The organism is Algibacter agarivorans (assembly GCF_039543245.1).
GTDB classification, from domain to species: Bacteria; Bacteroidota; Bacteroidia; order Flavobacteriales; family Flavobacteriaceae; genus Algibacter_G; species Algibacter_G agarivorans.
The window spans coordinates 57672-115342 of sequence record NZ_BAABJJ010000044.1 but is presented as its reverse complement, the minus strand read 5'-3'; the positions used below and the strand labels follow the sequence as shown (position 1 = coordinate 115342).

At 33.5% G+C, this 57671-nt stretch carries 34 protein-coding genes and 1 tRNA gene (2 of these 35 cut by a window edge); 33 read left to right on the top strand and 2 right to left on the bottom strand.

What is annotated here, in order from left to right:
- Both hsdR and ABD935_RS15435 read right to left on the bottom strand, forming a co-directional pair.
- Positions 1-1010, bottom strand: partial view of an EcoAI/FtnUII family type I restriction enzme subunit R gene (hsdR, locus tag ABD935_RS15440; RefSeq protein ID WP_345193577.1) — the start only. The gene continues 1375 nt to the left of window position 1, outside the view; only the first 1010 of its 2385 coding nucleotides appear in the window; it begins with the start codon at positions 1008-1010; the stop codon falls past the left edge of the window.
- Between the two features lie 489 nt (positions 1011-1499).
- Positions 1500-1585 (bottom strand) — tRNA-Leu (locus tag ABD935_RS15435).
- Positions 1586-1810: 225 nt separating this feature from the next.
- Here ABD935_RS15435 and ABD935_RS15430 point away from each other — a divergent pair.
- The 33 genes from ABD935_RS15430 to ABD935_RS15270 form a co-directional block, all read left to right on the top strand.
- Positions 1811-5848: an FG-GAP-like repeat-containing protein gene (locus ABD935_RS15430; RefSeq protein WP_345193575.1), complete on the top strand. Its 4038-nt coding sequence runs from the start codon at positions 1811-1813 to the stop codon at positions 5846-5848.
- Between the two features lie 516 nt (positions 5849-6364).
- Positions 6365-8161 (top strand): ParB/RepB/Spo0J family partition protein, encoded by a 1797-nt coding sequence (locus ABD935_RS15425; protein WP_345193573.1) that lies wholly within the window; start codon positions 6365-6367, stop codon positions 8159-8161.
- Positions 8162-8418: 257 nt separating this feature from the next.
- Positions 8419-8580, top strand: coding sequence for a hypothetical protein (locus ABD935_RS15420; RefSeq protein WP_345193571.1), 162 nt, complete (start codon positions 8419-8421; stop codon positions 8578-8580).
- Positions 8581-8596: 16 nt separating this feature from the next.
- Complete coding sequence (locus ABD935_RS15415) at positions 8597-9142, top strand: hypothetical protein (protein ID WP_345193569.1); 546 nt, start codon at positions 8597-8599, stop codon at positions 9140-9142.
- Between the two features lie 753 nt (positions 9143-9895).
- Complete coding sequence (locus ABD935_RS15410; RefSeq protein WP_345193566.1) at positions 9896-10234, top strand: single-stranded DNA-binding protein; 339 nt, start codon at positions 9896-9898, stop codon at positions 10232-10234.
- A 73-nt stretch (positions 10235-10307) separates the two neighbouring features.
- Positions 10308-10757: a JAB domain-containing protein gene (locus ABD935_RS15405; protein WP_345193564.1), complete on the top strand. Its 450-nt coding sequence runs from the start codon at positions 10308-10310 to the stop codon at positions 10755-10757.
- A 15-nt stretch (positions 10758-10772) separates the two neighbouring features.
- Positions 10773-10970 carry a hypothetical protein gene (locus ABD935_RS15400; RefSeq protein ID WP_345193562.1) on the top strand — a complete coding sequence of 66 codons (198 nt, stop codon included), beginning with the start codon at positions 10773-10775 and terminating at the stop codon, positions 10968-10970.
- 549 nt (positions 10971-11519) lie between these two features.
- Positions 11520-11891, top strand: a complete 372-nt coding sequence (locus ABD935_RS15395; protein WP_345193560.1) for a BfmA/BtgA family mobilization protein — start codon at positions 11520-11522, stop codon at positions 11889-11891.
- Positions 11892-11905: 14 nt separating this feature from the next.
- Complete coding sequence (gene mobB, locus ABD935_RS15390) at positions 11906-12934, top strand: MobB family relaxase (RefSeq protein WP_345193558.1); 1029 nt, start codon at positions 11906-11908, stop codon at positions 12932-12934.
- 25 nt (positions 12935-12959) lie between these two features.
- Positions 12960-14546 carry a type IV secretory system conjugative DNA transfer family protein gene (locus tag ABD935_RS15385; RefSeq protein ID WP_345193910.1) on the top strand — a complete coding sequence of 529 codons (1587 nt, stop codon included), beginning with the start codon at positions 12960-12962 and terminating at the stop codon, positions 14544-14546.
- 94 nt (positions 14547-14640) lie between these two features.
- Entirely contained in the window at positions 14641-17406 is a 2766-nt protein-coding gene (locus tag ABD935_RS15380) for a helix-turn-helix and ligand-binding sensor domain-containing protein (RefSeq protein WP_345193555.1), read from the top strand.
- Between the two features lie 245 nt (positions 17407-17651).
- Positions 17652-20645, top strand: coding sequence for a SusC/RagA family TonB-linked outer membrane protein (locus tag ABD935_RS15375; RefSeq protein ID WP_345193553.1), 2994 nt, complete (start codon positions 17652-17654; stop codon positions 20643-20645).
- A gap of 32 nt (positions 20646-20677) precedes the next feature.
- Positions 20678-22153 carry a RagB/SusD family nutrient uptake outer membrane protein gene (locus ABD935_RS15370; protein WP_345193551.1) on the top strand — a complete coding sequence of 492 codons (1476 nt, stop codon included), beginning with the start codon at positions 20678-20680 and terminating at the stop codon, positions 22151-22153.
- 12 nt (positions 22154-22165) lie between these two features.
- Entirely contained in the window at positions 22166-24604 is a 2439-nt protein-coding gene (locus tag ABD935_RS15365; protein ID WP_345193549.1) for a LamG-like jellyroll fold domain-containing protein, read from the top strand.
- 149 nt (positions 24605-24753) lie between these two features.
- Entirely contained in the window at positions 24754-26064 is a 1311-nt protein-coding gene (locus ABD935_RS15360) for a glucoamylase family protein (protein ID WP_345193547.1), read from the top strand.
- A gap of 6 nt (positions 26065-26070) precedes the next feature.
- Positions 26071-27450 carry a glucoamylase family protein gene (locus tag ABD935_RS15355; RefSeq protein ID WP_345193545.1) on the top strand — a complete coding sequence of 460 codons (1380 nt, stop codon included), beginning with the start codon at positions 26071-26073 and terminating at the stop codon, positions 27448-27450.
- A gap of 4 nt (positions 27451-27454) precedes the next feature.
- Complete coding sequence (locus ABD935_RS15350) at positions 27455-29692, top strand: glycoside hydrolase family 3 N-terminal domain-containing protein (RefSeq protein ID WP_345193544.1); 2238 nt, start codon at positions 27455-27457, stop codon at positions 29690-29692.
- A gap of 38 nt (positions 29693-29730) precedes the next feature.
- Positions 29731-30489, top strand: a complete 759-nt coding sequence (locus ABD935_RS15345) for a T9SS type A sorting domain-containing protein (protein WP_345193542.1) — start codon at positions 29731-29733, stop codon at positions 30487-30489.
- Positions 30490-30760: 271 nt separating this feature from the next.
- Positions 30761-32791, top strand: a complete 2031-nt coding sequence (locus ABD935_RS15340) for an MFS transporter (RefSeq protein ID WP_345193539.1) — start codon at positions 30761-30763, stop codon at positions 32789-32791.
- 69 nt (positions 32792-32860) lie between these two features.
- Positions 32861-34918, top strand: coding sequence for a glycoside hydrolase family 97 protein (locus ABD935_RS15335; protein ID WP_345193537.1), 2058 nt, complete (start codon positions 32861-32863; stop codon positions 34916-34918).
- Between the two features lie 4 nt (positions 34919-34922).
- Entirely contained in the window at positions 34923-35984 is a 1062-nt protein-coding gene (locus tag ABD935_RS15330) for an alpha-L-fucosidase (protein WP_345193535.1), read from the top strand.
- 79 nt (positions 35985-36063) lie between these two features.
- On the top strand, positions 36064-39357 hold the full coding sequence (locus tag ABD935_RS15325; protein ID WP_345193533.1) for a VCBS repeat-containing protein: 3294 nt from the start codon (positions 36064-36066) through the stop codon (positions 39355-39357).
- 9 nt (positions 39358-39366) lie between these two features.
- Positions 39367-42726, top strand: coding sequence for a GH36-type glycosyl hydrolase domain-containing protein (locus ABD935_RS15320; protein ID WP_345193531.1), 3360 nt, complete (start codon positions 39367-39369; stop codon positions 42724-42726).
- 17 nt (positions 42727-42743) lie between these two features.
- Positions 42744-43112, top strand: coding sequence for an alpha-amylase family glycosyl hydrolase (locus ABD935_RS16665; protein WP_425550227.1), 369 nt, complete (start codon positions 42744-42746; stop codon positions 43110-43112).
- Between the two features lie 395 nt (positions 43113-43507).
- Positions 43508-45445 (top strand): DUF4091 domain-containing protein, encoded by a 1938-nt coding sequence (locus tag ABD935_RS15310; RefSeq protein ID WP_345193529.1) that lies wholly within the window; start codon positions 43508-43510, stop codon positions 45443-45445.
- 134 nt (positions 45446-45579) lie between these two features.
- Positions 45580-46893, top strand: coding sequence for a T9SS type A sorting domain-containing protein (locus tag ABD935_RS15305; protein ID WP_345193527.1), 1314 nt, complete (start codon positions 45580-45582; stop codon positions 46891-46893).
- Positions 46894-47032: 139 nt separating this feature from the next.
- Positions 47033-48577 (top strand): arylsulfatase, encoded by a 1545-nt coding sequence (locus ABD935_RS15300; RefSeq protein ID WP_345193526.1) that lies wholly within the window; start codon positions 47033-47035, stop codon positions 48575-48577.
- A gap of 13 nt (positions 48578-48590) precedes the next feature.
- On the top strand, positions 48591-50066 hold the full coding sequence (locus ABD935_RS15295; RefSeq protein WP_345193523.1) for a sulfatase-like hydrolase/transferase: 1476 nt from the start codon (positions 48591-48593) through the stop codon (positions 50064-50066).
- A gap of 5 nt (positions 50067-50071) precedes the next feature.
- Complete coding sequence (locus ABD935_RS15290) at positions 50072-52054, top strand: DUF4091 domain-containing protein (RefSeq protein WP_345193521.1); 1983 nt, start codon at positions 50072-50074, stop codon at positions 52052-52054.
- A gap of 134 nt (positions 52055-52188) precedes the next feature.
- On the top strand, positions 52189-55092 hold the full coding sequence (locus tag ABD935_RS15285) for a DUF4091 domain-containing protein (protein ID WP_345193519.1): 2904 nt from the start codon (positions 52189-52191) through the stop codon (positions 55090-55092).
- Positions 55093-55125: 33 nt separating this feature from the next.
- Positions 55126-55776, top strand: coding sequence for a sugar-binding protein (locus ABD935_RS15280; RefSeq protein WP_345193517.1), 651 nt, complete (start codon positions 55126-55128; stop codon positions 55774-55776).
- 204 nt (positions 55777-55980) lie between these two features.
- Complete coding sequence (locus ABD935_RS15275) at positions 55981-56889, top strand: nucleotidyltransferase family protein (protein WP_345193515.1); 909 nt, start codon at positions 55981-55983, stop codon at positions 56887-56889.
- A 1-nt stretch (position 56890) separates the two neighbouring features.
- Positions 56891-57671: the 5' portion of a phosphotransferase enzyme family protein gene (locus ABD935_RS15270; RefSeq protein WP_345193513.1), read on the top strand. Its footprint extends 302 nt past the window's final position; the window shows 781 of its 1083 coding nt (coding positions 1-781); it begins with the start codon at positions 56891-56893; its stop codon lies off the right edge, out of view.

Sequence of the window (57671 nt, the reverse complement as noted above, 5' to 3'; positions counted from 1 at the left end):
TCTCCAAAATATTCCATATTTGAAACATCCTTAGTTTCTTTTGGAGTTGCGGTTAAACCAATTTGAGTTGCACTACTAAAATATTCAAGCACTTCTCTCCATGCAGATGCTTCCGATGCACTCCCCCTGTGACATTCATCTATGCATACCAAATCGAAAAAATCTCTGGAGAATTCTTTATATACATTCTTTACTTCTTCATTTCCAGTTAAACCTTGGTAAAGAGCAAAATATATCTGATACGATTTATCAATCTTACGATTTTTGATTATATGCATGATTTCGTTACCAAATGGTTTAAAATCTCCATTCTTGGTCTGGGTCAATAAAGCATTTCTATCAGCAAGAAATAAAATACGTTGAAATCGTTTTGATTTCCATAACCTCCAAATAATATTAAATGCGGTATATGTTTTTCCTGTTCCTGTAGCCATAACTAAAATAAGCCTAGTTTGACCTTTAGCAATAGCTTCAACAGTTCTATTAATAGCATTCTGCTGATAATATCTAGGAGACATGCCTCTTTCATCAATATGATAATCTTGTTCTACAAGTGTTCTGGGTTCTACGTCCTTTAGTCCTTTGTATTCTAAATACCGCTCCCATAATTCTTCTGGAGATGGAAAATTATCAAGTGATAGTTCAGTTTCTATCTTGCCTTCTTTAATTGTTTTATCATGAAAAACAAAACTGTCCCCATTAGAAGTAAAAACAAAAGGTATGTCAAGTATTTTAGCATATTCTAAAGCTTGTTGCATTCCATGCCCTACAGACTGATTATTGTCCTTAGCTTCAACAACAGCTATAGGTTGACTAGGTTTGTTATAAAGAATGTAATCGGCACGTTTTCGCTTCCCTCTTGTGTAAAGTTTCCCTTGAACAATAATACGCCCATCTGTAAATGAAACCTCCCTACGTAATTGGGTATTTTCATCCCATCCTGCTTTTTTAATTGCAGGAGTAATAAACTTGGCGCATATATCTGTTTCGGATAGTGTTTTTTTATTCAACTTCGATTATCGTTAGCATTCATAAGGGAGATTCAAATATAGGAAAAGTAAACTTATGGAATATTTAAATCTATTATAAAGGTGTCAAAAATTTGAAAATTTATTTTTTTTGATTGATGCTTCCAGAGGACACAACATACCCAGAATAGAATCGCACCCCCTGTTCCAATATTTTCGGATAACGCCCATGTTAAAAAATAGACTTTTTGATTCGCAGATTTTCTAAAAACCAATTCACAATGATTTGAAGTTTTTTTTGGAAACTTTCATTTAACTCGTTTCGTTTCAGATTATTTGATTCAAAAATTCTTATATTAGCAATGTTGTTAGATTTTAAGAATTATCAAGCGTTCTAGACATTTACTGGAAATCTGCAAATCTTCGTTTAAAAAGTGATTCAAATATAATACTAGGGGTGTTTTTGGGGGAATATGAAAATTTAAAAACCCTGAAATCCTTTATTGATAAGATATTCAAGGTTTTTGACTGTGCGCACGAGAAGATTCGAACTTCCACATCCTAAAACGGATACTGGCCCCTCAAGCCAGCGCGTCTACCAATTCCGCCACGTGCGCTTAAATAAGGGCGTAAAAATAGAAAAAGTTAAGTTATAAAGCTTAATTTTTTCTATTGAAAAGATTTAAATGATGTATTTATAAATGCAGGGATATAAATATTTTAGATATTATACCAATAAGAAATAGTAAAATCTATTAAATTGTAAATAAAGAATTAATATCAAAGAGCTTATATTTATAGGTTTCTAAACAATGTCACAGGAATATTGTAATTATTATAACATGAAAGCTAAAAAACACTTAATTTATACTTTTACCATTGCTAGTATATGTTATCACTCTCTTATATTTTCTCAAAGCTTTACTAGAATTGAAAATCAGGCAGGACTTAATAGGTTATATGAGAATATGGGGGTTTCAGTTGCCGATTATGATGGTGATAACGATTTGGATTTGCTCGTAGTCGCTAAGACCAAAGACGAACGTGGGGTCGGAACAAGTCATAGTAAACTATTTGAAAATAATAATGATGGCACTTATACAGATGTAACTGTAAGAGCAGGATTGTCTAATTTACATCCTTTTGATGATGGTCACTTATCAGATCCAGAGAATAGGGTTGATGATTCATATGTAGATTATAAATGGGGTGCTTCTTGGGGAGATTATGATAATGATGGAGACCCAGACTTGTTTTTTACAAATAGTTATAGAGTTCAACTTTTTAATAATTTGGGTAATGGTAGTTTTAATGAAGTCACCGTGAGTGCTGGGTTTAATGCTGTGAATAACTGTTTCAATACTTCAGCTCTATGGTTTGATTTTAATAAAGATGGTTACTTGGATATTTTTATAGGAGACTATCAATCTAGTTGCTCTGGAAATAGTTTATATAGAAATAATGGTAATGGTACTTTTACAGATGTTTCTAATTTAATTGGTAACGAAGCTGGCTCTCGGGAAAGTCTGTTTACTTTCATGGCTATTCCTATAGATGTAAATAATGATGGATGGTTGGATATATATGTGTCTAATGATTTTGGAGATAATAACCTTTATATTAATCAAAATGGTACAGGATTTTCTGAACAGTCTAAAGCGTATAATTTAGCTGAAAACTATTATGGAATGGGAGTATCTGTGGGCGACTATAATAATGATGGTCTTTTTGATATTTACTTATCCAATATAAAAACAAATTTACTCTACACAAAAGATATAGGTGATAACTATATTGATGTAGCAGCATCACAGAAAGTTACAAATGGAGGTTGGGCTTGGGATTCCCGTTTTGCTGATTTCGACTTAGATTATGATGAGGACTTATTACTTGTTAACGGTTATGTAGATCAGAAAAATTTTAATGTCTACTTTGAAAATTTATTAAATGAAGGAAAACAAGAGTTTTTAGATCAATCTGATGAAACTAATATTAAGAATCTAACATATAGTATAGCGACTGAAGTTTTTGATTATGATAATGATGGCGATTTAGATATTTTTATTACCAATAGAGATGACAAACCTTTCTTTTACAAAAATACAGTCATAGATGGCTCTCAGCCCGATGGTATACATTGGTTTAAAGTGAAATTAGAGGGAAAAACATCTAATAAAGATGGTATAGGAGCCTCAATATCTATAACCACAAATAGTGGTATTTATCACAGATACTATCATGGAGCTAGTCTTTATGGACAAAGTTTACAGCCAGTACATTTTGGAATTAGTACAGATACAGAAATTGAGGAAATAAAAATTACATGGCCATCTGGACAAATAGACACTTACATGAATTTAAGTGTAGATGAAACTATTTTAGCAGTAGAAGGACAAGGTTATCAAATGTTGGATATTGAGCCTGCTACTGTACTTTCAGGTTGTACAGACTCAACTTCTTGTTCCTATAATCCGTTAGCTATTTTAGATGATAATTCATGTACATATTTAGAGCCAAAAACCATAACTGGAAATGCAAACTCAAAGTTTTTAAAAACTGAAACGTACACATATCCTTTAGCTACCGAAGCAACAATTAATTGGCAAGTACAAGGGGGAGAAATAATTGATGGTCAAGGCACAAGTAGTGTTATTATAAAATGGGGAGTAGAGCAATTTGGAGAAGTTGTAGCAAAAGAAGCAGATAACGTATGTTCTAGCCTTCCAGTTTCTTTAATAGTTAATTTAGAGGAAGGATTGTCATTTTTTGATCAAGATTTTTCTGTTGCAAGACTTTGGAACGAGGCTCTGTTGAATGCTATTCGAGAGGATTACGCAAGACCAACCGTACATGCAAGAAACCTTTTTCATGCCAGTATTGCAATGTATGATGCTTGGGCAGTTTATGATGATAATGCTAAACCTTATTTAACAGGAAAAGAAGTAAATAGTTTTAAAACGGTATTAAAGAAATTTTCTCCCGCTGAGGAGTTGAATGCGTCAAGAAATAAAGCTATAAGCTTTGCAGCATACCGTTTACTATCCCATAGGTTTCAGGAATCTCCAAATGCTAAACAAACTAAAGACAGGCTAGATTTGTTAATGAATGTATTGGGTTATGATATAAATTATACATCAACAGATTACGCTACAGGAGATGCAGCAGCTATGGGGAATTATATAGCAGAAGTTATTATTAATTATGGGCTTATAGACGGTTCGAGAGAATCCAATGCATATGATAATGCTTTTTATCAACCGCTTAACCCACCCTTAGCACCAGAAATTGCTGGGAATGATACAGATATAGATCCTAATAGGTGGCAACCTTTGTCTTTAGATGTATTTATAGACCAAAGTGGCAATTTAATAGCTGGAGATACACCAGACTTTTTAAATCCAGAATGGGGTAATGTTTTTTCTTTTTCATTAACTGAAGATTCAAAATCTATCTATCAACGCAATGGAAATAATTATAGCGTGTACCATGATCCAGGAACCCCACCATATTTAGATTTAGCAATGAACACATCAGCTAGTGACGCTTATAAATGGGGAAATTCATTAGTTTCTATTTGGAGTTCTCATTTAGATCCAACAGATAATGTAATGTGGGATATCTCTCCAAATGCTATTGGGAATATAGAAAGCAGTTCATTACCTAGGAGTTTTGATGATTATTCCACTTTTTATAATTTATTGGAAGGTGGGGATATTAGTAAAGGATATTCAATTAACCCAGCTACTAATGCTCCTTACCAAGAACAATTAGTGCCACGAGGAGATTATACTAGAGTTTTGGCAGAATTTTGGGCAGATGGACCAGATTCAGAAACACCCCCTGGACATTGGTTCGCCTTGCTAAATTATGTAAACGATAATCCTCTTTTAGAAAAAAGACTGTCTGGTGGAGGAGACGTTTTAAATCCTTTAGAGTGGGATGTTAAATCGTATTTCATTATGGGAGGCGCTATGCATGATGCTGCTATTTCTGCTTGGAGTATTAAAGGATGGTATGATTATGTTAGACCAATTTCTGCTATACGGTATATGGCGGATAAAGGTCAAAGTACAGATGCTTCTATAGACAACTATGATCTTGCGGGAATACCATTAAGACCAGGCTTTATAGAAATTGTGGAAGAAGGAGATCCTTTAGAAGGCAGGGAAAATGAAAATAGAGGAAAGATAAAACTTTATACATGGAAAGGGCATAGCAGTATAGGAGATACTAATGTAGATCAGGCAGGAGTTGGTTGGATATTAGCCGAAAATTGGTGGCCATATCAACGCCCTTCTTTTGTAACACCTCCTTTTGCTGGTTTTGTATCTGGACATTCTACATACTCTAGAGCTGCAGCAGAAGTAATAACTTTGTTAACAGGTGATGCTTATTTTCCAGGGGGTTATGGCGAATTTATAGCTAAGAAAAATGAGTTTTTGGTATTTGAAGAAGGCCCTTCAATGGATATAAAATTACAATGGGCTACCTATCGTGATGCATCAGATCAATGTAGTTTATCTAGAATATGGGGAGGCATTCACCCACCAGCAGATGATATTCCTGGTAGATTAATAGGAGAAATAGTTGGAGTAGATGCATTTTATCTTGCTGTATCATATTTTCAAGGAAAAGAAAGAGAAGTTGACGATAATGAAATAACTATATTTCCTAATCCATCTTCAGGAAATATATTTGTGTCTAACACCAATGAGGCAGATACGTTTATTTTGTTTGATATAACTGGAGCAAAATTGGAAATAAGCACAGAATATAATACATTATCTAAGATTACTACTGTAAAACTACCTTCATCACTTTCGTCAGGAATGTATGTTATTAAAGTAAATAATTCCTCAAAATTTATAATTTTAAAATGATTTTGGTTTCAAAGAAATAAAAAGTAAAAACGAAATAGAGGCCTTAAAAATATAAAACCTCTTTAAATTTTATGATTTAAAGAGGTTTATTGTGACCGGGCTGGGGTCAGAACCTTTTGCTCTAACACCAGTATTTATAAGTCTTCTGCTAATTTTCACAGTCGTTGTTGACGAATTGTGAACCTTGCTGTAATTTTAAATATGTCAAATTAACTTTCGTTACTGCAAATATATATAATTTGAAGTTGTCATTTTATTTATTAGTTTTTTTTATTAAAGGAATCTTAATTCTTTGTGAAATTTAATTGATACAAGTTTTGTTAAAAAAACCATATAGGAAATAACATATTCATACAATATTCCCGAAATATAAACTCGCAAAATATTTCTCGGAAAAGGGACGGCATAAAGCCATTCCTTTATCCACTGCTTATTTATTCCGTTTCCTTTTGAGCAGAAATTTTGTCTTCCGTTTAGGTTCTGCAAAAATATTGTTTAATCTAAAATTTAAGTATTATGACAACAAAAGCAAGTACCACAAGTAAAAACGGAAAGGCATCAGCCACCATTAAAAATGAAGTCAAGAAGAAATTGACTCAAGGCGCCATTGGACTTCAAGTTCAAGAATTACCTATAGGAAGGATTATTCCTGACCCAATGCAACCAAGAAAAACTTTTAACAAGGAAGCTCTAAAGCAACTGTCTGAAAGCATCGAAGAACACGGTGTCCTACAACCTATTACCGTCCGAAAATCTGGAAAGGATTACATCGTAGTAATGGGTGAGCGTAGGTATCGCGCAAGCAAATTGGCGAAAAAGAAAACCATTCCGAGTATCGTTAGGGAGTATGATAATAATGATATTCTGGAAATTCAAATTATCGAAAATCTACAGAGACAAGATGTTGAACCTACCGAAGAAGCTGAAGCAGTTGCTTTCCTAAGTGAAAGATATTCGCCAACAGAAATTTCAAAACGGTTGGGAAGAACAGAAAACTTTGTAAGGCAACGTTTAAAATTAGCCGGTCTAATTGAAGGTTTTAAAGTGTTTGTTCGTAATGGCGAAATGACGATTTCGTTAGGAGTAGGTGTTGCACTTTTCGAGCCAGAGGAACAGCAGATGATGCTGAAAACGATGGGTGAAGATTTTAATGCCAATCAAATTAATCAGATGATTAAAAACCAGACCTACGATTTGGAAAATGCACCTTTTGATTTAGTCGATGAAAAATTGATTACTAAAGTTGGTGCTTGTATAACATGTCCGTTCAATGCAATAAATCAAGGTAATTTGTTTGGCAATGGTAAAATGATGTGTACAAAATCAGCCTGCTATGAAACCAAGAAAAGTAAGTCATTTTTGAACTTGATTGAAAAATCGAAGAAAGAGAATGTTCTGTTGATTCCTGAAATACGCAAATATTGGGCAGATGACGAAAACAACCAGCTCATTATATCACAATTGGAAAAAAATGGATTGAAAGTCTATCTTCTGGATGATGTTGAAATAATCGAAGAACCGATTAAGCCTACAATGGAAGCAATTCAGACTGAATACCAGCATTACGACTATTCTAAAGATGAGCTGAAAGCTGAACTTAAAGAAGCTATTCAGGATTACAAGGAAGAATTGAAAACATATAATTCCGCAAAAGAAAACGGATTTGTAAATGGCATTGTGTTTCATCCAAAAACCTATGTGCACAAAGTAATTTTTGTGAAAATTGTAGAAGATTCAAAAGCTGAAAATTCTACATATTCAGAACCGTTGGCCAATAGAAAAATGGCAGAGTGTTCGCCAGAGGAACAAATCGTTAAAATAAAAGAAAGAGAAATTCGTAAGAAGCACATTGAAAACAACAAGCAGTTTGAAGAAGTTGTTCAAATGATTCGTGAAACCGATTATATTGAAAAGAAGAAAGCACTTTCGGTAGATGAAATGGTGGCTTTCTCATTAACGGTATTTGAAAATAATGTAGACTATGTAGGTCGACAAAAACACTTTTCAAAATTATTGGGCAACACATCTAAAAAGACCGATGTGGAAACTGTCGAGAACTTCAAAAAGAATTTCAAAAAGGAAACCTTTTATAAGTTGATTCGGTACATCCTAACCAAACAAGTACATTTTGGCGAAAGCAATCACGTTAATAACTTGACAAACATTTCATTCTACAATGCAATGCAATGGTATTATAAAACCAAAATTGCAAATATTGAAAAGGAATATGCAGAAGAGAGAAACAAGCGTGAAGCACGTTTGAAAGAGCGAATAGGAAATCTTGAAAAGAAAATTCAGGAATTAAACGATTAGCTTTTGTTGTTGGAAGTAAGGGTCGGCATTCGTGCTGGCTCTTGTTTTTTTATATAGTGCTTCATAGAAAAGGGTAAGTAGAACCCTATTCAATCAATATCAGCGCAAAGGTAAACCCGTAAAATACACCCATCAAAAGACTACGGCATAAAGCCTTCACACCATCCACGCTTATTTATTCCGTTTCCTTTTGAGCTGTGATTTTAGCTTCCGTTTAGGTAGTGCTTAAATATTGTTTAATCAAAAACTTTAGAATTATGAAACAAGTATCTGAAAAACCCAACATGTCATTACAAGAAGCAGAAGAGCATTATCGAGTAAGTAGTGAAAATTACGATGTCGATAGTGGAGAAAACCATTTGGCTTATTACAGAGATAAGCATCCTAAGGTTTATCAAGTACTATTAAATAGCGTTTAATATATAATCTCACATCATGGAAAATTTAAAATTAGTTCAGCTCGATTTCGGTTTTGAATGTAAGCCGATATCAGTAAAAGAAAAAGTAGTGAAAACAACTAAAAAGGATAAGAACGATTTCGTTTTCGACTTTATGGATTGCCTTGCGAGTCCAATTATTGTTTTTAAATCCGCATGGCAAGATACCATACCAAAAGACATTCTCGGTAGAATAAAGTTATCACGAATAATTTGCTCAATGACAGGAGATAAAATGGCATCACTTACTGAGACTTTAGCTTATATGATGCCAAGAACCTATGAAGCACCCATGCAAACAGAATGGGTTAATATTTACACATGGCTAGGACTTCAATACGCCATGCAGACTAAAAGTAAAGACCAATTAGAAGCTATGATTGAAATAGCACCAAAAGAACTGTCTGATTATGAAAAAGGACTTTTAACCAACCTTAGAAAATGGATTTATAATAAGCGGAGAAAAGCTCTAAAAGGTATTTTGAAAAAGAATAAAGTTTCAAAAAACGATGGTATTTTGGATATTCAAGAAAAACTGTTTTAAAAATAAAAATTCAATTTAAAGAGGAAATTTATCTTATTATCCCATTCAGCACATTTCCTTCCATTCCGTAAAAACTACATCCCAGAAAAAGAGCTTCATTAAAATAAGTCTTGGACCTAATCCACACTTTTGACTTTTCATTCCGTTAACCCTTTCCACTTATCTGGAAAGGTAAACCTGTCCTGAGCGCAGTCGAAGGGCTTCATTCCCAAGTAAAAAGCGTGAATCAAGTCCGCTTGATTTGAACATGTATTAAAATAATAATCGGAAATCCAAACCCTGAATTTTCCAAACAGAATCACTGGCAAAGCCTTCTTCGGGCTTTGCTGGCTAATTCTTAAAAAATCCAGGATTTGTCTCAATCATTTTAAGGGGTTTATAATAGATGACGCCTTTAATTGTTTTTCGGGGCATCGAAAACAGGCAGGGCATAAGCACTTCTAATTTTAACCCACTTACTACACGCGCTTAACTCCTGTACACACGCTTCGCAAATGCGTTAAAAAGAATTGCTAATGCCCTTATGGAACTTGTAAAGACCAAGCAAGTTTTAGAAAAAAATAAGGGTTCTACGTCCTTGAAAATCCAAGGATTTTGCGACGTCGCAGACACTCCTGATTTGTGTTCTAAAAGTCTTGACAAAACCCACGTCATCTATGGTGCGTAGCACGAAAGAAATCGAACAAAACACCCCTTAAAATTTAATCTGTTTTAAATCCAATAGGGGAAATATTAATCTAAATTTTTTAAATCATGAGCACATTAAGAAACAAAGTACAGTTAATCGGAAACGTTGGTGGAGAGCCAACCATTGCAAACTTGGAAAGCGGTAAAAAAGTAGCCCGCATATCCATAGCAACCAATGAACATTACAAAGATGGTAAAGGCGAAAAGCAAACCGACACCAATTGGCACAGTTTAGTGGCATGGGGAAAGACCGCAGACATCATTGAGAAGTATGTAACCAAAGGCAAAGAAATTGCCATTGAAGGCAAATTGACTTCAAGAAGTTATGAAGACAAGGACGGTGTAAAACGCTATATAACTGAAGTAATAGTGAGTGAAATATTACTACTAGGAAGCGCAGAGTAAACAAAAAGAAAGAGGGTGTTACTTTCGACAGACACACCCTTTTTTTTATTATTAATCTCTAAAGAAAATAACAATGAAAAGCAAAGTTAGCGAAATAAAAATAAGTTACCGAGAAAAGTTAGGCACATCCAAAGCACTATCCATTAAAAGTTCAAAAGATGCCGCTAAGCTCATTTTTGAACAGTGGAATCAAGATACCATAGGATTTCAAGAAACCTTTAAGGTATTGCTATTGAACAATGCCAATAAGATTAAAGGAATCTATCAGCTATCAACGGGAAGTATTACAGGAACAGTCGTAGATATGCGTATTTTATTTGCCGTGATTATCAAAACTTTATCGGTAGGAATCATTTTATGCCATAACCACCCCAGTGGTAAAATGAAACCTAGTGAAGTGGATAAACAGCTTACTAATAAAATCCAGAAAGCAGCGAAATTGTTTGATGTGAATGTTTTAGACCATCTCATTATTATTCCAGATGGTAATTATTACAGTTTTGCCGATAACGGACTCTTATAATTTAAAATGATAATCATGGTCTATTTGAATTATAACAACCTCGATGCAGAAACCCAAAATCGTTTGCTTCAACATTCTAAGAATGACGTGGAGCAAAAATTTGGTAGCGACCTTAAATGCTATGCCAAGCAACAGCATTTGGATTATAATGCGCTATTGGAAGAAGAAGCTATAAAGAATTTATACAACTACCAATATGTGTTTAATATTTGATTGTTATAAATAACATGAAACCGTAATAAAAAGCCTTTGAGGTTTTCAAAGGCTTTTTTATGCCTAAAAATGTCAAAAGCTTTAAAAAAACAACTAGAGAATTTCAAAATCTGACGTCTTAAACTTCCATTTTTTAAAACACCATATGTATTGCTATCAATTGATACCATTTGAGTTCAATACTCATTTTCGATTTGCTTCTGAAACGCTTATATTTAAAAGGGGTTGTTACTTATTTTAAGTCGATGTAGGTTTCTTGATTTAACAAATAATAAAACAACATCAAAATAAAAAAATAGCTCATTGGTAGTCCCAAAAAAGCGTATCGTTGAAAACGATGGGTTTGGAAAATTATGGTCCCTACGGGACAAAATATGGATAAGCAAGAGGGTAACCCGCTCCGCGAGGTTATTTTTATTTAAAAACGCATAATATACTGAAAATCAATATGTTAAAATATAATATAAAAATAGAGAGAGCAGTTTTGGATTCATTTTTAAAGTAAAAATGCGTTCAGCCCAATAAAACCAACAAGTTTTTAGAGTAAAAATGGATAGAGGACATGAAAAAGAGGCATTTACTACCATAAGTTTTAAATGTGCAACAGCTAAAAAATTTAGGATTTTTAGTAAAAAAATGGGAGCGTCTAATTCGATGACTTTGTTGCTCATGATAGAGTTTTTTGAAAGTAATGGCATTTCTCCAAAGGAATCTATCGGTCCACAAATGCAAACTCTGGAGAGCCTGATTAAAAAAAGAATTAATGGGGTGATTGCCATCATGAAAGACATAGAGAAAAACCAAACCAAACCTACAGTCGCCATGATGCAATCCTTGTTTAAAGAAGCAGAACCTAAAAACAAACCCTTGCTTTTGGTAAAGGAGCCTAAAAAAAAGAAGCAATCAATACTTAAAAAATAGTAAAAACAAAATCTATGTATATCAGTATTTCAGCCCAAACAATGGGCAGCAATTTTTCGCAAAGTGTTTCAGATTTTGTGGAGTATTTGGAGAAGGAAAATCAAGGTCTCGTGCTTGAAGAACGTGAGCATTTTTTTAACCAATATAGTGAGGAGTTCTCAGCTAAGGAAGTCATCAAAGACATCGATGGTAATACTGCAAAACTCAAAAAGAAAGAGCCTAAATTTTATTCCATTACCGTAAGTCCAAGTCAACGCGAATTAAAACAATTACAGAATAGTAGTAAAGATTTAAAGCACTATACGCGTGAATTGATGAAAGACTATGTCACCGCTTTTAATCGAGAAATCAATGGCAAGCCTATTAATATCAACGACATTAAATATTATGCCAAAATTGAACACACTAGGCAGTATAAAGGTACAGATAAACAGGTTATGGAAAATCAACCTTTTGCATCTAAAATCCTAAAACTAAAACAGGATATTAGAAAAATTGAACTAGGTACTTTGGAAGGAAGCGTCAAAAAGAACGAGCAGGAAATAGCCAAACTGGAGCGGAGTGCACCATACCAACTAAATGGTAAACGTATCGTTCAGGGCATGAACAAGGGAGGTAACCAAAGTCATATCCACATTATTGTGAGTCGTAAGGATGCGTCTAACTCAGTAAGTCTATCCCCAGGAAGCAAATACAAGGCATCCGATGTCATGATTGATGGGAAATTAGTAAAACGAGGCTTTGACAGAGATACCTTTTTTTCAAAAGCAGAACAGACCTTTGACAAGACCTTTGCATACAAACGCAATTATGCAGAATCCTACAAAGCAAAAAAAGCATTTGTCAAAAATCCCAATGCGTATTTTTCAACCTTATTGGGATTGCCTACCCATGAAAAAGCCTTGGCTTTCAACATTCTTGGAAAGGCAGGCGTTCCAATAGTTGACATTCCAACCAATCAAGTACAGCTCGCCCTAAAAACTATTAGAACCTTAAAACGTGGTATTGATATCGCGATAAAATCAGGATCCATTGGGATTTAATCATTCAATTAATAATATAAACACCATGCAATCTTTTAATCTCCCAACCATCTTACTGATCCTATTCACAGCATCTGCTCTTTTTTATGCACTATACAAACTGTCCAGATATGCTTTTGCCCTAAATTTATTATTGCTTCTTGGTGGTTTTGGAATTCTTTTTTTTACTGCTTCGACATTTCTCAATAAGACAGCCTTAACTGTGGGATGCCCTTTATTGCTTATCAATCTACTTATGTATGTCTTTCTGCATGAAAGAGAGCGTACACAGCCATCCGAAAAAATGTATCAGGTACATTTCAAACTAGAGCGAGATAATCTGGTCATCCAAAATATCAAACGTGGCGCATCTATTATTGGGGCAGCGGGAAGTGGAAAAAGTGAAAGTGTGGTTTATAATTTTATGCAGCATTTTAGTGAACATGGATTTTCAGGAATCATCCACGATTATAAGGATTTTGAAATAACCGAAATGGCTTATCCGCTTTATAAAACGGAAGACATTCCTTTTTATATTATTTCTTTTGATACCATATACCATCAGGTCAATCCCATTGCAGCAAGGTATATGGAAAATGAAGAAAGTGTAAATGAAGTATCACGAGTTCTGATGGAAAATTTATTGGAACAAAAAGAATCGGGAACAAATACTTCAGGTAAGTTCTTTACGGATGCTGCTGAAGGGATTATAGGCGGGCTTATCTGGATTCTCAGAACCAACCACCCGGAGTATTGCACGCTTCCGCATTTAATTGCTATCTATCAATATTTGGATACGGACAGCCTCATTACGCTTTTGGAATCTGATCTGACCTCCAAAGGGATGGCGAATGCCTTTATTAGTGGAAAAGGTTCTGACCGCCAAACGGCAGGAGTTAAAAGCACGCTATCCAATGCTTTAAAAAAGATTAGTTCAAAACAGGCTTTTATGGTTCTATCTAAGGACGAAGTGCCTTTGGATATTAATGGACAGGAAAAACCAGGGGTAATCTCAGTGGTCAATAATCCTAAATTGGAAACTGCTTATGCGCCATTAATTGCAGCGGTGATGCATACGATTATCAAACAAATGAGCGTGCGACACCGAAAGCCTTCTTTTTTACTCATGGAAGAAGCGTCGACCATTCGTCTCTTGAATATGCAACGTATTCCTGCTACACTACGAAGCTACAACATAGCTACTATTTATGTAATGCAGGACAAGGTTCAAAATGATATCATGTATGGGGATAAGGTAAGTAAAGCGATATTAAGCAATCTATCATATCAATTTTTTGGAAAAGTGAACGACCCAGATACTGCGAAATACTATGAGCGCTTTTTTGAACTTATTAAAATGAAAACCACTAGTATCAATAAAGGACATAACCTAAACTTTGATACACGAGTGACGAAAGGCGAAAAGGAAGTCTCAAAAGTACGAGCAGATATTTTCTTTAAACTCAAACCAGGAGAGTTTATAAGTTTTGCTGATGGCAATGACCAAAGAGTGCAATTTAAGCTTCAGAATATTACAAAGAAATTACCAAAGGCAAAAAATTATTCAAAGAAAGACATTAAAAGGAATTATAAGCGTATTCATCGCGAGGCGCAGTCGTTATTTAATAATTAATCAGAAAAACTGATTGGTAGTAAAGTCATAGAATCATTATATTTGATTTAGTTTAAAGTCTTTCAAATACAACTGTAAATTAAATCCCTATTAAATGAAATTATATTTTTTAGATATAAAACTTTTATTGAATATTATTTTCATAGGAATATCTCTTGCTTCATATTCTCAAATTTTTAGCCCAGAAATAGAAAACTATTCTATAGAAGATTATCAAGCAGATAACCAGAATTGGGGGATAGATGTTGATAAAAATGGAGTGGTATTTATAGCTAACAATAAAGGGTTGTTGCGATTTAACGGGCATTTATGGCAATTATTAGAACTTCCAAGTAAGACTATAATTCGATCAGTTTTATGTGTGGAGAATAAGATATATATTGGGTCCTATGAAGAATTTGGGTTTTGGAAAGCAGACATTTATGGCAATTACCATTATACTTCGTTAACCTCTTTATACAATGGGAATAGTGAGTTTCAAAGTGAAGAATTTTGGCAAATAATAGAATTTAATGGCAAAGTTGTTTTTAGGTCTTTTGGAGGAATATATATATATGATGGTTCAACAATTTCTAAAGTGAATGATAGTGGTACAGTTTCTTATATTGGGGTTTATCAGAATAAATTAATAACAGCTAGTTTAGAAAACACATTTAGGGAAGTGAAAGGAAATAAGCATATTCCTTTTGATTTTAATAATAATGATAAGAACTTCAATACTGTAAGCACAATAGCAATAAGAGATAGTTTGTTATTTTTCTTCGATTTAAATAAAGGAGGGTATATATATGATTCAAAAAAGCTTAATCCATTACCTAAACGTATAAATATATTTTTGCATAATTACGTTGTAAACAAGGCTATAATTATTGATGATAGAACTATAGTTTTTGGAACTATAAAAAATGGCATATATATATATGACTTAAAGACTGAGGACATTCAATGCATTAATAAAGAACTTGGATTGAATAATAATACGATTTTGGGTTTAAAATATCATAATGGAACGATATGGGGAGGATTGGATAATGGAGTGAGTACCATAAACTTAAAAAGTCCATATCAGTTTTATCAAGATATCACAGGTGTTTTAGGAGCTGTTTATGATGTTGAATATTTTGAGAATAAACTTTACTTGGCTAGTAATACAGGTGTGTATTCTTTTACAGAAAACAACAAATTGCATTTAATAAAAAATTCTGAAGGTCATGTTTGGGATTTAAGCATTATCAATAATAAGCTTTATTGCGGACATAATAATGGAATGTATTCTATTGAAAACAATCAATTAATTCCCATAGATATAGCATCAGGGGGGGTTTACGGGTATTTTAAAACCCCTTCACATAAACCTATGTATTTACAAGGTAATTACACAGGAATTAATCTATTGAAATTTGAAAAAGAAAAATTAGAAATATTTAATATTGAAAATTTATCTTTTCCTATAAATAAGATAATTTTTGAGTCAGAACATGTAATATGGGCTACGCATCCATACAAAGGTGTTTATAGAATAAAATTGAATGAAGGTTATACAAAAGCACTTGAATTTTCCAATTATGGAAATACCCCAAATTTCAAGCAATTCAAATCTAATGTTTTTAAGGTAGGAAAAGAGATTGTATTCTATAATTCAAATAAGTGGTTTAAGTATTTTAAAGAAGAGGATAGTATAGGAGTTTATAAGAAATTTAAGGACTTAACAAGTAATAGTATTATAGGTATAGAAGATGGTGGGATGTGGTTTTTGAATAATGGATATAAGAAATCGTTACAATTTTTCAATGAAGGTTTAGTAGAAAAAAATAAAATTAGCGTATCAAATTTAAAGCAGTATTTAGTTCCTAATTATGAGAAAATTTATTTTAAAAATGATTCGATTAGGATTGTAACACTTAATGATGGATTTGCCACTTTTAACCTTAAAGAGCCTAAAGTTAAAAATAAAGAAACATTTCTAGCTCCTGTCATAGATAAGATATATTCGAGGGATAAATATTTTTTAAAAAATGACTCTATTTTTAAGATTCATTATTTAGATGCTAAATATCTTACTTTCGAGGTGTTTTCACCTAATCAAAGTGTTAAAGGTCAGTCATATATCTTGTCAGGAAGAGTGAATCAAAAAGAAGAAATAAAAAACGGAAAATTCACATTGCAAAACTTGCCTTATGGGGATTATTCTTTATCAATTCAAAATGAAGGCTTTTTATCAGCAAGAAAAATTTCACTTACGGTACTACCTCCATGGTATTTGTCAAATATTATGAAATTGTTATACTTAGTTTTGATGATTTCAGCTGTATATATATATCATAGGTTTAATGAAACAAAATCAAGAAAGCAGCAGTTAGAAGCAAAAAGAATTTTTATAAGAGAAAACCAGAAGAAAATTCAAGAGATAGAAAGGCAGAATTTAGAAAAAGACATTCTAAATAAAAAAAGAGAGCTTGCAAATTCTACTGAAACCATAATAAAGAAAAATGAAACTATTATTTTATTAAGGAACGAACTGAACCGACTTTTAAATGTGTCTCCAAATAAGAGTAGAACAAAAAAACTTATTGACTTATCTAAAAACAAGAAAGATGCAGATAAGGATTGGAAGGCATTTGAAACAAACTTTAACGAATTGCATGCAGACTTTTTTAAACGTCTAATTACCGAATACCCAAAACTGACTACTAAAGATTTAAAATTGTGTGCTTACATTAAATCAGGGTTAATTTCAAAAGAAATTGCGCCACTAATGGGGATTACAATCCGTGGAGTAGAAATACATAGATACCGGCTTAGAAAAAAGCTTAATATTGAAAGTAACGAAAATATATCAAACTTTTTGATGCTATTTTAATCGAAATGTGTTCCGTTTTAACACCAAAACACAATATAATTACTACATCATTACTACATCATTAATTATATTTAAAATTTATTTTTATTTGTAATAACTTGATAATTAAGTCTTTATGGTTTTTAATTTGATTTAATTTTATACGTCAATGATTGTAATAACTTCTTGGCTTAATTTTAACATTCCAAATAATAGGTTTGGGAAACAATTAAACTAAAATAATTAAACTAAAACTTTTAATGCTTATGAAAATTAAATTTTTGGCAATACTATGTTGCTATTTTTTAACACATAGTATATGGGCGCAGCAAACTATACAGGGTACAGTTAATGATGCAAATAATGTACCATTACCTGGCGCTTCAGTAATAATTAAAGGAACAACTACAGGAAGTCAAACCGATTTTGATGGTCATTTCACTTTAGAATCTAATATTAATGACATATTAGTTATTAGTTATCTAGGATATGTAACACAAGAAATACCTGTTACATCAGCAACAAACTATACAATTGTTTTAGAAGAAGATTTAAACACATTAGATGAAGTTGTGGTTGTTGGATATGGAACAGCCAAGAAAAGAGATCTTGCGGGTTCAATTGTTAAGGTTGAAGGCGATGTAGTTGCTGATAAACCTAATGCAAATCCAGTTGCTTCTTTACAAGGTAAGGTGGCAGGTTTGTCGGTAGTTAATTCAGGACAACCAGGGCAAGAACCAGATATTCGTATAAGAGGTACCGTTAGTAGAAATCAAACAAAACCCTTATATGTTGTTGATGGAATATTTAGTACGGATATAAGTTATATCAATCCAAATGATATAGAGTCTATTGAATTGCTAAAAGACCCCTCTTCATTAGCTATTTTTGGTGTAAGAGGAGCAAATGGAGTTATATTGGTTACTACCAAAACGGCGAAAGAAGGAAAATTAAATGTTACTTTTTCTGCGTCTACAGGTGTTAAGTATATTACAGGCAAACCAGATATGGCAAATGCTGCCACCTTTAAAACATTATTTGATGAGCAATTAGCAAATGATGGTGAAATGCCTTATGATTCTTATAATTTATTTAATGGTGATACAGATTGGATTGACCAAATAAAAAACAATGGAGCTGTTGTTCAAAATGCTAATTTAAGTATTCAAAGTGGTAATGAATCAAATAAGATAAGTGTTGGCTTAGGATATTTAAAAGAAGAAGGTGTTATTAAGAATGAGGAATTACAAAAAATAACCATTAATATTAATGATCAGGTTAAAATCTCTGAAAATCTTAAGATGGGTATTGGTATAAATGCAGTAAAATCAGATTTACCAAATCTTAGTAGTTTTGGTTCTGCTATAAATGCGACTCCTATTGTAAGCCCTTATAATGAGGATGGTGTCTATAACCAATTACCTATAGCAATTGGTGGAGCCCAAATAGGAAACCCTCTACTAAGTGTAAACGAGAAGAATGGTATTAATGATTCATATCGATTTGTTGGTAATATTTTTGCAGAATTAAAATTTTTGAAAGATTTTACTTTTAGGGCAGCATACTCAGGAAATTATAATATTACTAAAGGTAGGGGGTATTCGCCACTTATACCAGTGTATGTTGCAGAAAGTGATGAGGTTGTTAATGCTTTTGGACAAACTTTAACAAGTGTTTCTCAATATAATAATACAAAACAAGAGTTTCAACAAGATTACCTGTTAACCTACAAAAAAGATTTTGGAGACCATGGATTTACCGCTTTATTGGGGTATACTACGTTTCAAGAATATTTAGAAAACATCAATGGTTCAGTAAGGCAAGTAGCAGGAGGGGAACCTATTCCAGATGACCCAAGGTTTTGGTATTTAAATGTATTTCCTTTTGGTGATCAAGAAACAAGATTTTCAAATTCAGATCAATGGGATAGAGCCACTACATCAGCTTTATGCCGTATATTATATAATTATCAAGGAAAATATATTATAAATGGGTCGTTTAGAAGAGATTCTTCTTCAGAATTACCACCAGCTACAAGAGCTCAGAATTTTTGGTCCGTAGGTGCAGCTTGGGAGGTAAGCAAAGAAAAATTTATGGAGAATAGTTTTATTGATTATTTAAAAGTTAAGGGCTCTTATGGTGTATTAGGAAATCAATACAATGCGGTGAACTATCCTTATTTACCTAATTTTCAAAATGGAGCATCTGCTATATTTGGAGTTCCGCAAGATGTAATTCCTGCTTTTGTTTTAGCATATAGAAATTCAGATGATTTAAAGTGGGAAAAAGTTAACTCCTATGAAGTAGGCCTTGAATTAGCTACGTTTAATAACAGATTAAAATTTGATGCGAACTACTATAACAAATTAACAACAGATTTATTGGTGTTTGTCACAAAAGGAAGTGAACGATTTTATACCAATGCTGGTGAAATCGAAAATAAAGGTTTTGAATTTTCTACAACTTGGAATGATAAAATTGGTTCAGACTTTCAATATTCAATAAGTGGAAATTTGGCCACTGTAAAAAATACGGTAAACTCTGTGTTTGAATCTGGTTTTGAAATTTTTGCTGGACCAACCCGTACAAGCGAAGGTTTTCCTATTGGATCTTTTTATGGTTATGAAGTAGAAGGACTTTATCAATCGAATTTAGATATTGCTGCCTCGCCTCCTAGTACTTTAGGTAATTACGTGCCTGGAGATTTTAAATACAGAGACGTAAATGGTGATGGTGAAATAACTCCAGATGACAGAACAGTAATAGGAAACCCAACGCCTGATTTTATTTACGGGGCAAGCTTAAATCTAGAATATAAAAATCTCACTTTAGACATAGATGTGCAAGGTGTTTATGGAAATGAGATTTGGAGAAACTGGGGTAATGGAAGCACTTTTTCTCAATTTAATTTTAGAGGAGCAAGAGCAAATAGGTGGATTGGAGCTGGAACGTCTAATTGGGAACCAAGGTTAACGGCAACATCCAGTTATAATAGACAAAATTCTACTTATAATATTGAAGATGGTAGCTATGTAAGAATTAGAAATGTTCAATTGGCATACAATTTCAAGCCAATGAGTATAAAAGGGTTAGAATTTCAAAATATGAAATTGTATATCAATGCACAAAATTTATACACATGGAAACATAATTCCGGATTTACACCAGAAGCTGGCGGAAGTCCAATTGAGTTTAGTATTGACAATGGAGGATATCCCTTACCCGTTATAACAAGCTTAGGGTTTAGTGCAACATTTTAATAAAAACAAAAAAAATTATAATATAAACAATTATGAAAAAAAAGATAACCTTTATTAATACTAAGTATGCATTAGGAGTATTACTTATGTTGCTATCTATTACTTCGTGTGATGATTTATTGGATACGAAACCATTGGGTGTTGCTGTGGATGGAGATTTAACAACTGGTGGTTTTGAAGCCGATGTATTTGGGTTGTATGGGCAATTAAGAGAGTCAGCTGTTACAGATTGGACCCGATATTGGTTTCAAAGCATTCGTTCAGATGATGCAGAAAAAGGGAGTACCGCAGCCGATGCTGCTGAATTGGGAGCTGATTTTAATGACTTTAATTATTCCGTCACTAATGGTTTAAGCGCGGCTAATTGGAATGACCATTATAAAATAATAAATGCCTGTAATGACCTAATAGATGCTATTGAGGTTTCAGGCTTAACCGATAGTGGTACTTTGGTGAATTTGGCAGAAGCCAGAATGATAAGAGCTTTTCTTTATTTTGACCTAAGAAGAGATTATGGAGAGGTACCTATAGTTAGTGAAAAAATAGTTGACATAACTGATGGCAATAAACCAAAATCTTCTGTAACAGAGGTTGATGCTTTTATTGAAACAGATTTAATATATGCAAGCGAAAATTTACCTTTAACTTGGGTATCTAATTTTATTGGAAGAGCAACAAAAGGTTTTGCAAATGCTTATTTAGCTAAACTGTATTTATATCAAGAAAATTATGCCGCTTCCTTAGTAAAAAGTGAAGAGGTCATTAATTCTGGAGTTTATACATTACTACCTTCCTATCGAGAGCTTTTTTCACAAGCAGGTAACAATTCAAGTGAATCTATTTTTGAAGTACAGCAATTAGCTACAGAATCTGGTCAAACATTTGGAAATATTTATTATCAATCACAAGGCGTAAGAGGTACAGGCGAATGGGATCTTGGTTGGGGCTTTAATGTACCTACACAAAATTTAGTTGATGCCTATGAATCAGGTGACCCAAGAAAGGATGAAACTATTTTAGTGTCAGGTGAAGATGATGGTGGTTATGGTAGTGGAGTTTTGCCAGAAACACCTCCGTTAGCTCAATTATATTGGAACAAAAAAGCTTATACAGAAGCGTCTCTTAGAGAAAAATTTAATACAAGATTTAATCTGTGGGAAAACATAAAAATTATTAGATATGCTGATGTGCTTCTAATGGCAGCAGAGGCAGCATTTCAAACAGGAGATGTATCTAGTGCGTCAAACTATCTTAATCAAGTAAGAGAAAGAGCTAGAGGAGGTGCTGATGTGCTTCCCGATATAACCGCAACATTAGATGCAATAAAGCATGAAAGAAGGATAGAATTTGCTATGGAGGGTGAGCGTTTTTATGATGTAGTGCGTTGGGGAGATGGACCTGCTGTTTTAGGAGGCTTAGGTTTTCTGCCTAAGCATGAGTGGTATCCTATTCCGCAAATAGCTATCGATCAATCACAAGGCGTTTTAATACAAAATCCAAATTATTAAAAAAAAATTATTATGAAAAAACAAATATATTTAATAAAAAAAATGGCTTATGTAGTAATGGCTGCGTTAGTCTTCGCCTCTTGTCAAGATATAGATACGCCACCGTTTGGAGATTTTGAAATAGACCCTTCTGTAGTAAAAATTATTTCTCCAGTAGAAGGATCGGCTATTAAGGTATTCGAAGACCTAACGTCAATAGATATTGAAATTGAAGTTAATGATGATAATCTTGTTAGCGAAATATCAATTGCATTAGATGGTACCGAGATTGTTAAATTTGATAATTTTAATAATCCGCGTCGTATTTCAGAAACATATACGTACACTGGTTTAGCTAATGGTGAGCATACATTAACTGTAACATCTACAGATATTAATGGTAAATCTACAACCGCTGAAGCTAATTTCACAAAAGAACCACCATATGTCGCAGAATTTGATGGAGAGGTTTTATATATGCCTTTTGATGGTGATTACAGAGATTTAATTGGGTTTGAACTAGCAGATGAGGTTGGGTCACCAGGCTTTGCAGAGTCTGGTTTTGCTGGTGCAAGTGCGTATAAAGGAACAACTGATGCATACTTAACCTTTCCATCAGAAGGTTTGTTAAGCAATGAATTTAGTGCTACGTTTTGGTATAAAGTAAATGCCAATCCAGATAGAGCTGGTTTATTGGTAATTGGAAATGATATTCCTGAAAATAGAAATCAAGGATTTAGATTATTTAGAGAAGGTAATGCTACCGAACAAACAATAAAATTAAATGTAGGTACTGGTGCTGCTGAAAGCTGGAACGATGGTGGTGTTATTGATGTTGCTGCTGGCGAATGGGTTCATATCGCTTTTACAATTTCGCAAACAGAAAGCAAAATTTATTTTAATGGTATTGAAATGAATACTGGTGCAATGGATGGGCCAATAGACTGGACAGGTGTTGGTTCTTTAGCCATAGGTTCAGGTGGGGATACTTTTAATTACTGGGGTCACAATTCTGATAGCAGTGAGATGGATGAGCTTCGTATCTTTAATAAAGCATTATCACCAGCAGAAATTAGTAGTATGGTCAGCGCAGATCCATACATACCTCAATATCCTGGTGAATCATTTTATATGCCTTTTGATGGTGGTTTTGTTAATTTGTTTGATAATATGTCGGCTACACAAGTTGGGTCGCCTCAAATAACGGGAGATGATACTTATGAAGGATCGGGTGCTTATGAAGGTGCTACGGATTCTTATTTAACATATCCGACAGATGGATTAACTACTCCTGAGTTTAGTGCCAGCATGTGGTACAAGCTAAACAACGATCCAGACCGTGGAGGTGTTTTGACAATAGGTCCAGAAGATACTGCTAATGCAGGATTTCCTGATACTCAAAATTTAAGAACTAATGGGCTAAGATTTTTTCGTGAAAACGGTGATGATGGTAATCAAAGGTTCAAACTAAATGTAGGTACTGGTGCAGGAGAAGCTTGGGTTGATGGAGGAGTTGACGCTGATGTTGACCCGACAACTGGCGAGTGGGTTCATTTGGCATTTACAATATCAAATACAGATGCTATTGTGTATATTAATGGAGCATCAGTAGCACAAACAACCATTACTGGTATTGATTGGACAGGTTGTGATATTATTTCTATTATGTCAGGTGCCCCAAGATTTACAGAATGGGGTCATCTATCAGATAATAGTAATTTGGATGAATTGCGATTTTTTAATAAAGCATTATCAACTGAAGAAGTTGCGGCAGTATTTGGTGGTGATGTTACACTTCCATTCTTTGGAGCAACTTTATACATGCCTTTTGATGCTGATAATATTAATAAGTCTAATAATGTTGCAGCAACAACTGTAGGAACTACTGGTTTTTCGGGAGAAGCTAAAGTAGGAGACAATGCCTTTTTAGGCTCAGTCGATTCTTATTTAACCTACCCAACAGCAGATTTAACAGGTGAATCTTTTAGTGCCGCTATGTGGTACAAACTAGACGTCAGTCCAGATAGAGCAGGTATTTTGGTTGCAGGACCAGAGGATACAGATAATGCTGGATTTCCTGATACTCAAAACTTAAGAACAAGTGGATTTAGACTTTTCCGTGAAAATGGAGAGGATGGATTTCAACGGTTTAAATTAAATGTAGGTAATGGTACAGGAGAATCTTGGATTGATGGTGGTGTTGATGCTGATGTACCTAATGACGCAGGATGGATACATTTAGCATTTACAATATCTCCTACTAAAGCTATAGTATATATAGACGGAGCTGTTGTAAAAGAAGAGGCTATTACAGGTGTAGATTGGGCAGGCTGTGACCTTTTATCTATTATGTCTGGAGCAGCACGTTTTACTGAGTGGGGGCATCTTTCAGATTTGAGCTACCTTGACGAATTATATCTTTTTGATAGAGAACTTACACAAGAAGAAATTCAAACTATAATGGATGAATAAATAATGGATATAGACTCCAGAAAATTTTGTCTTTATATTTTCTGGAGTCCAAATTACTTATTGAGTTCAGGAAAGAAACATTTCCCCTACAACTCTTTATTTTCATTCCATAAACATCAAAATAAAATTTAGTTTAAAATAAACAAATAATGAAAAAAACAGCAATTTACTTATCGATACTTTTATTAAGCATAATGTCGTTTGGATGTGATTCCATTTATGAACTTTCTGACATTCCAATAGCTGAAGTTGATGAATTAACGGATCCAGATGATGAGTTATTAGAATTAACACAAAAAACAACTTTTAATTATTTCTGGGACTTTGCAGATAGCTCAAGTGGTATGGCAAAAGAGCGCTCACAAAGCACTGTAATAACTATTGGAGGTTCTGGTTTTGGTATTTCTTGTTTTCCTGTCGCTGTTGAAAGAGGATGGATAACTAAAGATGAAGCCATAGAACGAATGCAGAAAGTACTTACTTTTTTAGAAGGCTCAGCTAAGTATCATGGTGCTTTTGCTCATTGGTATACTAGTTCTGGAGTTACAGTGCCTTTCGGCACACAAGATGATGGAGGTGATATTGTAGAAACAGCCTTGTTATTTCAGGGTTTACTAATAAACAGGCAATATTTTTCTGGTGATAATACAGAAGAGAACGACATAAGAGATAGAATTACTACACTTTGGGAAGCTGTAGAATGGGATTGGTATACTCAAGGTAAAAAATCGATTACTTGGCATTGGTCATCAACCCATGGGTTTGCTTTAAATCATACGGTTAGTGGTTGGAACGAAGCATTAATTGTATATGTATTGGCTGCGGCATCTCCTACCCATTCTATTGATAAAGAAACTTATGAAAAAGGTTGGGCACGTAGTGGTGCTATGAAGAATGGAGAAACCTATTATGATCGTGTGTTACCATTAGGAGAAACATTAGGTGGCCCGTTATTTTTTGCCCATTATTCGTTTATAGGATTAGATCCCACAAATCTAAGTGACCAATATGCTACGAATTATTTTGTTCAAAATAGAGCACATTCCTTGATAAATTATGAATACTGTAAAGACAATCCAAAAAATTATGCTGGATATAGTGAAAATAGTTGGGGATTAACAGCTAGTGACAATAACAATGGGTATTCAGCACATAGTCCAACTAACGATTTAGGGGTTATAACACCCACAGCAGCTTTATCATCATTTCCTTATACACCAGAAGAATCTAGACAAGCTTTAGAATATTTTTATGAACGTAAAAATGAGTTATGGGGAGAATATGGTTTTTATGATGCGTTTTCTGATGAATATGGTTGGGTTGCAGATGGCTATTTAGCTATAGATCAAGGCCCTATAGTAGCGATGATAGAAAACTATAGAACTCAATTGCTTTGGAATCTTTTTATGCAAGATCAAAATGTAAAAGATGGTTTAACTAAACTAGGGTTTACCTATTAATGAATAATGATAAAAGAAAGTAAAATAGCTGTGGCGTTATCCAAATTTTATGTGTTAAAGAGTATTGGTTATATCTGTATCGTGCTTTTTCTTTTTAATTGTAAGCAATCAAAAGTTAATCAAGTAATAGTTTCCGGACTTGGTGATATAGAAACTTCTAACGAAGACTTATTGGACTTAGTTCAAAAACAAACGTTTAAATATTTTTGGGATTTTGCGGAACCAAATAGTGGTTTAACTAAAGAAAGGTCGCAAGGAGATGCTTATGAGGGGGACTCTCAAAAAATGATTACAATAGGAGGTTCAGGCTTTGGAATTTCTTGTTTCCCAATAGCGGTAAATAGAGGTTGGATATCTAGACAAGAAGCGATACAGAGGTTGAATAAAATATTAAATTTTCTAGAAAATGCTGAAACATATCATGGAGCCTTTTCTCATTGGTATTTAGGAGATACAGGGGAAACAAGAGTTTTTGGAAAAAAAGATGATGGAGGAGATATTGTAGAAACAGCTTTTTTAATACAAGGGTTACTTATAAACCGGCAATTCTTTTCAGAAAATATTCCTGAAGAAAATATAATTAGGGAAAGAATAACTACCATTTGGGAAAATGTTGAGTGGAATTGGTATGCAAAAGGAAACAGTTCAATGTCTTGGCATTGGTCTCCTAAAGAAGAGTTTAGCTTAAATCTTAATGTTAGTGGATGGAATGAAGCCTTAATAGTTTACGTACTAGCCGCAGCATCTCCAACGTATCCAATTAAAAAGGAGGTTTATGATAATGGTTGGGCTCGTAAAGGCGATATGAAAAATGGTAAAATGTTCTATGGTCACAAACTGCCTTTAGGAGAAGATTTGGGAGGACCTTTGTTTTTATCTCACTACTCATTTATAGGAATAGATCCTAGAGGTTTAAAAGATGCTTACTGCAATAACTACTTTAAACAAAATAAGGCACATGCATTAATTAACTATGAATATTGTAAAGCTAATCCAAAAGGGTTTAAGGGGTATAATGAAAATAGTTGGGGTCTTACGGCAAGTGATAATCATCAAGGGTATTCAGCACACAGTCCAACAAACGATTTAGGAATCATTACTCCTACAGCTGCCTTATCATCATTTCCTTATACACCAGAAGAATCAACCAAAGCCTTAAAGCATTTTTATAAGCGTAAAGATGAACTATGGGGAGAGTATGGGTTCTATGATGCATTTTCTGATGAGTTTAATTGGGTAGCAGACGGCTATTTAGCTATAGACCAAGGCCCAATAATAGCAATGATAGAAAACTATAGAACTCAGTTGTTATGGAACCTTTTTATGAAAGATAATGATGTGAAAAGAGGTTTGAAGAAATTAGGTTTCACAAGTCCGAACATATAATTAAATGTTTAAAAGAATATACAGATATATAATATTTAGTATGATTTCAATGAGTTGTAAAAATGAAGTAAGGGAATCATCTGTTATGATTCAAGGTAGTCATGAATCAAAAATAGACACGTTGCTGTCTAAAATGACTTTAGATGAAAAAATAGGGCAAACGGTAATGTATTCTAGTGGTATGGACATTACAGGACCTGTATTAGATAAAAATTACAAAAATTACATAAAAAATGGTCAAGTAGGAGCAGTATTTAATGCTACAGGAGCAGCATATACTAGAAAGCTTCAAAAAATGGCAGTAGAGGAAACTCGTTTGGGTATTCCGTTGCTTTTTGGCTATGATGTCATTCATGGGTATAAAACCATTTTTCCAATACCATTGGCAGAATCATGTAGTTGGGATTTAGGCTTAATGGAGCAAACAGCAAGAACAGCAGCTCTTGAATGCACCGCAGTTGGGTTACATTGGACCTTTGCACCAATGGTAGATATCTCAAGAGACCCACGTTGGGGAAGAGTATCTGAAGGCGCAGGAGAAGACACCTATTTAGGAAGTTTAATAGCAAAAGTACGTGTAAAAGGGTTTCAAGGAAACCTTTCAGATAATAATACGGTTTTAGCTTGTGTAAAACATTTTGCAGCTTATGGAGCCGCACAAGGAGGAAGGGATTATCACACTGTCGATATGTCTGAAACCATGCTGCGAAATGTGTATTTACCACCATTTAAAGCGGCTTTAGATGAAGGCGCTGCTACATTTATGACAGCATTTAATGAATTAAACGGTATACCCGCAACAGGTAATAAATTTCTATTTGAAGATATTTTGAGAAAAGAATGGGGATTTAATGGTTTTGTCGTTACAGATTATACGGCTATCAATGAAATGGTAGCTCATGGTTATGCTAGAGACTTAAAACATGCAGGTGAACTAGCTTTCAATGCAGGTTCTGATATGGATATGCAAGGTGGTGTATACAAAAACCATATGAAGCAATCTATTGAAGAAGGGAAAATAGAAGTAGAGCGATTGGATGAAGCCGTAAGAGATATTTTAAGAATGAAGTTTGAATTAGGGTTATTTGATGATCCATACCGATATTGTGATGAAACTAAAGAAGAAAAACTCATTCTAAGCAAGGCTCATCTGAAATTAGCTAGAGAAGCAGCTCGAAAGTCTATAGTTCTGTTAAAAAATGAGAACAAAGCATTACCAATTGATAATTCTAAAAAAATAGCTTTAATAGGACCTTTAGCTGATGATCAAGATCATATTCTAGGGAGTTGGGCAGCACACGGTCATAAAAACACAGATGCTATTGTAAGTGTAAAAGAAGGCTTTGAAGCTAGAGCTATCAACTTTGAATACGCCAAAGGCTGTGACATTATAGGTGGAGATAAATCAGGTTTTAATAAAGCAAAAGCCATTGCGAAAGCTTCAGACGTAGTAGTTATGGTTATGGGTGAAGCAGAAAGCATGAGTGGAGAAGCAGCTTCTAGAACTAATATAAATCTGCCGGGTCATCAACAAGCATTAATAGCAGAAATTAAAAAAACGGGTAAACCAATAATATTGGTTTTAATGAGTGGAAGGCCTTTGGATTTGTCTTGGGAAAATGAAACTGTTGACGCGATTGTAGAGGCATGGTTTCCGGGAACCAGAGGAGGACATGCTATAGCAGATGTATTATATGGCGTTTATAACCCTTCAGGAAAACTAACAGTAACATTTCCAAGAAATGTTGGACAAATTCCTATTTTTTATAATCAAAAAAATACTGGTAGGCCAGCAGATGTTGAAAATCCAGATCCAAGATATGTTTCAAAATATCTGGATGTAGATAATTCTCCGCTTTATCCATTTGGATATGGATTAAGCTATACAACCTTCAAATATGGTGATACAACACTAGATACTAATATACTTACCCTAAATTCAACCATTACGGCTTCTGTAACTATTACCAATACAGGAGATTATGATGGTGAAGAAATTGTGCAACTATACATAAAAGATGTTGTAGGTAGTATAACCAGACCAGTAAAAGAGTTAAAAGGATTTCAGAAAATATTCTTAAAAAAAGGAGAAACAAAACAAGTCGATTTTATAATTAAAGTTAACGATTTAAAATTTTATAATCATCAAATGGAGTTTAATTGCGAGCCTGGAGATTATGAGTTATTCATAGCTGGAAGCTCTAATCATAAATTCACAAATAAGTTCTCATTTGAGTTATAATAGTATTAAAAATGAATATTAATTTAAAAACTAAAAAGATGAAAAAACTATTACTTATTACACTAACTTTTATGACGTACATTGCTTTTGGACAATGTGTAGATCCTTTAATTACGGATTTTGAATGTTCTCCAGCTTCTCAAGCTCTGCCAGGTACAGTTGCGAGTGTAACAAATTCCTATAGCGGCGGTATAAATACAAGTGCCAATATTGGGGAATATACAGATGACGGAACAAGCGGCTGGGATGCATTAATTATTGACTATGGAGCTGCTATAGATTTATCAACAAATAATATATTAAGTTTTAAATTATATTCTCCAACATCAATTCAAGTATTGGCAAAAATAGAAGGAGGTACAGCTGTAGAAATTTGGTCTGATTTTAGTGCAGTAAACACTTGGCAAGAATTCTCATATGATTTTAGTGCTGCTGCTGCCAATGGAAACACCACATTAGTCCTTTTCTTTAATGCAGGAAAAGAAGATGGGACAGCTACTGATCTCTATTATTTTGATGATTTACAGTGGAGCGCAACCTTATCAGTTGATGATGTAGATTTAAGTGATGCCATAAATGTATTTCCTAATCCTGCTAATGATAAAATTAATGTCAACTCAAAAGTTGATGTTGATGCCTTTGAATTAGTTGATGTTACTGGAAAAACAATTCTAGAAGAGAGTAAAACATTTGAAGCTTCGTTTACAATAGATATTTCAACGTTAAAATCTGGGCTTTATTTTTTAAATGTAAAATCGAATAAAGCAAATAAAGTAATTAAGATATTAAAAGAATAATTCTTAATGTAATTAAAATTTATTAATAACCTCTATTTTAAAGAGAAGTAAAAACAAACATTAAGAAGCTATTTAATAATTTTAGATTTGAGAAAAATCATAAATAAAAAATTAAGTTAGTCAAGTTGATAAAAGGGGAGAGATGTTGTTTTTCTCCCCCTTTTTTTGTAAACCTCCCAATAATTGATTTGTAACCTACCCTAAATTTTATTTTTGAAACAAACGAACGCGTCGTTTTAAGCATAAGATTTTCAACCAAAAAACATAAAAAATGGCAAAACTAAAAGACCGTATACCAATGCTCCAATTAATCGCTTATGGTTTTGGAGGTATAATTCCTATCGCTTTGTTTAATATTGCAGGACAGCTTATGGGTTTAATAGGAAACATAAGCTTAGGTTTGAGTGCATTATGGTTAGGGGTAATTTTAATAATTCCTCGTCTATGGGATGCTATTTCGGATCCTGTAGTTGGGCATTTTTCAGATAATTTTAGAAGCAAATGGGGGCGCAGGCGACCATTTCTTCTTGTTGGAGGTATTGCTGTAGCTGTTAGTTTTGTTTTGATGTGGTGGATTCCAGATGGCGAATGGGTACATAATTTATTCCCTACAGAGTCAGGCTTTCAATGGTTCCAATTAGGTTATATTCTTTTGTGGTTATTGATTTTCTTCACAGCCTGTACCATTTTTGAGATTCCTCATGGGGCTTTGGGCATGGAAATGACTACCGATTCGCATGAACGCACAAAGTTATTTAGTGCAAAAAGCTTTTTAGGAAACCTTTTTGCAATGAGTACACCTTGGCTTTTTGCTTTAGCAAACATGGAATATTTTAAGGGGCCTGGAGGTAACGAGGCAGATGGAATGAAATATGTATCTATGATGATAGCTGCTATATTAATTCCTCTATCTTTTTGGTGGTTTTTTACCGTTCGCGAACCAGGATTTAAAGCAGCTGCCAAACAGAAAAAAACAGCGTTTTGGAGCGATATTAAACACACGTTTAAAAACAAAACTTTTTTAAGACTTGTTATCATAATTTTCACGCTATCTATGGGTTTCAATTTTGTAAATTTACTAGGCTATTATATTCCTATTTTTTACATTTTTGAAGGCGATAAAGTTGCTGCATCAACTTTACTTGGAATCAATGGTACTGTTTGGGCTGTTACAGGGCTTCTTGCAGTTTTTCCATTGAATTGGTTAAGCCCAAAGTTTGGTAAACGCAAAACTTTATTAATTGCTATTCTTTTGATGTGTTTAGCTCAACTTTCAAAAATTGTTTGTTACAGTCAAGAACACCCATATTTAGTAATAATACCGACCATACTGCTTTCTACAGGAATGCTTTTTTTCTTTACTTTAGGTTCTTCTATGGTAGGGGATATCTGTGATGAAGATGATTTAAAAACAGGTAGGCGCTCAGAAGGAAGCTATTATTCTATTTTCTGGTGGTTTATTAAAATGGGAACGGCTTTGGCTAGTTTTGTTGCAGGCTTACTCATTGTTTTTACTCAATTTGATGAAAGTCAAGTTACAAAAGTAGATGCTTTTCAAGGTACAATTAATGAAATGCAAAGTAAAATTGAAAGCTGGAACACAGATTCTCAAAGCCTAGTAGATTCACCAAAAGAATTACTTGAAAAAACAAAAGTAATTAACGCTGAAGCACTCCTAGAAGCTGAGGAATATGTAAAACAACTTAAAAATGAAATTGTAAAAGCAAAGTCAGAACAAGTAGAATCAAACATAATAAATACAGATTTGAATGCTTTGACTGATGGACTATCTAATACAGCATCCATTATTCAAAAATTAGAATTGTCAAAACAAAATTTAAGCACATTTAATATTTCAACTCAAGGTATGAGTGGACTTAGCAAGGTTGTACCAATAACCTTAGAGGCAGGTCTTTTAAAGGCTAAAATAACAGCAACATTATTGCTTACACATTTGGAGTCAAAATCTTTAGAAAACAAGAATAGTGAAGTGCATTATAAAAAACTTACGCAGAATATTACAAACATAAGAAATCGATTAACAGATTTGAAAATCACAGAGGACTTGAGTTCTTTTAATAATGAACTTTCAGACATTAAAGGAAATATTTCTGAATTAACACAACAAGCACCTAAAACGTTGTTTATGATGCGTGCTGTAGAAATTGGACTACCATTATTATTATGTTTTGTGTCAATATTTTTTACGCTAAGATATTCACTAACAGAAAAGCGTTGCTATGAAATTAAAATAGCACTTGAAAAAAGAAACCAGACAAATTTAGAGCACGAAGACGTTTAATTTATTTTTCAACTTTAAGACTCATCTGATTAGACAGTCTTATCATTTTCAAAAACTCTACTCTTTCAAATGAGTGAAAATAAAACACATATCCTTTATTTTTTATTTATTGTTTTTGCATGTAATAGTTGCAATACGAAGTCTTCAAAATTTGAATCACCTGATAAAAATATTTCCTTGTTTTTTGGGGTTAATACTAAAGGTACGCCTTGGTATATAGTTAATCAAAACTCTAAAAAAATTATAGACACTTCTTATTTGGGATTAGAATTCAAAAAAGGAAACTCGTTTATAGAGAATTTATCAATAGAAAATACTGAATCAAAAGAATTTAATACCTCATGGAGTCCGGTTTGGGGGCAACATAATGCCATTCAAAACAAATATACTAACGTAAAAATAAGTTTAACAAACAAAACGGGAGATGCTATAGAGGTACTTTTTAGGATTTATAATGAAGGTGTAGCGTTTAGATATATAGTTCCTAAACAAGAACAGAACAAAGAATTCATTGTTCAAGATGAAAAAACAGAGTTCAACCTAACAGGAGACCATGAAACGTGGTGGTTACCTGCTAACTATAACAGTTATGAACACCCAACAACACATTCAAAAATAAGCGAGATTCAAGTTACAGAAGAACAGCTTAATTATTTTTTGGTAAAAGGCATAGAAAATAAAAAAGCAGTACATACTCCATTAACCATGAGGACAAATGAGGGTAATTATATTAGCATACATGAAGCCTCTTTAGTCAATTATTCGTCCATGACCTTGGAATTAAATGACAAAAAAAAAGGCTTTACTTGTGATTTGGTTCCAGCGGCAAATGGCACAAAAGCAATATTACCATCATCATTTCAAACACCTTGGAGAACCATTCAAATTTCTGATACTCCGGGAGGATTATTAGAATCATCCTTGATTCTAAATTTAAACGAACCCAATAAAATAAAAAATACTGATTGGATTCAGCCCACAAAATATATGGGTATTTGGTGGGGCATTCATATAGGGAAATATACGTTTGAACCAGGGTCAAATCATGGTGCTACCACAGAAAATGCTATAGAGTACATCGATTTTGCTTCCAAGCATGGTATTAAAGGACTTCTGATTGAAGGTTGGAATAAGGGTATAGAATATTTTGTAGGGAAAAGTAAAGACTTGCCCAATTTCCAAACACCAACAGAAGATTACGATTTAAAAGAAGTAGCAGCCTATGCCAAAGAAAAAGGTATAGAGTTAGTTGGTTACCATGAAACTGGAGCTCATGTGTTGAATTATGAGAAGCACATGGAAGCCGCTATGGCATATTTAAAATCGAATGGTATAAACTACTTAAAAGTGGGCTTTGTAAGTAACATAATACCAAAAGGAGAACACCACCATGGACAATGGATGGTGAATTTTTACCAGAAAATGGTAGAAACGGCAGCTAAACATAAAATAATGTTGATTGTACATGAGCCTATCAAGCCAACAGGATTAGCTAGAACTTGGCCTAATATGATGACACGTGAAGGTGTACGTGGACAAGAATTTAATGCATGGAGCGAAGGCAACCCTCCAGAACATACAGTGACATTGCCATTTACAAGAATACTGGCAGGACCAATAGATTATACCCCTGGAATATTCAATTTAAAATTTGATGAATACCGAAAGGATAATGCTGTAAGAACCACGTTAGCACATCAATTGGCATTGTATGTCGTATTGTATAGCCCCATACAAATGGCAGCCGATTTGCCCGAACATTACCAAGAACACCTTGATGCATTTCAATTTATAAAAGATGTTCCTGTAGATTGGGATGACACTAAAGTGTTAAATGCCGAAATAAGTGAGTATGTAACTATTGCTAGAAAAGACAAGAATTCTGAAGATTGGTTTATTGGAAGTATAACAAATGAAGAGGAACGTGAATTGGAAATTTCTTTGAGATTTTTAGACGACACTTTAAAATATGAAGCCATCATTTATCAAGATGGTATCGGTGCTGATTATTTAACCAATCCAACAGTATACGAGATAAAAAGAATTCGTGTGAACTCAAAATCTCATATAAAAATACAATTAGCTAAGGGAGGAGGAGCAACTATTCATATTAAAAACAATAAATAAAACAATGAAAAAATATAAAAATAAACCAATGAAAAAGAAGGCTGTGATATTGGCTATAATGCTAAGCTTAGTGGTAAAAGCCCAAGAAAATAAAGATTTCCTCAATGAATCCTATGGTGAATTTAATACTAGAATGGATTGGTTTGGTAAAGCCAAATATGGAATGTTTATTCATTTTGGTTTGTCATCACAGTTAGGAGGGTTTTGGAAGGAAAAACCTATTGACCATTATTCGGAATGGATACAGGCTAATGCCGATATAACTCCGCAAGAATATGCCATGTTAACCCACACATTTAACCCTATAGATTTTGATGCAGATTTTATTGCAGAAACAGCAAAAAAGGCAGGTATGAATTATCTGGTTATTACAACTAAACACCACGAAGGTTTTTGTCTTTGGAATAGCAAATACACCAATTTTGATGTAGGTAGTACTCCTTTTAAACGTGATATTCTGGCGGAGTTGAGTGAAGCTTGTCGTAAACAAGGAATCAAATTTGGAACATATTATAGTATTATAGATTGGCATCATCCTTCTCAAGAGCGAAATATTGATGGTCATGATGCTTGGACTCGATGGGGGCTTATTCGTATGAAAACGGGCAGAAAAACAGAATATGTTGAGTATGTCAAAAATCAACTTAAAGAACTTATAGAGAATTATAACCCAGATTTATTATGGTTTGATGGTGGTTGGACCGAATGGTGGGGGACAGAGACAGGTTCGCAAGTTTATAACTACGTACGTAATATAAAACCAAATATTATAATAAATGACCGCCTTCAGAACACACAAAAAAGGGACTATGGAACACCAGAACAATCACATCCAGAAGACAAACCCGAAGACAGGTACTGGGAGGCATGCTATACTATGAATGAATCTTGGGGCTTTAAAAAAGGCGATGATAATTGGAAAACACCAAAGGATATATATGAGAAATTGAAAGATATAAATCAAAAAGGAGGTAACCTTTTATTAAATATCGGTCCTGATGGAGATGGAAAAGTTCCTGAAAAGAGTATAGAAATTATTTTGAAAGTAGGTAAAATGTTGAAATGATTTTTAAACCACTTTACTATAGTAATGGATAATGAAGTCAAATTTCAAGTTTTTATTAGAAATATTAAAGTAATAGGAAATGAGAAATATCAATACGTTTTTAGAAATTCATTTACTTGTGTGCCTTTGTTGTTTAGTAGGGTGCCAGAAACAACGAGACCTTCATCCAAAGGAATTGATTGGAGGTTTTGAACTATTATCGCCTGAAAAAACAAGTATAGACTTTAATAATACCATCCAAGAAACAGCAACCAAAAATCATTTGTATTATAGTCAGATTTATAATGGAGCTGGTGTAGCCATTGGTGATATTAACAATGATGGTTTAGACGATATTTTCTTTTGTGGAAATCAGGTAGCAGATAGGTTATACCTTAACAAGGGCAATTTTCAATTTGAGAACATTACTAAAAGCTCAAAAGTATCGAGAAAAGATGGCTGGTCATGGGGCGTTACTATGGCAGATGTAAATGCAGATGGCTATTTAGATATTTATGTAAGTAGAAATGGTGAGTCCATGAACCCAAACGAACGTCAAAACCAATTATTAATTAATAATGGTGATTTAACGTTTACAGAATCAGCAAATAAATACGGACTGGCAGATTTAGGGTTTTCATCACAAGCAGTATTTTTTGACATGGATAATGATGGTGACTTAGACATGTATCAAGTCAATCAACCACCAGATCCAAGATTATTTAACCGTTACAAAATACCAAAAGAACGTCAGTTATTGCATACCGATAAGCTTTACAGAAACGATAACGGATACTTTAGAGATGTTTCCAAAACCTCTGGTATTTCAGAAACTTTAGCACATGGATTAAGTGTAAGTGCTTCCGATTTTAACAATGATGGATGGACAGACCTATACGTGTCTAATGATTATGATGAACCAGACTTTATGTATTATAATAACGGTAACGGCACATTTAAAATAGTAAGCAACGAAACTTTGAAACACATCTCCTGGTTTAGTATGGGAACTGATGCCGCAGATATTAATAATGATGGCTTGATAGATTTAATGACGCTAGATATGGCGGCCGAAGACCATTATCGTTCAAAAACCAATATGGGTTCCATGAGTACCGAACGATTTAACCAAATGGTATCATGGGGAAAGCATTACCAATACATGGTTAACACACTACAGGTAAACTCAGGGATGGGTACGTTTTATGATGTGGGTGGGTTAACAGGTATTTCAAAAACCGATTGGAGTTGGGCACCATTAGTAGTAGATTTAGATAATGATGGTTGGAAAGATATTATAGTTACTAATGGTATAAAAAAAGACATTCGTAATAATGACTTTTTAAGCAATACAAGAAAAGAGTTGAATTCAGGTTCGAAAGATTTTTTGAGTATGGCAAAAAAAGCCCCTTCAGCACCATTATCTAATTATGTTTTTAAAAACAAGGGACAATTAAAGTTCGAAAAAACATCAAAAGATTGGGGGTTTGACACGCCAAGTTATTCAAGCGGAATTGCCTATGGCGATTTGGACAACGATGGTGATTTAGATATCATCATCAATAATATAGATGCCCCTGCCTTTGTGTATAAAAATAATGCAACAGGGAATTACCTAAAAGTAGCGTTCAAAGGTTCAGAGAAAAATCCATTAGGTATTGGCGCTAAAGTTATTATATACCATAACAATAAAAAACAAATAGCAGAGCATTCATTAACCCGAGGTTATTTTTCATCCGTAGCTCCAGGTGTTTTTTTTGGATTAGGAAAAGATACTCAAGTAGATAGTTTAAAAATTATATGGCAAGGAGGGAAGTTTCAACAATTAAAAAATATTGAAGCTAATACAACAGCAGTCTTAAAATATTCAAAAGCAAAAAATAATTCTGAAAAACAACATAAAAAAGACAGCTATTTTAAAGAAATAAATACCATTGAAACAGGAATTACCTACCAGCATCAAGAAAATGATTTTGATGATTTTGAGCGTGAGATTCTATTACCACACAAACTTTCCCAAAATGGTCCGTTTTCTGCCGTTGCCGATGTAAATAACGATGGCTTAGAAGATGTGTTCTTTGGTGGTGCAATAGGACAAAGCGGGAGTTTATATATACAACAACCAAGCGGTAGTTTTAAAGAAAACAGCTCCCAGCCATGGGGTTTAGATGCAACCTCAGAAGATTTAGGGTGTCTCTTTTTAGATGTAGATACCGATGGCGATAAAGATTTGTATGTAGCTAGTGGAGGAAGCGAATTCAATCAAGGAGATAAACAGTTACAAGACCGTTTATATCTCAATAATGGGCAAGGCGTGTTTACAAAATCACAAAATAAACTGCCAAAAATTTATGAAAGCACCCAATGCGTAAAAGCAGCAGATATTGATAACGATGGCGATTTAGATGTATTTGTAGGCACCCGATTAATAGCAGGTAAGTACCCCTATCCAGCAACAAGCTATATACTAATCAATGACAATGATACCTATAAAAAAGCAGGTGGTAACATAGCTCCCGATTTACAAGATATAGGGATGGTAACCGATGCCACTTTTTCTGATGTAGATACCGATGGTGATTTAGATTTATTACTCGTAGGAGAATGGATGAATATTACTTTTTTAGAAAATGAAAAAGGAATCTTTAAAAACAACTCTAAAAAATGGGGATTGAATGACACGCGAGGTATTTGGTGGTCTATTACAGCAAGTGATTTAGACAATGATGGCGATGATGATTACATCATAGGAAACCTCGGAAATAATAATAAATTTAAAGCAACTAAAGAGCACCCGTTTAAAGTGTATGCCAACGATTTTGATAAGAATGGGACTAACGATGTGGTATTGGCAAAATTCTACAAAGAAGACTATGTACCAGTAAGAGGTCGAGAATGTACCAGTCAACAAATGCATTACGTTTCTGAAAAATTCAAGGATTATCACAGTTTTGCCTCTTCAAAATTAGTAGAAATTCTTCCCGAAGATGAAGTTGAAAAAGCTGTAGTATATGAAATCAGTGACTTCAAAAGCATCGTATTGATTAACGATAATGGTAAGTTTATTAAAAAACCATTACCTGTTGAAGCGCAAACAGCGCCTTTAAAATCAGCTTTGGTGCTTGATATTAATAGTGATGGTAACAAAGACATCATTTCAGTAGGGAATCATTACGGTGCAGAGGTAGAAACGACGCGCTATGACGCAGGTATTGGAACCGTTTTATTAGGCGATGGGAAACATGATTTTACTGCCATATCACCTTTAGAAAGTGGTTTTTATGTGCCGCATGATAGCAGACAAATTAACACTTTAAAAACAAAAGATAAATACGTACTAATGGTTACCAATAACAATAGTACCCCAACTTTTTTCAATAAGAACAATAATTAAAGTATCAAAATGACCCTTAACACAAAATTAAATATCAAAAACACACAAGGCCTTACATTTAATTTTTTAAAAAATGGCTTGGTACAAAATATAGAGTCAAAACCTATCCGAATAAGCCTCAAAAATGCGACGGCATTTTCAAAGTCAGGAGCTAACATCTACCTAAGAAAAAAAACTACCAATGGTTACGACTACAAACCCCTTTTAGGGTCAGAAAGTAACAGTCACTTTTCAATAGTTAACAATATGTTTATTGCCAAAGGCAATTGGGATGGCATTGACTATACCTGTACCTTACAACTCTCGGAAAAAAGTTTAAGTTGGCAATGGGATATCACCATAAAAAACACGACCAAAAGCACTATTATCCTAGATGTAATTTACGTGCAAGATGTAGGTTTAAAAAAAATAACTGATAAGCTCGTTAATGAATATTATGTGAGCCAATATGTGGAACGCCAAATTTTAGAAGACGAAAAATATGGGTCGATTATTTGTTGTCGTCAAAATTTTATGGATACAATAGGAAATCCTTGGTTAATGATAGCTTGTAAAAATTCAGCAATGTCTGCAAGTACAGATGGTATTCAATTGTATGGTAACTCCTATAGAAAAACAGGAACACCGGAAAGCTTATTGAAAGAATCTTTGGCAGGAGAATGCTCAGGAGAATTGTCGATTCTTACCTTACAAGAAAAACCTTTTGGTTTAGAACCTAATGCGCCACACAAAAGTACGTTTGTTGCTGCTTGTATTGCAGACCACCCAAAAGCAACATCTCAAAAAGATTTGGAACTATTACCAATAATTATAAAAGAATTTGATACGGAAGTTCACATCCCTGATACCGAAAAAACCTTTATAACAGAAAACAATCTTTTTAACACTGCACCTTTATTCCCTGTTGATGATTTAACCAATAAGGATTTGTATCATTTCTTTGGAAATAATTTGCGAAATGTAGAAGAAAAAAATGGACAGGTGTTGTCGTTTTTTTACAAAGAAAATAACCATGTTGTTTTACGCACAAAAGAAAGTTTGGTAGACCGCCCACACGGACATATTATGCAAGCCAAAATGGGCATAACCCCAGATGAAGATATGATGTCCACTAGTACTTATATGTACGGTGTTTTTAACTCTCATATCACGCAAGGCAATACCAATTATAACCGTTTCTTGTCCATTTGCTCAAGTCAATTTAATTTAGAACCGCAAACAGGACAGCGCATTTTTGTAGAAGTAGAAGGACAAAAATATCTTTTAGGCGTACCATCAGCCTATGAAATTGGTTTGAACCACTGTCGATGGATTTACAAGCAAGGAGATACTTGTTTTCAGGTACGAAGCTGGACATCTAAATCGACTCCTGAAGTTTATATGGATTTTAAGGTACTAAATGGAGCTCCTGTAAAATTGCTAATTACCAATCATTGTGCTGAAGACAATGGGTGGCATATACCAGATGATAGCTCAGCAGGAACTTATATATTCAGTCCAAGCAAAGAAAGTGTTATCGCTAAAAAATTCCCAGAGGCGCAATTCAAAATACATATCCATAACTCAGATTACAAAGTCTATGGCGATGAAATATTGTATCCTGACCACAAAAGTCAGGGCGACCCTTTTTTCAATATAGAATTAGAAAATACTTCAAACTTTTGCATGAGTTTTATTGGAGAAGTCACTACTACAGTTGAAACAACCAAGATTGAAAACAGTGAAAAACAATACCAATCAGACCTTAAAGATGGACAAGCCTATTGGGAAAATTTATCTTCAAATCTATCTCTGAAAAGCGACAATAAAGACATTGCTGTCATTCAAGAAATTTTACCATGGTATGGCGTAAATGCGATGACACATGTATTAACTCCGCACGGTTTAGAACAATTTGATGGAGCAGCTTGGGGAACAAGAGACACCACCCAAGGACCGTTTGAATTGTTGTTGTGTATGCACAAATTTGAAGAAGCCAAAGAAGTTATGCGCATCATGTTCTCCAAACAAGACCCTGATGGAGGATGGCCACAATGGTTTATGTTTGATAGTTATGCAGATGTACGTCATGACCATGCCCATGGTGATATTCATCATTGGTGTATTATTGCTTTAGGAAACTACATTAAAGCTACAGGGGATGTAGATTTTTTAAACGAAGTATTACCATATTACCATGAGAACGGTCGTAAAGCAGCTGAAAAAACACCACTTTTAGAACACGTTGAGCGATTGATAGATATGTTGGTGGCGTCCTTTATTCCAAATACCGCTTTTGTACCCTTTGGAGGAGGCGATTGGAACGATTCTATGCAACCTGCTAGCAAAACATTGGCAGAACGATTGATTTCCAGTTGGACAGTAGCACTGAATTATCAAGCCTTTTCTATTTTTCAATCTGTTTATGAGTTAATAGGTGACACCGAAAAGAAAGCACGACTACAAAATATATGTACTCAAATAAAAACTGACTTTAACAAACACCTGATAAAAGACAATATCGTAGCTGGACATGGATTATTAGAAGCAGATAATAGTATCAGTCTGTTATTGCATCCAACAGACACTAAAACTAATATTCAGTACCGTTTGTTACCGATGATTCGTGGTATTATCAGTGGTATTTTCACCAAAGAGCAAGCTGAATTTCACCAAAACTTAATTGAGCAACACTTAAAAGCTCCTGATGGTGCACGCTTGATGAACCGACCACCAAAATATAGTGGAGGTATCCAGACTGTTTTTCAGAGAGCAGAAAGCAGCTCTTATTTTGGTCGGGAAGTAGGCATTATGTACATGCACGCACATTTACGTTATGCCGAAACACAAGCCAGAACAGGTAATGCAGGAGCCTTTGTAAAAGCCTTGCGTCAAGCTAACCCCATAGCTTATAACGAAGTCGTTGCCTGTGGAGATGTACGTCAAGCCAATTGTTATTACAGTAGTTCTGATGTAACGTTTAAAAATCGTTATGAAGCTGATAAACGCTATGAAGAATTAAAAGCAGGAAAGATTACATTGAAAGGTGGTTGGCGTATTTATTCAAGTGGACCTGGGATATACATGGGACTAATTGTTTGGCATTTATTGGGACTACGTACCGAATTTGGAAAAACTATTATAGACCCAGTGATTCCAAAATCATTGGATGGATTATCTGCATCTATAGAATACAAAGGATTTCTGTTAACCTTGAATTTTTTAGTAAAAGAAGACGAGTATCATCCAAAAGCAATACGTATCAATGGAAAGGATATAACTTTTTCGTATGAAGACAATCAGTACCGAAAAGGAGGAGCTGTTTTGGATACTGAAAAATTCTTAGGATTATTAAATACAAAAGAAAATAGGATTGAAATTCAACTTTAATAAAGCATAAGAAAAAAATGAAAAATTTAAAAAAACAGTACTTGTTTTTAGTGCTAATTACATACAGTATTATATCTTGTAATTCAAATAAAAGTTTAGAACCAAAACCTTCTAGTTTAAGGAGTTCAACTTCACAGCAAAAAACAGGATCACCTGAATCTATACCTAATTGGCTAACAGAAGCTGTTTTTTACCAAATTTACCCACAGAGCTTTAAAGACTCTGATGGTGATGGTATTGGTGACATCAAAGGCATTATTGAAAAAGTCGATTACATTCAGTCTCTAGGTATTGATGCAGTATGGTTCAACGGATCAAGAACAATTGTTGTGTTTAAGCAAAAATTCGGATCAATCTCAAAAGTTGTGTGTGAATTGAAAATATAGTTCAATCTTTGCTAAAAAAACTAAGCATTTGTTTTTGGAGCTGGTAAAATCATTTTAGCAATCTTTATCATACTTCAGTTTTTAGCATCTTATGGCCCTGGAGAGCAATTTGATGTTATAAAGCAATCGAGCGCTTTGTAGCGGCTATTTTACATAACGGCTAATTATAGTTGTCAAATGGAAACAATGCTATAATTAACATAATTAACATTTGTACTATATTATTTTTATGTACAACTAACTGTAGACTTTCTAAAAACTATTATATACGATAGGTCTTATTAATTTATAAGATATTAAGCACTATTTTTAAAAACACCCCCCTATTTATACAAATACCCGTAAGTTGAAATAAGTTCTTTAAGCCTTTCTTTGGAGAGAATTTAGAATTAATTATGATAATTAAATTGAAAAGAGTTTGTTTTTTATTCTTGCTATTTGCGTTTACTTCATGTTTAAGTAAAAAAGTTGGGTGTATATTAGATGATATACCAGAAATCCCTGAATGGTTGAAAATGAATGTTGATGAAGCTTTTCCTATGGAAGGTTTGAATGTCTGGATTCCAACTAATAATTTTGAGACATCTTCCTTAATTAGGGTTCCTCGTTTCCCAAGGAAATATTCAGATAAAGAAATAAAAGATAATAAAGCTCTAAATGATTTTGTAATTAATCCAATTTCCAATGGAAAAAAGTTAGAGTTGACAGCGGTTTTAAATGAACAAGTTTCTGTGCAAATTGCTTTAGGGGCTAAGCAAAGTATTCATGGTACATATTTAAAAATAGATAATCTATTAAGCGAGGATGGAAAGTTATTTGGAAAAGAGAATATTCAGGTTAGGTATGTTAAGTATTTACCTGTTGTAAAATCAAGAAGTGAATATGTTTGGTCTCCAAAATTAGAAGGAATTATAGGGGAAGGCACATCGGGTAATATGACTCCAAATATAGTAGGAGATCCTTTAATTGAACTTGCTCAAGTTGATATTCCTGAATATCGGGCACAACCAATTTGGATTACTATAAAAGTTCCGAAAGATACAAAACCTGGCATTTACGAGGGATTAATTAATTTAACTACTGATGAATTTGGTAAGTTTTCGTACCCTTTAAAATTAACGGTTCTTAATCAACAAATTCCTGATTCAATAGACTATAAATTTCACTTAGATATGTGGGTTAACCCTAGCGCTATTGCAGAATATTACAAATTAGAACATTGGTCTAAAGAGCATTGGGCTATGATAGAAAAATATTTAAAAGAGTATGCTTCTAGGGGAGGAAAAAATATTACAACAACTATTACACATGAACCTTGGCATAAACCTTGGGTGGGAGGAAATTCTAGATCTCAAATAACTTATGGTTATAGAAGTATGATAAACTGGTCAAAAAATAGCAACAATGAATGGGAGTTTGATTTTTCAGTTTTTGATAAGTATGTTGCGTTAGCATCAAAGGCTGGGATTAATGGGCAAATTAATGCATTTTCTATGACGCCTTTCCATACAGGACAAAAATTACACTATTTTGATGAGTCTGACCAAACTAACAAGGTTTTAATAGTTAACATCAGCGATAAATTATATGAAGAGGTTTGGTCAGCATTCTTAAAGAATTTTAGTAAACATTTAAAAGAAAAGAAAATATTTGATAGAACGTATTTAGCATTTGATGAAAAGCCAGAAGATCAAATGAAGATAATTCGTGAAATTATTGAGAATTCATTACCCGAATTTTTGAAAAAAACGGTTATTTCAGGACATCCAGAGGTAGGAGAAAAGTCTGATAATTTTTCAATTTCTTATATGTTTTTTCCAGGACAACCATTAGAGGGTAATGCAGCAGTACCAGTTTTATCGACAATTGAGGAAAGGGAAAATAGCGGTAAGAATACTACTTTTTATTTATGTGCTGAACCTGCTCATCCAAATACGTTAACTTATTCTCCAGCGATAGAAGGACAACTAATACCTTGGTTAGCCTTAAAATATAAAACTGACGGTTATCTCCGGTGGGCATTCAATAACTGGACGGAGGATCCCTTTAAAAAACCAGTCTTTATACATTCACAAGGGGATGACTATCAGATTTATCCAGGTAAAGAAGGACCTATGTCTTCAATTCGTTGGGAATTATTAAAAGAAGGTATAGAAGATTACGAGCTTTTTAGAATAGTTAAAGAGACTGGAAATGTTTCAGAAGAAACTCTTCAAAAGGCCATTGAGTTAGCAACTAGAAATCAGGATGGTAGATTTAAGAGAGCAGAAGATATGGTTCAAGCTAGAAATCTCATTCTTAACAAACAAAGCATTTTGGATTCCATAAAATAATACTCTAAATCGTTAGAATTACATTTTTAGTTTTAATAAACGAATTTACCCCACTATTATTGAGATAATACCCAACTATATAGTCTTCATGATTAATTAGTTTTGGTATATAACAACTTAAAAATTAATTAATCATGAAGAAAATTACATTTAAAGTATTAATGTTTGCTGTTTTAACTTTCAATTTTAATGCGAATGCACAACACTGTGTTGCAACAGGAGCTGGAGGTTATAATGTTGCAGCTGTAGTTACAACAGGAGGGACAACTAATATTGATTACGCGGGAGCAAACGGAACTGATAATTATTTATCAAGTGCAGAAACTGTTACTGTTTCAGCAGGTGAAACCATTAACATAGCGATTACTAACGAAAATGGATGGTCACGTTCTATAGCTTATATAGACTTTAATGGGGATGATGATTTTGATGATGCAGGAGAAAGATTACCAGCATTTAGTGCAGAAAAATTTTATTCAGGTGATCCAGGAGAAACTTACAATATGGATGTAACTATACCTGGAGTAGCCTCTCTCGGCTCAACTAAATTACGTGTTTTAAGTGGAGATGCATGGGCTTATAATGATGATACTAGTGGGGTAGATCCTGATGGGCCTGGTATACCGTTGTCGCCATGTGGAGTATTCGGAAGTGCTTCATGGAAAGATTTCAATATTGTAATTACTGATCCTTCTTGTACCGTAACAGGAGCTGGAGGTTATAATGTTGCAGCGGTAGTTACAACAGGAGGCTCAACTAATATTGATTACGCAGGTGTTAATGGAACGGATAATTATTTGTCAAGTACAGAAACTGTAACAATTTCAGCAGGGGCCACCTTTAATTTAGCGATTACTAATGGAAATGGATGGTCACGTTCTATAGCTTATATAGATTTTAATGGAGATGATGATTTCGATGATGCAGGAGAAAGATTACCAGCATTTAGTGCAGAAAAGTTTTATTCAGGAGATCCAGGAGAAACTTACGATATGGATGTAGCGGTACCTAGTGGTGCGATAGTTGGGCCTGCAAAAATGCGTATTTTGAGTGGAGATGCATGGGCTTATAATGACGATACTAGTGGGGCAGATCCTGATGGGCCCGGTATACCGTTATCACCATGTGGAGTATTTGGAAGTGCTTCTTGGAAAGATTTTAATGTTCAAATAGAAGCTTCTTTGGGTGTTGATGATTTATCTCAAAATTTACAATTTTCAGCTTATCCAAATCCTTTAAGAGGAAATTCATTAAATTTAAGAATGAATGTGCAAAATGAAAATGTAAATGTTAAATTATATAGTATAACAGGTAAGTTGATTAAACAAGTTAACTATAAATCTTTTAATAAATCTGAAAGTATAGATGTATCAGCTCTATTTAGAGGGGTTTATTTATTAAATGTTAATACAGAAAGCGGTTCTTTAACTAAGAAGATTGTTAAATAATTGGGGTTCTCAAGAATAACTAATTTATAAGATAAGAGAATCCCATATTTTATGGGATTCTTCTATTTATATTAATTTTCAGAAATGAGTAAAAGCTCATTTAGATGTGAATAATTTGGGGTTTCAATACAATTTAGATATGAATGAAGATAAAATATCGGGGTTTTTAGTAGTGTTTTTTGGTTTTTTTTTGCTTTTGTCTTGTTCGAATAAGAATGGCGATAAAGATCAATTACCAAACATCATCTATTTTTTAGCAGACGATTTGGGTTATGGAGACGTTGGGATTTATGGACAAGAAAAAATTCAGACACCAAATATTGATGAATTAGCAAGGAATGGAATGCTATTTACAAATCATTATTCGGGAGCACCTGTTTGCGCACCAGCCCGTTCAGTTTTGTTGACAGGCCAGCATATGGGACATACACCAATTAGAGGTAATGATGAGTGGAGCGAACGAGGAGACGTTTGGAATTATAAAAAAGTTGCTGATAATATAAAATTAGAAGGGCAGAGACCTTTACCAAAGGAAACGGTTACAATTGGAAACCTTTTACAGAAACAAGGATATAAAACAAGTATTTTTGGAAAATGGGGGTTAGGAGCTCCTGAAACTGAAGGCGTTCCTACAAAGCAAGGTTTCAATTATTTTTATGGATACAATTGTCAAAGACAAGCACATAATTTGTACCCATTACACCTTTGGGAAAATGAAAAGAAAGTTTTTTTAGCTAATGACGTGCTCGCTTGGGGAACTAAATTAGACTCTTTAGCTAATCCTAATGATTCAAAAAGTTATAAAAAATATCAACAAAATGAATATGCTCCAGAAATGATACATCAAAAAGCTTTGAAGTTTCTTGAAGAGAATAAGAGTCATCCTTTTTTTATGTATTACACTTCGCCTTTACCGCATGTTCCTTTGCAAGCTCCAATCGAATATGTCGAAAAATATAAAAAAATATTTGGAGAAGAAGTACCTTATATTGGAGATAGGGGTTATTTTCCAAATCAACATCCAAGAGCGACCTATGCAGCAATGATTAGTTATTTAGATGAGCAATTAGGAGATTTGATTTTAAAATTAAAAGATCTAGGGCTCTATGAGAATACACTTATTATTTTTTCTAGTGACAACGGGCCTACATACAACGGAGGGGTAGATCCTGAGTTTTTCAATAGTGCCAAACCTTTTAAAAGTGAATATGGTAGGACAAAAGGATATCTCTATGAAGGAGGTATTAGAGTACCAATGATTGCAAGTTGGCCAAATCATATTCAATCAAAAACTAAAAGCGAACATATTTCTGTTTTTTATGATGTGTTGCCTACTATATGCGATATTGTTGGGATTGATAACCCAAAAGGTATAGATGGAATAAGCTTTAAATCAGAATTATTAAGTGAGAAACAAAAGGAACATGAATTTCTTTATTGGGAATTTTCAAGTTACAATGGACAACAAGCAGTAAGAATGGGTAAATGGAAAGGGATAAGACAAAATATTTTTGATGGCAATATGCATATAGAATTGTACAATTTAGAAATGGATATAAAAGAAGAAAATGACGTTTCAAATCAATATCCAAATGTTGTTCTGAAAATTAGAAATATCATGAAACAGGAGCATAAACCTTCAAAAAATAAAAAATTTATATTCAAGCAATTAGGAGATAATTAATCATTAAGTTTTTATGGATACTAAAACATTAATATATATTGTACTAACTTTCATGTTTCTCTTGTTTTTTTCTTGTTCTAAAAAGATAAATGAAAAAGGCCAATTACCAAATGTAATATTAATTATTGCAGATGATTTGGGGTATGCTGATTTAAGTGTTGCAAATAGTGTTGATGATGTTAAAACACCAAATATAGATAGGATTGCTAATAGTGGAGTCAGATTAACAGAAGCTTATGTGAATTCGCCGATATGTAATCAATCAAGAGCTAGTATTATTACAGGTTGTTATCCACAGCGATTAGGGTCCTATTGGTATTCATCAAAAGGGTTACATGATAGAAAGTTTGTAACAATTCCAGAGTTGTTAAAAAAGAAAGGTTATAATACTGGGTATATAGGAAAGACACATTATGGTGATTTTGATAAAGATACTACTAATAGAAGTTTTCCTCTTAATCATGGTTTTGATTATTTCTTTGGGCATACTTCAGCTCGTAAGCATTATTTGAATCATAAAGAAGAATTTGAAGCTAGTTTCCAGAAAGTGAAAAATAAACATAATAGATCAGGTCAGTCGCTTGAGCAAGGTGCACTTTGGGTAAATAATAAAAAAGTTGATTTTGAAGGCCATTTAACAGAATTAATTGGTGAAGAGTCGAGGTTGTTTATTAAAAAAAATAGAGATGATAAATTTTTCTTGCAAATTGCTTTTAATGCAGCTCATAATTTCACACATCAATTGCCTGAAGATTATTTAATAGAAAACAATTTAAATGGGAGGAGTGATTGGAGTCCAGAGAAAGAGACGTATTATAATTGGTATGTTAAAGGCAGGTATCCAAATAATGATGAAGGACGAGCTCATTATTTAGGTCAAGTGCATCTTATGGATGATGAAATTGGTAAACTATTAGATTTCCTGGAAAGTAATGAGCTTAGAGAAAATACACTTATTATATTTATAAGTGACAATGGAGGGTCTACACCAATTTACGCGAATAATAAGCCTTTAAGAGGTTCAAAATATTTGTTATATGAAGGAGGAATCAAAGTTCAGTTATTAGCTTCATATCCAACAAAATATCCTAAAGATAAAGTTTTCGATAATCTTGTAAGTGCAATGGATATTTTACCTTTAATCTGTAAAGAAACAGAAATCGAAATACCTTCGCATATTGATGGAATTGATATCAGTCCAATTTTAATTGGGAATGACATAAACCTTGAACATGAAATTTTATTTTGGGACACAGGACATGAAATTGCTGTTAGAAAAGGAGATTGGAAATTAAGAAAAGCATTTAATAATCAACATGCTAAAGATGAAATGGTAAATTTAGAAATTGGCGATTTCTTATATAATTTAAAAGAAGATGTTTCAGAAACTCAAAATTTAAAAAGCGCCAATAATACTATTCATGATGAATTGGAAAATGAATTTTTAAAATGGAAATATAAAATTATAAATAAAAAACAATTAAAATAAAAAAAATGAAATTAGTTTATTCCAAATGTTCATTTAAATTATTATTGATAAGTCTACTGATTACTTTTACTGTTGGTTCTCAAGTAATTAATGGCTCTATTGAGTCAAAATTCAAACGTTATCAAAAAGGAGAAAATTTTTCAGGAACACTAACTCAAGTTTGGAGCACGGTGGCTTGGAAAGGTGAACGGATAAATACCCAAATGGTAATATGGAGTAATTCAAAACATAAAAATTTAGAATATAAAATAGAAGCGTTTAAGAATGATAAAAATAAAAATATTGTCTTAGACAAAGCAAACATATCCCTTCGATTTCCAAGTTATGTAAAAGGCGATTTAGCGCCTAGAAGTTGTACAACAGTTGTTGAAGGAGAAAGCTTTGAAGAAGAAAGGCCTTATACAGAAGTGGCTGATGCTTTGTTAGAAAAAACACAAACAGAATTAAACCCAGAAGATTTACTTAAATTATGGTTAACCATTGAATTACCAAGAAATTTGATTTCAGGAATTTATAAAGGAACAATTGTAGTTACCGAAAACAAAAAAGAAGTAAAGACCTTTAAAATTGAAATTCAAGTACTAGATAAGATTTTGCCAAAAGTAAAAGACTGGGAATTTCATCTTGATATATGGCAGTGGCCTTTGCAAGTATTGAAATTTTATAATATTTCAGAAACGCAGAAAATAAAACCTTGGTCAGACGAACACTTCAACTTATTAGCTAGGTTTTACAAACCTCTTTCTAATATGGGGCAAAAAGTAATTTTCACCCAGTTAAATGATGGTAAACCTCCCTTGGTAAAATGGATAAAAGATTCCAACGGAAAATGGAGTTTTAATTTCGATTCTTTTGATGTTTATGTATCACTAATGGAAAAATTAGGGATTACTAAACAAATTAGTTGTCATTCAATTTTGGGAAGTAAAAATAATAAACTCCCTTATTTTAGTAAAAATAGCAATGCAGTACAATATTTAGAATTGGAGAAGTGGAGTGAAGAATACAATGCTGTTTGGTCTGTATTTTTAAAAGCATTTAAACAGCACCTTATTCAAAAAGGATGGTTTGAAAAAACAGCACTTTATCTTGATGAATTAAGACAAGAGGAAATGGATGAAGTCGTTAATTTTATACAGAATCTTGATTCCGATTGGAAATTAGCTCTAGCTTACGGTCACGTCCAAAGCCAAAATAGTATGAATCTTTTATACGATGCTTCAGGGATTTTAGGAGTAGCAAATACTACCGGTAGAAAAGACAAAATCAATACCTTTTATACCAGTTGTACAGAAACAATTCCTAATAATTATACAACCCCTCAAAACAATGTTGCAGAGATGACTTGGATGCCCTGGCATGCTGCGCGCGAAGGATTTAACGGATATCTAAGATGGGCCTATGATTATTGGACTAAAGACGACCCTTTTGACACACGTGATGGAGGATTTACTTCAGGAGATTTTTCAATGATTTACAGATCTTCAAACGGAAAAGGAATGAAGCCTGTAATGGGCATTCGTACAGAAATGTTACGAGAAGGAATACAAGATTTTGAGAAGATAGAAATTTTAGAGAAGGAGTTTATAAAAAATAAAGATAGTGTAAGCTTAACTTTATTAAAGAATATGGTTTCTGAATTTTCTGCTTCTAGTGGTGTACATGCGTTAACTTTAGTCGCAAGAGGACAAGCGTTATTAAAAGATTTGTCTTTAGGTAATTTGAATATTGAGTTAGAAGATAAACCTGAAACTGAAAGATTTAATATTCAATATTATGAAGACTTTCATCAAATTGTTTTAAATATTAAAACTGTATTTACAGAAGTAGAGGTTTTAACGTATTCAGGGAAGCGTATTTTACTCCAAAAATATGATTCCCCTGTCGCTGGAGGAATAATAGATCTATCAAATTTACAGCCTGATTTTTATTTGATTAGGATAAAATCAAAAGATAAGATTTATGTTGAAGTAGTCAAAATTGACTAATATTAAATATAAGAAAACCAACAAAAAAATGAAATTACATTTCTTACTACTTTCATCATTTTCCCTGATACTAGAAAGAATCAATATATAATTAATAAGAAATGTTGTTTAGTTTTATAGTTATTCTAGATTTTATGAAAAATATTTTAGTAAGTATAGTTGTTGCTTTGATAGGCTTTAGTGCCACGAGCCAAACTATCAACGGTTCTTTTGAATCAAAATTTAAGAGGTATATAAAAAATGAAAGCTTTACAGGAACCCCGGCACAGGTATGGGATGTGGTAGCATGGAAAGGAGAACGTATCAATAAGCAAATAGTTCTGTGGAGTGATACAGATGTTAATAGTATTAGTTATTCTATTAGTGACTTATCTAGTGATCTAAATCAAATAGCAGCTTCAAATATTCGACTTCGTTTTGGAAGGTATGTAAAAGGGGATCCTGAGGCTAGAAGTTGTTCACAATATCCAACGCACCCCACTTTTGTGGAAATCGCAGACGCACTTTCTAGTGATGAATTAACAACAATGACATCTTCAGACCCCATAAAACTATGGTTAACTATTGATGTTCCCAGCTCAACAATTCCAGGAAATTATTCAGGAACCATTACAGTAAACGGAGGTTCTTCACCTTTTATTTTTGCAATAAATATTACGGTTGTAGATTATGCATTGCCTACTGTTGCCAATTGGAATTTTCATTTAGACATATGGCAATTTCCTATCAGAATTTTAGAACATTATAATGCGTCTAATCTAGATAGTCAAATAATTATTTGGTCTAATGAACATTTTGCTTTGTTTGAACCTGTATATAGATTGTTAGCCGATGGAGGACAAAAAGCAATTACCACATATATAAAAGATGGTGCATTGGGTGCTGAGTCTATGGTAGAGTGGATAAAAAAAACAGACGGTACATGGGAATATGACTTTACAGTATTTGATCAGTATGTAACCTCATTAATGTCCTGGGGCATTACCGAACAAATTGATTGTTTTTCTCCTGTTGGTTGGAATGAAGAAACAATTTCTTACTGGGATGAAACAACTGGAACAACAATAAATTTAAACGCTCCATTAAATTCAAATACTTATAGTTTAAGATGGGATGATTTTTTAACAGCTTTTAAAATACACTTAGATAACAAAGGGTGGTTTGATAAAGCTATACTTTATTTAGATGAAGTTTCTGAAAGTAAATTAAATGATGTAGAAACAGTGGTGCATAGTAATAATCCTAATTGGAAATTAGGAATTGCATATTCACATGGGTTATCCAATGCTACAAAAGCAAATTTTTATGATTTATCAGGTATTTTAGAATCCGCTTCAAATGATGGAATTTCAGAAAACAAAATATCAACTTTTTATACGAGTTGCACACAGACTCAACCCAATAATTATATAACTCCTGAAAATAGCCCTGCAGAAATGACTTGGATGGGTTGGCACGCATTTAATGAAAATTACGACGGCTATTTACGCTGGGCTTTTGATAATTGGACAAAAAGTGATCCTTTTGATGCTAGGGATGGTTCACATACAGCAGGAGATTTTTCTATGGTATATAGAGCCTCAAATAATTATCCGTCAGAAGTATTATCAAGTATTCGATTTGAGATGCTAAGGGAGGGTATTCAAGATTTTGAAAAACTTAAAATTTTGAAAGCCAACTTAGAAGCTTCCTCTAATCCATACGATCAAGAAGTGTTAAATGGATTGAATACGATAATAGCTAATTTTGATAAAACTAGTGGTTCAGGAGCTAAACAGCTTATCATTCAAAGCCAAAAAGTAATTCAAGATATTGTTCAAGGAACGTTTACTTATTGTAAAGTAAATGGAGTTTCAGATACAAACTATTACGTAAAGTCATTAACTAGTTCAGGAGGTAATAATAATTTAAATTTTTCTGCTAGTCAATATCCAAGTTTTGGTTATGAACACCATACGTTATCAACTATTAATGTACATCCTGAAGATAATTTTACTCTAAGTTTAGTAAATTCAAATGCATCAAATTGTGCAAGAACAAAAGTTTGGATAGATTGGAATAATGATAATGATTTTGATGATTTGGAAGAAGAAATTTTTAACGCAGGGGTTATGGGATCGTGCAGTAATAGCTTAACATATAATATTCCAATAACTGTTCCTATTACAGCGTATCAAGGAGTAAAAAGAATAAGAATTCAAGTTAGAGATGCATCAGAATCAGAACCTGTAGCATGTGGTACAAATGATAAAACAGGAACTGCTGATTTTGATTTAGAAGTCTTAGATCCATATTGTCCTGTAACAGGTACAGGAGTTTATAACGCTAATAAAGTACTTACTGAAGGAGGAATTACAAATATTGACTATGCAGGCTCTAGAGGATCAAATAACTATGTGAACCGTGAAGATAAAATAACCATATCTCAAGCTCAAAGTTTTAATCTTTCAGTAACAAACTCTAATGGATGGTCTCGTTCAATAGTCTGGATTGATTGGAACGGAGACAATGATTTCGAAGATATTGATGAGCAATTACCACCACTTAGCCCTGAAAAAGTAGTCGTTGGAACAACGCCAACCTATACTATCAATATAACTGTTTCAGAAACAGCTAAACTTGGTATTTCAAAAATAAGAATTGTTACCGGAGATGCTTGGACTTATGAAGATTCTGCCTTACCAAACACTCCTTGCGGAATTCCAAGCCCTGATGGAACGCTTGAAAACTCAGCAATTAAAGACTTTATTATAGAAGTAACGTCAAGTTTAGGAATGGAAGTGCCAAAAGACAATTCGCTTTTAATATACCCAAATCCAGTAAAGACAAAATTTAGTATTAATTCATTACTTCTAAATAATAATGAAGCAAAAATTCATATGATTAATAGTGTTGGACAAATAATGTATTCAAAAAAAATAGATTCATTCCAATCTCCTCAAACAATAGCACTTCCTAGCACATTGGAAAACGGATTATATGTTTTAATGATTAATTCGTTAAGCCGTGTTTTTACTAGCAAATTAATTGTTAATTAAAAATAAGTATCGGTATTAATCTTAAAAGAGAATATGTCAAAAGTATATTGTGTAGAGCTTTTAAAAAAAGGTCAATTAAATTTTAAGAATAAAGATAACAGTAAACTTTGGTCAAAGGCAAATGTGTTAGAAGAATTTGTTTCTCCATGGGATAAACATAGCATATCTAAGATAGTTTTTAGGGCATTATGGGATTCTAAAAATCTGTATTTTCGATTTAAGGTCTATGATCCAGATTTATATATTGACACCACTGATAATTCAAAAAGTAGTATTAATAATTCTGATAGAGTAGAACTCTTTTTTAGGTCCGATAAAAACATGAATCCATATTATTGTTTGGAGATAGATCCAACCCCTAGGATTATGGATTTTAAAGCAGGACCAAACAAACAGTTTGATTTCAATTTTAGCTGGCCATTGGGTGATCTTGAAGTTTTATCCTCAATAGAAAAAACACATTTTATAGTAGAAGGTGCAATTAGTATCAAATCTCTTGTCGCATTTGGCCTGTTGAAAAATGGACAGATAGAAGCGGGTATTTTTAGAGCAAAATATAATAAACGGAAAGACGGAAATTATGAACCTACTTGGGTAACCTGGATAAACCCAATGACGGAAACCCCAAATTTTCACATAGCTTCATCTTTTGGAATATTGAAATTTGAAAATTATCCTTATTAGGAAAAGTGAATAGATAATTTTATTGTTCCAATTAAAACTACACTAAGATTATCTTTCTAAAGAAGACATCTCTTTTTACTAAAACACCTACCCTTTTTTGCGGAAATGAGGCATGTTTTCTAGTGTCATACACCCGAACTTTGCTAAAGAAAAACAACCTACTACCTAATTGAAAATTATAAAAGTAAAGAGGAATATATCACTATGAATAAAAATAACCCAACACTTGTAATATTAGCAGCCGGAATGGGAAGTCGTTATGGCGGCCTTAAACAAATTGATTCTTTTACTCCAGAGGGAGATACCATTATTGATTTTTCACTGTATGATGCGCTTCAAGCTGGTTTTGGAAAATTTGTGTTTATTATCCGAAAAAGTTTTGAAAAAGAATTCAAGGAAATATTTAATAAGAAATTGGAAGGTAAGGCAGAAGTTGCTTTTGTATATCAGGAACTAGAAAATGTCCCTGAGAAATACATAAACCCAGAAAGAACTAAACCTTGGGGTACGGGTCATGCGCTCCTAATGGCCAAAGATGTGGTTAAAGAAAATTTCGCCATTATAAATGGAGATGATTTTTATGGTAAAGAGGCATTTGAAGTAATGGCTAAATCCTTGTCTGGAAAAGATAAAGATTCCTATGATTTTAATACTATGGCCTATTTGTTGAAAAATACCGTATCCGATTATGGCTACGTGTCTAGAGGTGAATGTCAAGTAAATGATAAAGGCTATTTAGTAGATGTCACTGAACGCACACATATAGAGAAAATTGACGGAAAGTTAATGAGTAAGAACGATGATGGTAAATTTATCTCTATAAATGAAAATACTATCGTCTCCATGAATTTTTGGGGGTTTACTCCTAAATGTTTTGAGTTTGGAGGGCAATTATTCGAAGCCTTTTTGGAGGCCAATACGGAAAACTTAAAAGCAGAATTTTATTTACCATCCATTGTCAATGATATATTGAAGTCTGGAAAAGCAAGCGTAGAGGTGTTGAAGTCTGATGCAAAATGGTTTGGAGTCACTTATAAAGAAGATAAGGCTATTGTTCAAAAAGCAATAGAGCAACTGAAAGCTAATAAAGTATATCCTAAAAACCTTTGGTAATATGTTAGAAGAGCAATTAGAATATGTATTCGGTCAATTTGAACATAATGGAACATTTAAATCTTGTAAAGAATTGGCGTCTGGTCATATTAACGACACTTATTTGATTGAAACTACTAATAAACCATTTTTTGTTTTGCAACGTATCAATCACGGTGTTTTCAAAGATGTACCTGGACTCATTGAAAACAAGGTGGCAGTAAGTCGTCATATTCAGAAAAAACTAGAAGGCGCTTCAAAGAAAAAACAAGAACGTGGTGTGCTTGCCTTTGCAAGAACAAAAAACGGCAAGGCTTATTATCAAGGGAAGGAAGGGAATTATTGGAATTTAATGTACTTCATTGATAAAAGCATAACGTATGAAACTGTTAAAAATGAAGAAATTGCTTATGAAGGAGGGAAATTAATAGGGAATTTTTTGTCCCTTACAAATGACTTTGACGCTAATCAACTGGTTGAAGTGATTCCTAAATTTCATGATATGTCTTTTCGTTATTCTCAATTTGAAGAAGCGCTTAAGGTAGCTTCAAAAGAAAGGTTGGCTGTTTCAAAAGACTATATAAAAATCATAGAAGAATCCAAAGAAGAAATGCATATTCTCCAGGTATTAAAAGAGTCTGGTGCAATAAAAACACGTGTTACCCATAACGATACTAAAATATCAAACGTTCTTTTTAGTAAAAAAAACAAGGGGATATGTGTTATAGATACAGATACCGTAATGCCTGGAATTATACATTATGATTTTGGAGATGCCATCCGTACCATTTGTAATACTGCAG

Excerpts from the sequence above, each read along its gene's own strand:
- ABD935_RS15330 (WP_345193535.1), top strand. The coding sequence starts at position 34,923 with ATGAAAAAATATAAAAATAAACCAATGAAAAAGAAGGCTGTGATATTG.
- ABD935_RS15295 (WP_345193523.1), top strand. The coding sequence starts at position 48,591 with ATGGATACTAAAACATTAATATATATTGTACTAACTTTCATGTTTCTC.
- ABD935_RS15280 (WP_345193517.1), top strand. The coding sequence starts at position 55,126 with ATGTCAAAAGTATATTGTGTAGAGCTTTTAAAAAAAGGTCAATTAAAT.
- ABD935_RS15405 (WP_345193564.1), top strand. The coding sequence starts at position 10,308 with ATGAAAAGCAAAGTTAGCGAAATAAAAATAAGTTACCGAGAAAAGTTA.
- ABD935_RS15345 (WP_345193542.1), top strand. The coding sequence starts at position 29,731 with ATGAAAAAACTATTACTTATTACACTAACTTTTATGACGTACATTGCT.
- ABD935_RS16665 (WP_425550227.1), top strand. The coding sequence starts at position 42,744 with ATGAAAAATTTAAAAAAACAGTACTTGTTTTTAGTGCTAATTACATAC.
- ABD935_RS15300 (WP_345193526.1), top strand. The coding sequence starts at position 47,033 with ATGAATGAAGATAAAATATCGGGGTTTTTAGTAGTGTTTTTTGGTTTT.
- ABD935_RS15420 (WP_345193571.1), top strand. The coding sequence starts at position 8,419 with ATGAAACAAGTATCTGAAAAACCCAACATGTCATTACAAGAAGCAGAA.
- ABD935_RS15320 (WP_345193531.1), top strand. The coding sequence starts at position 39,367 with ATGACCCTTAACACAAAATTAAATATCAAAAACACACAAGGCCTTACA.
- ABD935_RS15360 (WP_345193547.1), top strand. The coding sequence starts at position 24,754 with ATGAAAAAAACAGCAATTTACTTATCGATACTTTTATTAAGCATAATG.
- ABD935_RS15380 (WP_345193555.1), top strand. The coding sequence starts at position 14,641 with ATGAAATTATATTTTTTAGATATAAAACTTTTATTGAATATTATTTTC.
- ABD935_RS15325 (WP_345193533.1), top strand. The coding sequence starts at position 36,064 with ATGAGAAATATCAATACGTTTTTAGAAATTCATTTACTTGTGTGCCTT.
- ABD935_RS15395 (WP_345193560.1), top strand. The coding sequence starts at position 11,520 with ATGGATAGAGGACATGAAAAAGAGGCATTTACTACCATAAGTTTTAAA.
- ABD935_RS15285 (WP_345193519.1), top strand. The coding sequence starts at position 52,189 with ATGAAAAATATTTTAGTAAGTATAGTTGTTGCTTTGATAGGCTTTAGT.
- ABD935_RS15340 (WP_345193539.1), top strand. The coding sequence starts at position 30,761 with ATGGCAAAACTAAAAGACCGTATACCAATGCTCCAATTAATCGCTTAT.
- ABD935_RS15310 (WP_345193529.1), top strand. The coding sequence starts at position 43,508 with ATGATAATTAAATTGAAAAGAGTTTGTTTTTTATTCTTGCTATTTGCG.
- ABD935_RS15365 (WP_345193549.1), top strand. The coding sequence starts at position 22,166 with ATGAAAAAACAAATATATTTAATAAAAAAAATGGCTTATGTAGTAATG.
- ABD935_RS15370 (WP_345193551.1), top strand. The coding sequence starts at position 20,678 with ATGAAAAAAAAGATAACCTTTATTAATACTAAGTATGCATTAGGAGTA.
- ABD935_RS15275 (WP_345193515.1), top strand. The coding sequence starts at position 55,981 with ATGAATAAAAATAACCCAACACTTGTAATATTAGCAGCCGGAATGGGA.
- ABD935_RS15430 (WP_345193575.1), top strand. The coding sequence starts at position 1,811 with ATGAAAGCTAAAAAACACTTAATTTATACTTTTACCATTGCTAGTATA.
- ABD935_RS15425 (WP_345193573.1), top strand. The coding sequence starts at position 6,365 with ATGACAACAAAAGCAAGTACCACAAGTAAAAACGGAAAGGCATCAGCC.
- ABD935_RS15350 (WP_345193544.1), top strand. The coding sequence starts at position 27,455 with ATGTTTAAAAGAATATACAGATATATAATATTTAGTATGATTTCAATG.
- ABD935_RS15305 (WP_345193527.1), top strand. The coding sequence starts at position 45,580 with ATGAAGAAAATTACATTTAAAGTATTAATGTTTGCTGTTTTAACTTTC.
- ABD935_RS15335 (WP_345193537.1), top strand. The coding sequence starts at position 32,861 with ATGAGTGAAAATAAAACACATATCCTTTATTTTTTATTTATTGTTTTT.
- mobB (WP_345193558.1), top strand. The coding sequence starts at position 11,906 with ATGTATATCAGTATTTCAGCCCAAACAATGGGCAGCAATTTTTCGCAA.
- ABD935_RS15375 (WP_345193553.1), top strand. The coding sequence starts at position 17,652 with ATGAAAATTAAATTTTTGGCAATACTATGTTGCTATTTTTTAACACAT.
- ABD935_RS15355 (WP_345193545.1), top strand. The coding sequence starts at position 26,071 with ATGATAAAAGAAAGTAAAATAGCTGTGGCGTTATCCAAATTTTATGTG.
- ABD935_RS15290 (WP_345193521.1), top strand. The coding sequence starts at position 50,072 with ATGAAATTAGTTTATTCCAAATGTTCATTTAAATTATTATTGATAAGT.
- ABD935_RS15400 (WP_345193562.1), top strand. The coding sequence starts at position 10,773 with ATGGTCTATTTGAATTATAACAACCTCGATGCAGAAACCCAAAATCGT.
- ABD935_RS15385 (WP_345193910.1), top strand. The coding sequence starts at position 12,960 with ATGCAATCTTTTAATCTCCCAACCATCTTACTGATCCTATTCACAGCA.
- ABD935_RS15410 (WP_345193566.1), top strand. The coding sequence starts at position 9,896 with ATGAGCACATTAAGAAACAAAGTACAGTTAATCGGAAACGTTGGTGGA.
- ABD935_RS15415 (WP_345193569.1), top strand. The coding sequence starts at position 8,597 with ATGGAAAATTTAAAATTAGTTCAGCTCGATTTCGGTTTTGAATGTAAG.